At 32.3% G+C, this 57,671-nt stretch carries 57 protein-coding genes and 1 pseudogene (2 of these 58 cut by a window edge); 48 read left to right on the top strand and 10 right to left on the bottom strand.

The window, feature by feature from the left end; all coding sequences use genetic code 11:
- The 7 genes from HMPREF9629_RS03485 to rpoN all read left to right on the top strand — a co-directional run.
- On the top strand, positions 1 to 212 hold the 3' portion of the coding sequence (locus HMPREF9629_RS03485) for a universal stress protein (protein ID WP_009524961.1). It extends 202 nt beyond the left edge of the window; 212 of the gene's 414 nt are visible here — the last part of the coding sequence; its start codon lies beyond the left edge, outside the window; its stop codon occupies positions 210 to 212.
- A gap of 96 nt (positions 213 to 308) precedes the next feature.
- Positions 309 to 1,301 carry a type I glyceraldehyde-3-phosphate dehydrogenase gene (gene gap / locus HMPREF9629_RS03480; RefSeq protein ID WP_009524960.1) on the top strand — a complete coding sequence of 331 codons (993 nt, stop codon included), beginning with the start codon at positions 309 to 311 and terminating at the stop codon, positions 1,299 to 1,301.
- A 421-nt stretch (positions 1,302 to 1,722) separates the two neighbouring features.
- Positions 1,723 to 2,910, top strand: coding sequence for a phosphoglycerate kinase (locus HMPREF9629_RS03475; protein WP_009524959.1), 1,188 nt, complete (start codon positions 1,723 to 1,725; stop codon positions 2,908 to 2,910).
- 72 nt (positions 2,911 to 2,982) lie between these two features.
- Positions 2,983 to 3,729 carry a triose-phosphate isomerase gene (gene tpiA, locus HMPREF9629_RS03470; protein ID WP_009524958.1) on the top strand — a complete coding sequence of 249 codons (747 nt, stop codon included), beginning with the start codon at positions 2,983 to 2,985 and terminating at the stop codon, positions 3,727 to 3,729.
- Between the two features lie 232 nt (positions 3,730 to 3,961).
- Positions 3,962 to 5,260: a phosphopyruvate hydratase gene (gene eno, locus HMPREF9629_RS03465; RefSeq protein ID WP_009524957.1), complete on the top strand. Its 1,299-nt coding sequence runs from the start codon at positions 3,962 to 3,964 to the stop codon at positions 5,258 to 5,260.
- A 215-nt stretch (positions 5,261 to 5,475) separates the two neighbouring features.
- Positions 5,476 to 5,634 carry a sigma-54 factor, Activator interacting domain-containing protein gene (locus HMPREF9629_RS12115; protein ID WP_009524956.1) on the top strand — a complete coding sequence of 53 codons (159 nt, stop codon included), beginning with the start codon at positions 5,476 to 5,478 and terminating at the stop codon, positions 5,632 to 5,634.
- 7 nt (positions 5,635 to 5,641) lie between these two features.
- Positions 5,642 to 6,799, top strand: coding sequence for an RNA polymerase factor sigma-54 (gene rpoN, locus HMPREF9629_RS03460; protein ID WP_242822005.1), 1,158 nt, complete (start codon positions 5,642 to 5,644; stop codon positions 6,797 to 6,799).
- 154 nt (positions 6,800 to 6,953) lie between these two features.
- On the opposite strand, the gene HMPREF9629_RS12110 is transcribed toward rpoN, so the two are convergent.
- A complete protein-coding gene (locus HMPREF9629_RS12110; protein WP_009524954.1) occupies positions 6,954 to 7,799 on the bottom strand; it encodes a hypothetical protein in 846 nt (281 codons plus the stop codon).
- A gap of 14 nt (positions 7,800 to 7,813) precedes the next feature.
- Positions 7,814 to 8,317 carry a nucleotide-binding protein gene (locus HMPREF9629_RS12105; RefSeq protein WP_009524953.1) on the bottom strand — a complete coding sequence of 168 codons (504 nt, stop codon included), beginning with the start codon at positions 8,315 to 8,317 and terminating at the stop codon, positions 7,814 to 7,816.
- A gap of 444 nt (positions 8,318 to 8,761) precedes the next feature.
- Here HMPREF9629_RS12105 and HMPREF9629_RS03450 point away from each other — a divergent pair, with 444 nt between their 5' ends.
- The gene (locus HMPREF9629_RS03450) at positions 8,762 to 10,411 is read left to right on the top strand and encodes a glutamine--tRNA ligase/YqeY domain fusion protein (RefSeq protein WP_009524952.1); all 1,650 of its coding nucleotides are present in this window, start codon (positions 8,762 to 8,764) and stop codon (positions 10,409 to 10,411) included.
- Between the two features lie 257 nt (positions 10,412 to 10,668).
- Here HMPREF9629_RS03450 and glyS read toward each other — a convergent pair whose 3' ends face one another.
- From glyS to HMPREF9629_RS03415, 7 genes are all read right to left on the bottom strand, one after another.
- Positions 10,669 to 12,732, bottom strand: coding sequence for a glycine--tRNA ligase subunit beta (gene glyS / locus HMPREF9629_RS03445; RefSeq protein WP_009524951.1), 2,064 nt, complete (start codon positions 12,730 to 12,732; stop codon positions 10,669 to 10,671).
- Positions 12,733 to 13,626, bottom strand: a complete 894-nt coding sequence (glyQ, locus tag HMPREF9629_RS03440; protein WP_009524950.1) for a glycine--tRNA ligase subunit alpha — start codon at positions 13,624 to 13,626, stop codon at positions 12,733 to 12,735.
- Positions 13,627 to 13,754: 128 nt separating this feature from the next.
- A complete protein-coding gene (locus HMPREF9629_RS03435) occupies positions 13,755 to 14,555 on the bottom strand; it encodes a GNAT family N-acetyltransferase (RefSeq protein WP_009524949.1) in 801 nt (266 codons plus the stop codon).
- 234 nt (positions 14,556 to 14,789) lie between these two features.
- Entirely contained in the window at positions 14,790 to 15,782 is a 993-nt protein-coding gene (locus HMPREF9629_RS03430) for a tyrosine-type recombinase/integrase (protein ID WP_009524948.1), read from the bottom strand.
- Between the two features lie 282 nt (positions 15,783 to 16,064).
- Positions 16,065 to 17,033, bottom strand: a complete 969-nt coding sequence (locus HMPREF9629_RS03425; protein WP_009524947.1) for a DUF3644 domain-containing protein — start codon at positions 17,031 to 17,033, stop codon at positions 16,065 to 16,067.
- 163 nt (positions 17,034 to 17,196) lie between these two features.
- Entirely contained in the window at positions 17,197 to 17,619 is a 423-nt protein-coding gene (locus HMPREF9629_RS03420) for an ImmA/IrrE family metallo-endopeptidase (RefSeq protein WP_009524945.1), read from the bottom strand.
- 12 nt (positions 17,620 to 17,631) lie between these two features.
- Complete coding sequence (locus HMPREF9629_RS03415; RefSeq protein WP_009524944.1) at positions 17,632 to 18,051, bottom strand: helix-turn-helix domain-containing protein; 420 nt, start codon at positions 18,049 to 18,051, stop codon at positions 17,632 to 17,634.
- A gap of 514 nt (positions 18,052 to 18,565) precedes the next feature.
- On the opposite strand from HMPREF9629_RS03415, the gene HMPREF9629_RS03410 reads away from it, so the two are divergent.
- From HMPREF9629_RS03410 to HMPREF9629_RS11750, 3 genes are all read left to right on the top strand, one after another.
- A complete protein-coding gene (locus HMPREF9629_RS03410) occupies positions 18,566 to 18,775 on the top strand; it encodes a helix-turn-helix transcriptional regulator (protein ID WP_009524942.1) in 210 nt (69 codons plus the stop codon).
- A 199-nt stretch (positions 18,776 to 18,974) separates the two neighbouring features.
- The gene (locus HMPREF9629_RS11755) at positions 18,975 to 19,115 is read left to right on the top strand and encodes a hypothetical protein (protein ID WP_009524941.1); all 141 of its coding nucleotides are present in this window, start codon (positions 18,975 to 18,977) and stop codon (positions 19,113 to 19,115) included.
- Positions 19,116 to 19,129: 14 nt separating this feature from the next.
- Complete coding sequence (locus HMPREF9629_RS11750) at positions 19,130 to 19,300, top strand: hypothetical protein (protein ID WP_009524940.1); 171 nt, start codon at positions 19,130 to 19,132, stop codon at positions 19,298 to 19,300.
- 138 nt (positions 19,301 to 19,438) lie between these two features.
- Here HMPREF9629_RS11750 and HMPREF9629_RS03405 read toward each other — a convergent pair whose 3' ends face one another.
- Complete coding sequence (locus tag HMPREF9629_RS03405) at positions 19,439 to 19,753, bottom strand: hypothetical protein (RefSeq protein WP_009524938.1); 315 nt, start codon at positions 19,751 to 19,753, stop codon at positions 19,439 to 19,441.
- 65 nt (positions 19,754 to 19,818) lie between these two features.
- Here HMPREF9629_RS03405 and HMPREF9629_RS03400 point away from each other — a divergent pair, with 65 nt between their 5' ends.
- The 37 genes and pseudogenes from HMPREF9629_RS03400 to HMPREF9629_RS03235 form a co-directional block, all read left to right on the top strand.
- Positions 19,819 to 20,127 carry a helix-turn-helix domain-containing protein gene (locus HMPREF9629_RS03400; protein ID WP_009524937.1) on the top strand — a complete coding sequence of 103 codons (309 nt, stop codon included), beginning with the start codon at positions 19,819 to 19,821 and terminating at the stop codon, positions 20,125 to 20,127.
- 15 nt (positions 20,128 to 20,142) lie between these two features.
- Positions 20,143 to 20,385 (top strand): hypothetical protein, encoded by a 243-nt coding sequence (locus HMPREF9629_RS03395; RefSeq protein WP_009524936.1) that lies wholly within the window; start codon positions 20,143 to 20,145, stop codon positions 20,383 to 20,385.
- 13 nt (positions 20,386 to 20,398) lie between these two features.
- Positions 20,399 to 20,662, top strand: a complete 264-nt coding sequence (locus tag HMPREF9629_RS03390; protein ID WP_009524935.1) for a hypothetical protein — start codon at positions 20,399 to 20,401, stop codon at positions 20,660 to 20,662.
- Between the two features lie 81 nt (positions 20,663 to 20,743).
- On the top strand, positions 20,744 to 20,908 hold the full coding sequence (locus HMPREF9629_RS11880) for a hypothetical protein (protein ID WP_009524934.1): 165 nt from the start codon (positions 20,744 to 20,746) through the stop codon (positions 20,906 to 20,908).
- Positions 20,905 to 21,087: a hypothetical protein gene (locus HMPREF9629_RS03385; RefSeq protein ID WP_009524933.1), complete on the top strand. Its 183-nt coding sequence runs from the start codon at positions 20,905 to 20,907 to the stop codon at positions 21,085 to 21,087. Before HMPREF9629_RS11880 ends, HMPREF9629_RS03385 begins: the two co-directional genes overlap by 4 nt.
- Before the next feature lie 48 nt (positions 21,088 to 21,135).
- Positions 21,136 to 22,080: a YqaJ viral recombinase family nuclease gene (locus tag HMPREF9629_RS03380; protein ID WP_009524932.1), complete on the top strand. Its 945-nt coding sequence runs from the start codon at positions 21,136 to 21,138 to the stop codon at positions 22,078 to 22,080.
- 15 nt (positions 22,081 to 22,095) lie between these two features.
- Positions 22,096 to 22,914 (top strand): recombinase RecT, encoded by an 819-nt coding sequence (locus HMPREF9629_RS03375; RefSeq protein WP_009524931.1) that lies wholly within the window; start codon positions 22,096 to 22,098, stop codon positions 22,912 to 22,914.
- A 38-nt stretch (positions 22,915 to 22,952) separates the two neighbouring features.
- Complete coding sequence (locus HMPREF9629_RS03370) at positions 22,953 to 23,816, top strand: helix-turn-helix domain-containing protein (RefSeq protein WP_009524930.1); 864 nt, start codon at positions 22,953 to 22,955, stop codon at positions 23,814 to 23,816.
- 11 nt (positions 23,817 to 23,827) lie between these two features.
- Positions 23,828 to 24,169 carry a hypothetical protein gene (locus tag HMPREF9629_RS03365; RefSeq protein ID WP_009524929.1) on the top strand — a complete coding sequence of 114 codons (342 nt, stop codon included), beginning with the start codon at positions 23,828 to 23,830 and terminating at the stop codon, positions 24,167 to 24,169.
- Positions 24,170 to 24,314: 145 nt separating this feature from the next.
- On the top strand, positions 24,315 to 25,088 hold the full coding sequence (locus HMPREF9629_RS03360) for a ParA family protein (protein WP_009524928.1): 774 nt from the start codon (positions 24,315 to 24,317) through the stop codon (positions 25,086 to 25,088).
- Positions 25,081 to 26,049, top strand: a complete 969-nt coding sequence (locus HMPREF9629_RS03355; protein WP_009524927.1) for a ParB N-terminal domain-containing protein — start codon at positions 25,081 to 25,083, stop codon at positions 26,047 to 26,049. The genes HMPREF9629_RS03360 and HMPREF9629_RS03355 overlap by 8 nt, the downstream gene beginning before the upstream one ends.
- A 95-nt stretch (positions 26,050 to 26,144) precedes the next feature.
- On the top strand, positions 26,145 to 27,023 hold the full coding sequence (locus tag HMPREF9629_RS03350; protein WP_009524926.1) for a BRO-N domain-containing protein: 879 nt from the start codon (positions 26,145 to 26,147) through the stop codon (positions 27,021 to 27,023).
- A gap of 97 nt (positions 27,024 to 27,120) precedes the next feature.
- The gene (locus HMPREF9629_RS03345) at positions 27,121 to 28,110 is read left to right on the top strand and encodes a replication initiator protein A (protein WP_009524925.1); all 990 of its coding nucleotides are present in this window, start codon (positions 27,121 to 27,123) and stop codon (positions 28,108 to 28,110) included.
- Positions 28,111 to 28,201: 91 nt separating this feature from the next.
- Entirely contained in the window at positions 28,202 to 29,056 is an 855-nt protein-coding gene (locus HMPREF9629_RS03340) for an ATP-binding protein (RefSeq protein ID WP_009524924.1), read from the top strand.
- Positions 29,057 to 29,060: 4 nt separating this feature from the next.
- Positions 29,061 to 29,546: a PcfB family protein gene (locus tag HMPREF9629_RS03335; protein WP_009524923.1), complete on the top strand. Its 486-nt coding sequence runs from the start codon at positions 29,061 to 29,063 to the stop codon at positions 29,544 to 29,546.
- A gap of 21 nt (positions 29,547 to 29,567) precedes the next feature.
- A complete protein-coding gene (locus HMPREF9629_RS03330) occupies positions 29,568 to 31,361 on the top strand; it encodes a VirD4-like conjugal transfer protein, CD1115 family (RefSeq protein WP_207635492.1) in 1,794 nt (597 codons plus the stop codon).
- 255 nt (positions 31,362 to 31,616) lie between these two features.
- Positions 31,617 to 32,687 (top strand): DNA cytosine methyltransferase, encoded by a 1,071-nt coding sequence (locus HMPREF9629_RS03325; protein WP_040012580.1) that lies wholly within the window; start codon positions 31,617 to 31,619, stop codon positions 32,685 to 32,687.
- A gap of 119 nt (positions 32,688 to 32,806) precedes the next feature.
- The gene (locus tag HMPREF9629_RS03320; protein WP_009524918.1) at positions 32,807 to 33,151 is read left to right on the top strand and encodes a single stranded DNA-binding domain-containing protein; all 345 of its coding nucleotides are present in this window, start codon (positions 32,807 to 32,809) and stop codon (positions 33,149 to 33,151) included.
- 3 nt (positions 33,152 to 33,154) lie between these two features.
- Positions 33,155 to 33,370 (top strand): Maff2 family mobile element protein, encoded by a 216-nt coding sequence (locus tag HMPREF9629_RS03315; protein ID WP_009524917.1) that lies wholly within the window; start codon positions 33,155 to 33,157, stop codon positions 33,368 to 33,370.
- Positions 33,370 to 34,233: a VirB6/TrbL-like conjugal transfer protein, CD1112 family gene (locus HMPREF9629_RS03310; RefSeq protein WP_009524916.1), complete on the top strand. Its 864-nt coding sequence runs from the start codon at positions 33,370 to 33,372 to the stop codon at positions 34,231 to 34,233. The genes HMPREF9629_RS03315 and HMPREF9629_RS03310 overlap by 1 nt, the downstream gene beginning before the upstream one ends.
- A 70-nt stretch (positions 34,234 to 34,303) precedes the next feature.
- The gene (locus HMPREF9629_RS03305; RefSeq protein ID WP_009524915.1) at positions 34,304 to 34,753 is read left to right on the top strand and encodes a hypothetical protein; all 450 of its coding nucleotides are present in this window, start codon (positions 34,304 to 34,306) and stop codon (positions 34,751 to 34,753) included.
- A gap of 3 nt (positions 34,754 to 34,756) precedes the next feature.
- Positions 34,757 to 35,167, top strand: a complete 411-nt coding sequence (locus HMPREF9629_RS03300; RefSeq protein WP_009524914.1) for a PrgI family protein — start codon at positions 34,757 to 34,759, stop codon at positions 35,165 to 35,167.
- Positions 35,127 to 37,604, top strand: coding sequence for a VirB4-like conjugal transfer ATPase, CD1110 family (locus HMPREF9629_RS03295; RefSeq protein WP_009524913.1), 2,478 nt, complete (start codon positions 35,127 to 35,129; stop codon positions 37,602 to 37,604). Before HMPREF9629_RS03300 ends, HMPREF9629_RS03295 begins: the two co-directional genes overlap by 41 nt.
- A 2-nt stretch (positions 37,605 to 37,606) precedes the next feature.
- Complete coding sequence (locus HMPREF9629_RS03290; RefSeq protein WP_009524912.1) at positions 37,607 to 38,620, top strand: DNA-methyltransferase; 1,014 nt, start codon at positions 37,607 to 37,609, stop codon at positions 38,618 to 38,620.
- Positions 38,592 to 40,790 carry a C40 family peptidase gene (locus HMPREF9629_RS03285; protein ID WP_009524911.1) on the top strand — a complete coding sequence of 733 codons (2,199 nt, stop codon included), beginning with the start codon at positions 38,592 to 38,594 and terminating at the stop codon, positions 40,788 to 40,790. Before HMPREF9629_RS03290 ends, HMPREF9629_RS03285 begins: the two co-directional genes overlap by 29 nt.
- An 11-nt stretch (positions 40,791 to 40,801) precedes the next feature.
- Entirely contained in the window at positions 40,802 to 41,089 is a 288-nt protein-coding gene (locus HMPREF9629_RS03280; RefSeq protein WP_009524910.1) for a hypothetical protein, read from the top strand.
- Complete coding sequence (locus HMPREF9629_RS03275; protein WP_009524909.1) at positions 41,067 to 41,909, top strand: CD1107 family mobile element protein; 843 nt, start codon at positions 41,067 to 41,069, stop codon at positions 41,907 to 41,909. Before HMPREF9629_RS03280 ends, HMPREF9629_RS03275 begins: the two co-directional genes overlap by 23 nt.
- Before the next feature lie 91 nt (positions 41,910 to 42,000).
- Positions 42,001 to 42,594, top strand: coding sequence for a type IV toxin-antitoxin system AbiEi family antitoxin domain-containing protein (locus tag HMPREF9629_RS03270; RefSeq protein ID WP_009524908.1), 594 nt, complete (start codon positions 42,001 to 42,003; stop codon positions 42,592 to 42,594).
- Complete coding sequence (locus tag HMPREF9629_RS03265) at positions 42,587 to 43,420, top strand: nucleotidyl transferase AbiEii/AbiGii toxin family protein (protein WP_009524907.1); 834 nt, start codon at positions 42,587 to 42,589, stop codon at positions 43,418 to 43,420. Before HMPREF9629_RS03270 ends, HMPREF9629_RS03265 begins: the two co-directional genes overlap by 8 nt.
- Positions 43,421 to 43,497: 77 nt before the next feature.
- Positions 43,498 to 43,803 (top strand): HTH domain-containing protein, encoded by a 306-nt coding sequence (locus HMPREF9629_RS03260; RefSeq protein WP_009524906.1) that lies wholly within the window; start codon positions 43,498 to 43,500, stop codon positions 43,801 to 43,803.
- Between the two features lie 109 nt (positions 43,804 to 43,912).
- Positions 43,913 to 45,628, top strand: a complete 1,716-nt coding sequence (locus HMPREF9629_RS03255) for a DNA topoisomerase 3 (protein WP_009524905.1) — start codon at positions 43,913 to 43,915, stop codon at positions 45,626 to 45,628.
- 3 nt (positions 45,629 to 45,631) lie between these two features.
- Entirely contained in the window at positions 45,632 to 46,183 is a 552-nt protein-coding gene (locus tag HMPREF9629_RS03250) for a hypothetical protein (protein ID WP_009524904.1), read from the top strand.
- Between the two features lie 43 nt (positions 46,184 to 46,226).
- On the top strand, positions 46,227 to 47,108 hold the full coding sequence (locus HMPREF9629_RS03245; protein ID WP_009524903.1) for a hypothetical protein: 882 nt from the start codon (positions 46,227 to 46,229) through the stop codon (positions 47,106 to 47,108).
- Between the two features lie 14 nt (positions 47,109 to 47,122).
- Positions 47,123 to 48,037 (top strand): annotated as a pseudogene (locus HMPREF9629_RS12740) (phage NrS-1 polymerase family protein); the annotation flags it as partial.
- A 913-nt stretch (positions 48,038 to 48,950) separates the two neighbouring features.
- On the top strand, positions 48,951 to 49,436 hold the full coding sequence (locus tag HMPREF9629_RS12735) for a TnpV protein (RefSeq protein WP_408634921.1): 486 nt from the start codon (positions 48,951 to 48,953) through the stop codon (positions 49,434 to 49,436).
- 140 nt (positions 49,437 to 49,576) lie between these two features.
- Complete coding sequence (locus HMPREF9629_RS03240) at positions 49,577 to 56,494, top strand: helicase-related protein (RefSeq protein WP_408634920.1); 6,918 nt, start codon at positions 49,577 to 49,579, stop codon at positions 56,492 to 56,494.
- Positions 56,495 to 57,671, top strand: partial view of a conjugal transfer protein gene (locus HMPREF9629_RS03235; RefSeq protein WP_009524901.1) — the 5' portion only. Its footprint extends 266 nt past the window's final position; the window shows 1,177 of its 1,443 coding nt (coding positions 1-1,177); it begins with the start codon at positions 56,495 to 56,497; its stop codon lies beyond the right edge, outside the window. It abuts the gene before it with no gap.

Below are 57,671 nucleotides of genomic sequence, written 5' to 3'. Positions count from 1 at the left end.
AAGAAGCATTTAAGGATTCTCCTGTAAAGCTTACAACTTTATATAAAGTTGGAGATGTTGCGAAGGAAATAGTTGAAAAAGCCGAAAAAGAAGATGTTGATTTAATAGTTATGGGAAGTAGAGGACTTGGAGTAATATCAAGAACTTTTTTGGGCAGTATATCACATAAAGTTATAAACAACACTGATAAGTCCGTTCTTGTTGTTAAATAAATATTTATTTTGTTATTCACTGTAATACAATTACAGTAGTATATATTAAAATAGAGAAGAAATTTCTCATTAAACAAATTGGAGGTATAAATTAGTATGAAAGTTGCAATTAACGGTTTTGGAAGAATAGGAAGACTTGCTTTTAGAAGAATTCAAAATGTAGAGGGCATAGAAGTAGTTGCTATAAACGACCTTACTGATAACAAAATGCTTGCTCACTTATTAAAATACGACTCAACTCAGGGAAGATTTAACGGTACAGTTGACTATACAGATGATAAATTTATAGTAAACGGAAAAGAAATAAAGACATATGAACAGGCAGATCCTGCACAATTGCCTTGGAAAGAATTAGGTGTAGATGTTGTACTTGAATGCACAGGATTTTTTACAGATGCAAAAAAAGCACAAGCTCACATAGATGCAGGAGCTAAAAAGGTTCTTATATCTGCACCGGCAACAGGAGATGTAAAAACTGTAGTATATAATGTAAATCATAATATACTTGATGGAAGTGAAACAATAGTTTCAGGTGCATCTTGTACTACAAATTGCCTTGCTCCAATGGCGAAAGTGTTAAATGATAAATTCGGTATAGTTCAAGGTATAATGACTACTATACACGCATATACAGGAGATCAAAATACTCTTGATGCACCTCATAGAAAAGGCGATTTAAGAAGAGCAAGAGCTGCTGCTGCTAATATAGTGCCAAATTCAACAGGAGCTGCAAAAGCTATAGGTCTTGTTATTCCGGAACTTAAAGGAAAACTTGACGGAGCAGCACAAAGAGTATCAGTACCTACAGGCTCTGTTACAGAATTGGTAACTGTACTTTCTAAACAAGTTACAGTAGATGAAATCAATGCTGCAATGAAGGCTGCTGCAAATGAGTCTTTCGGATATACTGAAGATGAAATAGTATCATCTGACGTTATAGGTATAACAGAAGGTTCATTATTTGACGCAACACAAACAAAAATAGTTACAGTTGATGGAAAACAATTAGTAAAAACAGTTGCTTGGTATGACAACGAGATGTCTTACACTTGTCAATTGGTAAGAACATTACAACTTTTAGGAAAATAATTTATATCAAAGATTGAATTTACACAAATATGCCATTTGAAGATAATCAAATGGCATATTGATTGGTACTGAAAATTAAAATATCTATATTCAATTTTCTACTAATCTTTTTTATTAGATAGATTTTAATAAGTAGATGTTTTTATCTGTTTAATGACAACATACTGATTAATATAATCTATAACGCATACTGTATAGCTCTTATAAATACGTCATAAATAAAAAAATTATATATCTTATTACATTATAATACCGACATAAAAACTGTATAAATATATAATGATTAATCAACAATATGCTCGTTTAGGTTTAAGAAAAAATATTTTAAGTTTTAATTATTTAAAACACATATATAAAAGTATTTATGTTGTCTGTCAATATATATTTTAATATATAAAAAATTAGGAAGGGATTGGATTGTATGGCAAAAAAATCTGTAAAAGATATAGATGTAAGCGGAAAAAAAGTTATAGTTAGATGCGACTTTAATGTTCCTATGAAAGACGGCAAAATTACAGATGATATAAGAATAGTAAGTGCACTTCCAACTATAAAATATCTGATTGATAATAATGCAAAAGTAATACTTATGTCGCATTTAGGAAGACCGGATAAATGCTATGATCCTAAATATTCTTTGAAACCGGTAGCTGTGAGATTATCAGAATTACTTGGACAAGAAGTTAAGTTGGCGGAAGATGAAAACGTAGTCGGAGAAAATGCAAAAAAATTAACTTCAGAAATGAAAGAAAAAGATGTGGTTTTACTTGAAAATGTAAGGTTTGTAGCAGGAGAAACTAAAAATGATGCAAATTTTGCAAAAGAACTTGCATCACTTGCAGATATATTTGTAAATGATGCCTTCGGTACAGCACATAGAGCTCATTCATCTACTGCGGGAATAGCTGATTATATACCTGCTGTAATGGGATTTTTGATAGAAAAAGAAGTTTCTATAATGGGTAAGGCACTTGAAAATCCACAGAGACCTTTTGTTGCAATACTTGGAGGAGCTAAGGTTTCAGATAAAATATCAGTTATAGAAAATCTGATAAATAAAGTAGATACACTTGTTATTGGTGGTGCTATGGCTTATACTTTTCTTAAATCACAAGGAAAAAATGTAGGTACATCAAGAGTGGAAGAAGACAAGCTTGATTTGGCAAAAGATTTACTTGCAAAAGCTGAAAAGGCCGGAATAAAACTATTATTGCCTATAGACCATGTTGTTGCAAAAGAATTCAGCAATGATGCTGAAGCTAAAGATACTGATGATGAAAATATACCTGATGGCTTTATGGGACTTGATATAGGTGAAAAAACAGTAAAAATGTATTGTGCTGTAATAGCGGATGCAAAAACTGCTATATGGAACGGACCTATGGGTGTATTTGAAATGGAAAAATTTGCAGTAGGAACAAAGGCTCTTGCAGAAGCACTTTCAAAAACTGATGCTATATCTATAATTGGTGGTGGAGATTCTGCCGCAGCTGTTGAACAATTAGGTTTTGCAGATAAGATGACTCATATATCAACAGGTGGTGGAGCATCATTAGAGTTTTTAGAAGGAAAGATACTTCCAGGAATAGATTGTTTACAAAATAAATAATTTGTTTTTAGAAAATTTGTTTTTAGTTTGCAATAATAATTTTTAAAATTATTTGCTAAAATGGAGATAATTATGAGAAAACCTATAATTGCAGGAAATTGGAAAATGAATTTAACAATAAAAGAAGCTGTTAAATTTGTAGAAGATATAAAATCTGAGGTTTCAGGAACAGACGTAGAAAGTGTTATTTGTGCGCCTTTTACATTCTTGAAGGATTTAAAAGGAGCTGTTGAAGGAACTAATATAAAAATAGCTGCTCAAAATATGCATTTTGAAGATAGCGGAGCGTTTACAGGTGAAGTATCTGCACCTATGTTGAAAGAAATCGGTATAGACTATTGTGTAATAGGTCATAGTGAAAGACGTCAATATTTTGCAGAAACAGATGAAACTGTAAATAAAAAATTGAAACAAGCTTTTAAATATGATATAGTTCCTATACTTTGTGTTGGTGAAACTCTTGAAGAAAGAGAAACAGGTAAGACAAATGAGATTGTAAAATCACAAGTAGTGGCTGATATTGCAGGTCTTGACAAATCTCTTGTATCAAAACTTGTTATAGCATATGAACCTATATGGGCTATAGGTACAGGTAAAACAGCTACAAGCAAGCAAGCTAATGAAGTAATAGCATATATAAGAGAAGTTGTAAAAGATTTGTACGATGATGAAGTTTCAGAAAATATAAGAATACAATATGGCGGAAGTGTGAAACCTGAAAATGTGCAGGAAATCATGAATGAAGATGATATAGATGGAGCATTGGTAGGAGGAGCATCACTAAAAGCTGATGATTTTATTAAGTTGGTTAATTTTTAATTTTAAATAAATTTGATTTTAAAGCAAATTTTAATATGATTTTATACTGATATTTGATAAAAGATTATATAATCATACTAATATGGTGATATTTTTTCATTATTCTTTATATGTTTGTTATAAATATTACTATATTTATATAGTAGTATGAGTATTAATTCGTTTTATTAAAAAATAACTGCAAGTTTTAAAAGTAAATTTTGTAAAATAAAAAAAATATTAGGGGGATAATATGTGCTATATAGAAGACGTATGGGCAAGACAAATACTTGATTCAAGAGGTAATCCGACTGTAGAGGTTGAAGTTTTTCTTGAGTCCGGAGCTATGGGAAGAGCATCAGTTCCGTCAGGAGCTTCAACAGGTATGTATGAAGCAGTTGAATTAAGAGATGGAGATAATGATGTATTTCTTGGCAAAGGTGTATTAAAAGCAGTAGAAAATGTAAATTCAATAATTGCACCTGAAGTTATAGGAATGAATGTATTTGATCAAGTAGCAATAGATGAGTTGATGATAGAATTGGACGGAACTCCTAATAAAGCAAAATTAGGCGCAAATGCAATACTTGGAGTATCTATGGCAGTTGCAAAAGCTGCAGCTGAAGAATTAGGAATACCTCTATATCAATATCTTGGAGGAGTAAACTCAAAAGTTCTTCCTGTTCCTATGATGAACATAGTAAACGGCGGTTCTCACTCAGATGCTCCTATAGCATTCCAAGAATTTATGATATTACCGGCAGGTGCTCCATCATTTAGTGAAGCGCTACGTTGGGGATCCGAGATATTCCATAATTTAGCAAAAATATTAAAAAGTAGAGGTTTATCAACAGCTGTCGGTGATGAAGGCGGATTTGCACCAACATTTGCCGGAACAGAAGATGCAGTTGAAACTATACTTGAAGCTATAAAAAAAGTAGGTTTAGAACCCGGAAAAGATGTATTCTTAGGTTTTGACTGCGCGTCTTCAGAATTTTATAAAGACGGAGTTTATGATTACACTAAATTTGAGGGAGATAAAGGTGCAAAACGTAGTTCAGCTGAACAAGTAGATTACTTGGAATCTTTGGTTAATAAATACCCTATAATAACTATAGAAGACGGTATGGACGAAAATGATTGGGAAGGATGGAAACTTCTTACCGAACGTATAGGAAATAAAGTTCAACTTGTAGGAGACGATTTGTTTGTAACAAATACAGAAAGATTATCTACAGGAATAGAAAAAGGAGTTGCAAACTCAATATTGATAAAAGTAAATCAAATAGGTACTCTTACAGAAACGTTTGATGCAATAGAAATGGCTAAACAAGCAGGATATACAGCTGTAATATCTCACCGTTCAGGAGAAACGGAAGATTCTACAATAGCAGACATAGCAGTTGCAACAAATGCAGGACAAATAAAAACAGGTTCATTATCTCGTACAGATCGTATAGCAAAATATAATCAACTTTTAAGAATAGAAGAGATACTTGGAGATACAGCACAATACAGAGGAATAAAAGCATTTTATAATCTAAAAAAATAAAGTTTTAATAGATTATTAAGATTATAATAAAAAATGGCTGTAGATTTATCTTTATAAATAAGATATTTATATAGCTGTTTTTTATTTAATCAAATATGATAATATTGCTGTCCAATTGAAATTTTATAATTATGGGTTTAAAATATAATAACAATACAAAATAAAAATAGTAAATTAGTAAATAAAGAAACTATATAATTCAATTGGTGATATATATGACAAAATTAGATTTAACTTTAAAACAAAAACTTAATTTAACAACAAATCTTATTACATCAATAGAAATAATCGCCTTAAATTCTATAGAATTATACTCTTTTTTAGAAAAAGAGAGTGAAGATAATGTATTTATAGATTATGACGCTTTTTTTTGAAGATAAAATGTTTAGAGATTATATAAGACAAAACAATAAAAGATATGAAGATTATTCGCTCAATAATTCAGAAAACGAGGATATAGAAATTCAAGACAGTGTCAAATATGAACCTACATTAAAAGATGTACTGTTTGAACAGCTTGGGACTTTACCATTAAATGAATTGGAACTGTCTATAGGCATGGCAATAATACATAATATTGATGATGACGGATATTTTAGGATTGATATAAAAGAAATTTCAGATGTGGTTAATGCAGATGATATTTTAATCTTATCTGTACTTAAAAAAATACAAAGTTTTGAACCTTTAGGTGTAGGCGCAAGAAATTTAAAAGAGTGTTTATTATTACAAATAGATCAAACGGACGAGTTGTTGTTTAATATAATAAATTATCATTTAGATGATATTTATAAAAACAATCTTGATAAAATAGCTGTGTCTCAAAATATAGAACTCGATACATTAAAAGAATATGTAAAGAAGATTAAAACTTTAAATCCTAAGCCTTCAAGAGGATATAAAACGGATAATAATTATGATACACTATATATATATCCGGATATATTTGTAGATGTAGTAGGGGATAGCTTAACGGTAAGATTAAAAGATTCTGTATCAAATGTGCATATAAATGAACATTATTTGAATATGTTGGATAGTGATATTGATAATAACACAAGGATATATCTTAAAAAAAAACTTTCAAGAACTATGTTTTTGATAGAAAGCATTGAAAAAAGAAGAAGAACAATACAAAAAGTGGCAGATAAAATAGTTGAAGTTCAAAAAGAATTTTTTTTAAATAATTCACCTTTAAAGCCAATGGGACTTAAAGATATATCTCAGCTTGCTCAAATATCGGAATCAACTGTATCAAGAGCTACAAAGAATAAATATATTCAAACACCAAAAGGTATATATGAACTCAAATATTTTTTCTCATCTCATATATCAACATCCAATGAAGATGTTTCAAAGGATAGCGTCTGTAAGCATATAAAAGACATTATATCAAAAGAAAATCCGCAAAAGCCATTATCAGATCAAAAAATAACAGATATATTAAATGCAATGGGTATAGATATAAAACGTAGGACTGTGTCAAAATATAGAGAAGAATTAAATATTCCGATAACAAAAAGCAGAAAGAAATATTGATATAAAAATTATATAATAATTCATAATACTTATACCTATTTGATTAATGGATATTATAAAAATAATAGTTAGTTTTTAATGGTTATAAATTTAAAATATCCATTATTCTATTAGGTATTAGTGTAATATGACGATATTTTTTCAAGTTTTTATTTTATGGATTTAATAATTTATAATTCAACATATTTTGACAAAAATTATTTGTAATATTAGGGTTTGATGCAAAATGTATGTGTAAATATGATGCAAGTGTATTTTTATATAAATAACCGCCGTTCCATTTTTTTACACTTTTGTCATATAATTCTTTTTCCATTTCAAATGCTGTATCGAGATTTGTTTCAAATATTGAATGGTGAAATTCGTGTCCCTTTAAAATATCTCCTTTTTTTGTAAGTGGTGTATCATACAGTGATTTTGCTATACAGTAACCGAAACGTTGCAGTTTTGGTGTCATCTTGCTTATGCCATCAAATATACCTGTCATTTCATAAGATATGTTTTCTATTTCAATATGTCCTCCAAGATACATTAACCCTCCACATTCTGCATATATAGGCATATTTTTTTCAGATTTTTCTTTTATATCTTGTATAAGTGATTTATTTTTAGATAATTCTCTTGCATAAAGTTCAGGATACCCTCCACCTATATATATTCCATCACATTTTGGGAGCTTATTGTCTGTAAAAGTGTTGAATTTTACAATTTTTACTCCTCTTTTTTCAAATTCTTCTATTGAGTTTTTGTAGTAGAAATTGAATGCCTTATCCATTGCCACAGCAAGCATTATATCATAATTTTTATTAATGTTATCCGGTATATATGATAAATCAGGTGATACTGACAAGTCTAACAAACTTTGCAAATCAATATTTTCTTTTACTATTTGGGATATTTTTTTTAGTTTTTCTTCATTTTCAGCGTCTTCTGTTGCTAATTTAAGCCCTAAATGTCTGCTACTTAGATTAATGTCTTTTTGTTTTGGTATTCTTCCCAATATTTTTATATGGCTTATTTTTTTATTGAATTTTTTAATATATTATAGTGACTATCTGTAGATACGTTATTTAATATTATTCCGACTATATTTAATTTTTTGTCATATTCTAAAAAACCTTTTATAATTGGAGCTATTGAAGTAGCCATTTTACCGGCATCTATTATAAGTATTATAGGAGAGTCTAAAATTTTTGACATAGATGCGGTTGAGCAATAATCATCTCTGTCTTGATAACCGTCAAACAGTCCCATTACGCCTTCTATAATCGCTATATCGTTAGATTTCATATTTTGCATAAATATTCTTTTAATTGTATTTTTGTTGAGCATAAATTCGTCAAGGTTTGTAGAAGTGTTATCTGTCGCAAGGCAATGATAAGTCGTATCTATGTAGTCTGCACCGATTTTAAACGGTACAACTTTTATTGACATATCTCTCAATGCTCTCATTATTCCGCAAGTTATTGTAGTTTTGCCGACTCCTGATGATGTCCCGGCTATTATTATTTTTTTCATAAATTTATCTCCAACAATATTATTTTTATTAGGGAATGTTATATAATTAAGTTAAATTTTAGATATTTTTAGTAAGTTTTTAAGATTATTTTTACTATTAAATTTGAATACAAAAAATATAATATCATATATTGAAAAATAAATCTTTATTTTTTATCAAAAACTGTCATAATAAATAAACATAGATATTTTTTGATGTATTTGACCATAGCTTAATTAAAATAGGGTAAAGATAAAAGCATATATTTTTTATTGATTATTTTTTAGTAGATAAAAAGTTGAAATTCAAACTCAAAAACTTAAATTTAATCTTTACAATTTATAAAATTTATAATACTATATAATGTACGGTAAATGAATAAAATTCAGATTAAACTGAGTGAATTGAAATTATAAAAACAAAAATATAAATAGATATAAAAATAAAAAATAGAGGTGTTAACTATGCAAGAAAATGTAATGCAAGGAAATTTTATTCACAGCATAATAGAAAAAGATAATGAAGAAAATACATATGGGAAAAAAGTATATACAAGATTTCCACCTGAGCCTAACGGATATCTGCATATGGGGCACGCAAAATCAATATGCCTTAACTTTATGACAGCTCAAAAATATGGTGGAAAATGCAATCTAAGATTTGATGACACAAATCCTGTAAAAGAAGATGTAGAATATGTAGAATCTATAAAAGAAGATGTTAAGTGGCTCGGCTTTGATTGGGATGAGTTATGCTTTGCATCGGATTATTTCGATAAGATGTACGAATTGGCAGTATTGTTGATAAAAAAAGACAAAGCCTTCGTATGTGAATTGTCAGTAGATGAAATGAGAGAGTATAAAGGGGATTTCAATAATCCCGGAAAAAATTCACCATACAGAAACAGACCTATTGAAGAGAGTTTACACCTATTTGAAAGAATGAAAAATGGGGAATTTAAAGATGGGGAGTTGACTTTAAGAGCAAAAATAGATATGTCATCACCTAATATATATATGAGAGATCCTGTAATATATAGAATTGCACATTCATCACATCATAGAACAGGAGATAAGTGGTGTATATATCCAATGTATGATTATGCACATCCTCTTGAAGATGCAATTGAAGGAATAACACATTCACTTTGTACATTAGAATTTGAAGAACACAGACCGTTTTATGATTGGGTAGTAAAAGAAACAGAATTTGCTATGCCTCCAAAACAGATAGAATTTGCACGTCTTGAACTGACAAATATGATAATGAGCAAAAGATATCTGAAAAAATTGGTAGATGAAAGAAAAGTTGATGGTTGGGATGATCCGAGAATGTCAACTATATCAGGATTAAGAAGAAGAGGATACACACCTGAGTCTATAAGAAATTTTGCAGAATCAATCGGAATATCTAAATCAAATTCAGTAGTTGATATAGCAATGCTTGAGCATGCAGTAAGAGAGGATTTAAAACTAAAAGCTACAAGAAAAATGGCAGTATTAAATCCGCTTAAATTAGTAATTACAAACTATCCTGAAGATAAAATTGAATATCTTGATGCAGAAAATAATTCTGAAAATGAAGAATTGGGTTCAAGAAAAGTACCATTTTCAAGAGAAATATATATAGAAGCAGATGATTTTATGGAAAATCCTCCAAAAAAATACTACAGATTTTTTGTTGGAAATGAAGTAAGACTTAGAAATGCTTATTTTGTAAAATGTACAGATGTAATAAAAGATGAAAACGGAAAAGTAATAGAAATACATGGAACATACGACGAAGAAACAAAATCAGGCACAGGTTTTACAGGAAGAAAAGTAAAAGGTACAATACATTGGGTAAGTGCAAAAGAAAATGTTAAAGCAACAGTGAGATTATATGACTATCTTTTCAAATTGAATGAAGAAACAGGACAATATGAATACAATGAAGATTCAATAACAGTATTAAAAGACTGTATAATGGAGAAAAGCTTTGAAACTGCACAAAAAGGAGAAAGATTCCAATTTAACAGACACGGATATTTTTCAGTAGATGTGAAAGATACAAAAGATAATGAGCTCGTATTCAATCAAATAGTAGGACTTAAAGATAACTTTAACAAAAAATAATTATAAAACATACAAATAAAAAAACATCGAATTATCTGAATTTATATTTCTGATAGTTCGGTGTTTTTTTAGATTAGTTGATACTAAAACGTATTTAAAATAATACATACTGCTTATAAAATGCTTTTGAATGTGTTCGATTAAGGATATTTCTAACGATGGTATAGATAAAATGCCCCTTAAGCAAATACATTCAATTCAGCATTTTTATAATATGAGCATTTAATTAGGTATTAGAATGAATTAAATTTCTTATCTTATTGTACTATTTTTGAAAAATCTGCTATTTCTTCTATTGTATCTCTTATAGTTGCTATGGTTGCAAGGCGGTTTTGTTTTATATCTTCATTATTGTCCATTACCATTACTTTTTCAAAATAGTTGTCTATGAACGGTCTTAATTTTGCAATCTCATCAAGTGATTGTTCATATTGTTTTGTAGAGATAAGCTCGTATATTTTAGGTGTTGCATTGTTATAAGCTCCAAAAAGCTCTTGTTCTTCTTTTTGGTCAAACAACTCAGTATTTACCTCAGCTTTTTTTACATCTTTAGATATATTTGATATTCTTGCGAATGTATTTAGGCAAGAAGTTGATTCCGGAAGTTTGAGCCATTTTTCGAGTTGAACGGCTTTTTGAGATAATTCATATACTGTTGATATATTGTTATCTATAACTGAGTCTACAACATCATATCTTATTTTTTTATCTAAGAATATGTTTTTTAATCTTAATTTCATAAATTCTAAAATTTCGTTATAAACTTCATTAAAATCAAATTTATGTTTATCTTCAAATTGTTTTAAAGCTATTTCTACAAAAAGTTGTAATCTTGTATCAATTTTGCTGTCTATAAGTGTATTTAAAACGCCTAATGCCAATCTTCTGAGAGCATATGGATCTTGTGAGCCTGTGGGTTTTATTCCTACGCTGAAAAATCCTGCGATTGAATCCAATTTATCTGCTAAACTCAAAATTATACCGGCTTTACTTTGTGGAAGCTCATCGCCTGCAAATCTTGGGAGATAGTGTTCATATATAGCATTTGCAACATTTTCATTTTCTCCGGATACTTTTGCATAATATCTGCCCATTATACCTTGTAATTCTGTAAATTCAAATACCATAGATGTTGTAAGGTCTGCTTTGCAAAGTAATGCAGCTCTTGATATATCATTTTTATCAACATTCAATATATATGCAAATTCTTCTGATAATTTTTGTATTCTAAGCATTTTGTCGTGCATAGTTCCGAGTTTTTCGTGATATACAATAGTTTGCAATCTTGGAACATAGGATTCGAGTTTTTTTGCTGTGTCTTGTTCATAGAAGAATTTTGCGTCTGATAATCTTGCATCGAGGACCTTTTCATTTCCTTTTTTGACGTTTTCAATCATATAGTCATTACCGTTTCTTACAGTTATGAACTTGTTCATAAGATTGCCATTTTCGTCGAGTACAGGAAAATATCTTTGATGTTCTTTCATAGGTGTTATGATTGTTTCTTTAGGAAGTTTCAGATATTCTTCTTTAAATTCTCCATAAAGTGCAGTAGGATATTCTACTATATAATTTACTTCTTCAAGCAAGTCTTCGTCTTGCATATATTCTCCGCCTAATTTTTCGGCTACTTCTACTATCTGTTTTCTTATTAGTTCTCGTCTTTTAGTATCGTCCAATATCACATAGTTTTGCTCTAATTTTTCTTCATATTCGTCTATCGAGTTAATTTCAATATAACTTTCTCCTAAAAATCTATGACCTCTTGTAAGATTTGCAGCATTTAGAGAAAACATTTCAAAGTTTGGAACTTTTCCTTGATAAAGACATAATATCCATCTGATAGGGCGGATGAATTTAATTTTATTTCCTCCCCATCTCATAGGTTTAGGGAAAGAAAGAGAGTCTATCATTTGTTCAAATATCTCTTTTAAGTAATTTACTGTATCACTTGTTTCTAAAGTTTTTACTACAAATACATATTCTTCTTTGCCTTTTTGTACAATTTTTATATCATCTATTGTAACGTTTTTGCTTTTCAAGAATCCTTGAAGAGCTTTTGAAGGGTTACCATTTTCGTCAAAAGCTATTTTTTTTGCAGGTCCTTTTATTTCTTCTGTTGATGCTTGTTGAGTGTTTGCTAAATTTTTTATAAATATTGCAAATCTTCTCGGTGTGCATTTTATTTCAATAGAATCGAACGAAATTCTAAGTTCTGATAATTTTTTCTCCAAAAAAGTTTTCATTGATTTTTTTGTTGATGAGATAAATCTTGCTGGAATCTCTTCAGTTCCAAGCTCTAATAGTAAGTCGTTATTCATTTATTTCACCTCGCTTAGCAGTTTTTCAAGTTTCATAAGAGGGTAGCCCATAGCTTCTCTTTGCTCTACATATGCAGAGGCTATTTTTTTTGCCATATTTCTTACTCTTGCAATGTATGATGCTCTTTGACTGACACCTATTGCACCTTTTGCATCCAACAGGTTGAATGCGTGCGAAGTTTTTAATACATAGTCATATGCGGGCATAACAAGCCCTTTATCTATTAGAGAGTTTGCCTCTTTTTCGTATATGTTAAAAAGCTCAAACAACATCTTTGTATCAGAGGCTTCGAAACCGTAAACGGAATGTTCATATTCAGCTTTTTTAAATATATCACCATATTTTATATTGTCTGTGTAATCTATATCAAAAACATTGTCTTTTTCTTGTAAGTAAAGTGCTATTCTTTCTAATCCGTAAGTGAGTTCGGCAGATTCCAATTCGCAGTCTATTGAGCCGACTTGTTGAAAATATGTGAATTGCGTTATTTCCATGCCGTCAAGCCAAACTTCCCAACCTAAGCCCCAAGCACCGAAGGTTGCATTTTCCCAGTTATCTTCTACAAATCTTATATCATGCTCCAACGGATTTATCCCTATTGCTTCAAGAGATTTTAAGTATAAATCTTGAACATTATTAGGTGATGGTTTTAATATAACTTGAAATTGGTGATGTTGATAAAGTCTGTTTGGATTTTCTCCATATCTTGCATCGGCCGGTCTTCTTGACGGCTCTACATAACATACTCTCCAAGGCTCTTTGCCGAGTGAGCGTAAAAATGTATTAGGATTCATAGTACCTGCACCTTTTTCACTGTCATAGGCTTGTACCATTATACAACCTTTATCAGCCCAGTATGATTGCAGTTTAAGTATCATATCTTGAAAATTCATTTTTTGACTGTATGATAAATAATATCATACTCTCCTTTCTTATTTTATATAAAATTATTGTGATAATTTAAATTACTAAGTTTTGCACTTATATTGTAAACCTAAAAAATAATATAATTATTCTTATTTTAATCAAAAATAAATCTGCCTTTTGTATTTTTTATAAGTTGTCTATAAAAAATGTCATATAATTTAAAAAACATCGGGTTATTGCCGAACAGATTCATCACATTTTCATTATCAGTAGGTATTTCAGCTATTACAAGCTCTGCACCGTTTTTCAGACAATATGTCAATATGCTGTAAAGTATCTTTGAACTATATCCGAGTCCTCTATATTTTGTAGATATAACAATATCTTTGATTATTACTACATCGCCTTGACGAATAAAATATGCCTGTCCGATTAGGTGACCTTCTTCAAGCAAAGATGCTGAATATTTTTTTAGAGGACATATGTCTATAGCAGTATTAAATATGATTTGGTCATTTTTTGATATTTTTCTTAAATAAAAATAATCTTCTAAAAATCCGTCTCCACCTGTAATTTCTGTGTCTATATATATTCCGCTTTCATTGAAATCTGCGAATTTGAACAATTCATTTTTCTTACCTTGAAGAGGGCATGCAAGCACAATATTATTAGCCACTTTTTCATAATGCTTGTTAAACAGTACCCTGTCAAGCTTTTGATAATTGTCTTGATAGACTATTCTATATATTGGAACTATATCTTTTTCAAGCAGAAAATTTTCTATTTCGGATATTTTTTTGTCTATTTGAGGGTCATTTTTTTCATAAATAGGGAATATACAATTTGAGCTTATATCTATTCCCCAATATTTTGATACGAATCCTCCAATATTTATGTTGAATGTAGATATGGAGGCATTTAGAAAATATTCTTCATATATCTCATTATTAAGCATAAAACCTCCTGATTAAATTAATGATGTTTATAATGATAATCTAATTTTCTATTTAAAAAATAAATATGAACATATAATAAGCCTGATAATATTTTTGTTTATACTTATTTTTTACATAAAATATTATCATAATTTACCATTATACAATTTTATTCGATAATAATAAAGATAAAACTATATAAATGTTGAAAAATACATATTTATTTTAAAATCGGCAAAAATTCGTCAAAAATTTTATAAATCTATTATTTTTTTGAATACTTTTTCTTTTTCTTCTTCTGATGATTGTACATATGTATTTATGAAAGTTTCAAATTTATCGCCTAATATTTCGCTTGATACTTTTAAGTTATAACCTTTTGCTACAAGATTTGTGGCAAATGTGTGCCTGAAACAATGTATTGAAACATTAAACTTTTCTAATATTCTACCAATATTAAATGTTTGAGGAAATATAAAACCGTCTATTGATATTGTGTTTATATTTTTAAGCTCTTTATATAATACGGCATTTATTGGGATTTGTCTATATCCGTTTTCACTTTTTAAGCCGGTTACTATATTATTATACCTCTGACGGGATACTGTTATTATGCTGTCTTTTATATCTGATATTTTCAAGCCGAATATTTCGCTTTTTCTCATACCTGTATGATAGGCTATTTTTATAAAAAGTTTCTTTTTTTCGTCTGATATGTTGTTTAATATTTCGTTATATAATTCTTTGTTTATATATTTTATTCTTTTATCGTTTGTTTTATTTTTTTGATAATTACAAGGGTTATCTCTTATTATTTTGAGTTCGTTTATGCAGAAATTGAAAAAATTTCTTATACTTTTTTGTAGTACGTTGTAGGCTTTTTTTCTTTCTTGTTGTTTTTTTTGTATAAATGTTGTTATCTGAATAGGTTTTATTTTTGATATTTCTAAATCTTCTAATTCTTTTAAATTTTTCATTTGTGCTGTTATGGTTTGAAAGGTAGTGAATTTTACGCTGTTTTTCTTATATTCTAAATATATTTCTAATGCTTCTTTTACGGTCATTTCTGTAAATTCTATGTTGTCTTTTATGTCTTCTGTGATAGTATATCTTATTTCATCTGCCCAAACTTTAGCTTCTTTTTGCTTTTTAAAACCCTGTTTAGATTTTTGTTTCCACTTCCCGCCTTGCTTGTATGATACTATTGCTTGATATCCGTTGTCTTTTTGTCTTATTGTAGTGTTCATAAAATCACTCCTTTCTTTTGATTATATGTTAAAAATATCCCTTATTTTTTAGATTTTCTATATCCTGCTTGGAATATGATATATCTTTTATTTTTTTAGTGCAGGTTTAATTTATAATTTCAATATTTTTATATTTATAACATTTTTATGGGTATTGACACTTAAGAAAAAATGTTATATTATATTTATAACAGAAGATAACTTGTGAGGGATTAACACTGGGTCCCATAATGGGGTAGGTAGAAATACTGAGAATTCCTATGTGCCTGGGGTTATCTTTTTTTATGCGTTTTTTAGGCTTTCGACGAATTTTTCCGGCTTTTTCTTGATACATTCTATAATAAAATTAACAAGTTCTTCTGAATAAGTGTATTGACTTTGATTGCCTATTTTGTGAAGATAAGAATACTTTATATCTGATTTTATATTATAAAAATCAATAAAAGCGGTTAAAATTCTGCTTGTGAATCCGTTTGGATTATCAATTTTAAGATTATTTTTATTCATTCTTTCTTGAACAGCGGTAATAACGTTGTTGTATGAATATTTGTGTGTGTTTGACGGGTCTTTAAATTCTTTTGCTATTGCAATAGAATTTGGAGAGCCTTTTTCTATCTTTACAGAAAAATCTGCATCATTTTTATTTTTGGTTATATATAATTTTTGACTAATATTTATAGAAAAGTTATCGGAATTTATTTCTTTGGTAAGAACTTCCAACTCGTTTGATTTTTGGATAAATTTTTCTGCTATTTCTGCGGGATATTTTATTTTAATTTCATCATTTGTTATATTTTCTATTGATGCAGATAGTGTCAGAAAATTTTGTGATATATGCTTTGTGATATCTTCGTTATGAAATCTGTTTAATTCTTTAGTATAATTTATAACGCAGGCTTGAAAAAGTGGTGCATATTTTATTTCATATTCTTGTGTAATAAAGTGTGTGCTTGTATTTCTAAGGTCTATTATTCTTTCTAAATTCAATCGTATTCTTGTTTTTTTATCGGTATAAACTCTTTTTACTGCATCTGATAAGCTAATTGTTCTTGTATTATCATCTTTGTAATATATATCTTTTCCTAAATTTAATAAGTGTGCTTTTAGCATAAGTTCCCAAGCATTACATATAAAGAATGAGAAACCCTCTATTCTATATTTTATTGTAGGCTTGTTATATATCTCTAATCCCATAATAAAAGCCTCAATGCTTTTATCTATTAAATTTCTAATAAGTTTGTCATAGTCCAAAAAAAACAACCTCCTATATCTTTAAAATTTTATGCTTGAAAGTAAATAATTAAAGAAATTAATTACAAAGTTGTCTAAAGGATTTAATGCAAAGTATATAATTAAAGCTGTTCCTATTAGGGTGTTTAATTTTTTCATTGTTAATTCTCCTTTTTATAAATTATTAAAAATTTAGTTCATTAAGATATTTTAGCGGGATACCTGTTATACAGCTTAACTCATTGTTGGTATAATCTCGTAATTGCCATTTTTCTAAGCTTTCAAATATCAGATATATAGCAAATCTGTTTGCTTCATTTTCTAAGCGGTTTGGTATATGTATATTTGTGTCCATTAATATTCTATTTTCGTCTTTATGTAATATGAGGTGACCTAATTCATGAGCACATACGAATTCTCTTCTTTTTTCTGATAGATTTTTGTTTATTACTATGAAATAGTTGCGTTTTAAATATCTATAAAAGCCTCTGAGCTGTCCTATATTTGAAAATGATACATCTATATTTAAACAATCGCATAATTCGTATACATTTGTTGTTTTGTATTTTTTTATTAGCTCTATTACTGCCTGTTTCTCTTTTCTCATATTATACCACCTTTATTTTAAATACTTTTTAGGTGTGTACTTTTTGTTTATCTTTTTCACTAATCTTTCTTGTCTTTCCAATTCTTCAAGGAGTAGTTCTATTGTAGTATCATCTAAGGGTTCACCGTCAAACATTAAGCCTTGCTGCTCTTTTAGTTGTTCTTTGAGTTTTTTCATTGATTTTGCTATGTCTTTTTCGTCTTTGTCTTGTGAATTTTGTTCTTTATTTTTTGTTTCGTTTCCCAAAAGGTAGTCTGTTGTTACGTTAAAATATTTGGCTATTTGTATTTTTACTTCATCGCTTGGAACACGTTTATCGCTTTCGTATTGAGATAATGTTGAGTTAGCTATATTTAAGATATTAGCAAATTCTTTTTGAGATAAATTATGATTTTCTCTTAATGTTTTTAATCTGTTTCCAAAACTACTCATAATTGCCTCCTTATCTGTTAAATAATTATAAATTCACAATATGTAAATATAGTATACAAAAAAATTTACTATTTGAAAATATAAATTCACAAAACGAAAAAATATTTTGAAAAAGTTATTGACAATTTACGTTTTGTGAATTATAATATATACATAATCAAACGAAAGGAGGTAAAAGATATGAAAAAGAGAGCAAAAAAAATAAGACTGAGCTTAACCCTCAATCTTATTTGGCTCAAAATAGAACTCTTAATTGAGTTCTAAATAAAGGGGGCTAGCCTCCCCCTTACAAAAATATTATCATATCTTTTACCTAAAATCAAGTTTTATTTTAGGAGGTGCAAGTATGAAAGTAGATTTTAAGATAAGTAAGACTACTAAAAAAGAAAAAATACAAGGTATAATTGCATACGGTATTATAGCTATATGTGTATTTATATATTTTAAATTTTTCAGATAATTATAAGCTGTGCTATCGGCTATACGGGCTATAATAAAGAAAGGAGCTTGAATCTTGGAAAATAAACTGAAAGAAAAAAGGGAACAGCTGGGATATACACAAGAGCAGATGGCTGAGAAGTTAAAAATTTCTATAGGTGCTTATAATATGTATGAGAATGGAAACAGACATATACCAAAAGCTATTGTAAATAATATAGTAGATATTTTACATTTAAAAAATGATGATATTTTTTTGCCTGAAAAATTCACAATTAGAAAATAAAACGTAAAATAATTTACTATAAGCAAATTAAAAACAAGTCTAAAATTAATTATGATAGAAGCAAAATTAAAAATCATTTGGACAAAAAAAACCAAACAAATAAATAAAACATAAAAATATACTATCAAAATAATATAAAAAAGCTATTGACAAATCAAATCAAATCAAATCAATTATATTATTTTCAGGAGGTGTAGTAATGGAAAAAACGCAAGTATTACTGAGAATGCCGCTGAATCTAAAAAATAATATAAGTGAAATAGCTAAGTTACAAGGACTTACAACAAACGCATTAATAATAACTATATTGAATAATTATATTAAGTCTACAAAAGCATAAGAAAGGGGGAGATTATGGATAAAGAGGAAAAGAACAGTAATATTTATTTATTACCTGATGTTGAATACCTTGTGATTGAAACTGATGAAGAAAAACCTGTAACCATAGCTATAATTGATAACAGTAATCAGCCAGTTAAACTCAGTGATGGCTACAGGTTAAGAGCAAAATTTAAGGAGAGATGAAAAGAAAGGAGCATATATGAGTAAAGATATTTACTTTAATGTATCTGTAAAAAACATAGATTCAAAGATAGAGAAATTAAATAAGATTCGTGATTTAATTGAGGAAATAAATCACGAACCAATAGAGATTAAAGTTGATTATAAATCTAACTTTGATAGGAATAGTTCTTGTGCTGCTGTATCTAACATAGATTGCCAAGAATTAAATGAAGTTGATTGCTGAATTATGTGATCCATCTGTTCTTGTGGAAAGCTTTCAAATTCTTCTTGAGTTTTAGGAATACAGTATGCATCAAAAAGATTTTCGATAGTGTCAAATTTTGTATACTTTTTCATAAAAGAATTTGGGAACATTTCTTGAAAAGTGTGTTGACCTTCCAAATTTTTAGCGGTTTCAGCCATTTTTTCTAAAGAGTCACGTAATTCTTCTAAGCCTTTAACTTCAAAACTCATAATTATCACCTCCTTTCACAAATTTAGTATAGCATAAGGAGGATGAGAAGGAAAGGAGCTAAGCTATGAACGAAAGGACGCTTCTCAGTATTGAAGAGTTAGCCAAGCGCTGGGGAGTATCTGTACCGACAATAAGAAGAATGAAAAATGAGGGAAAAATAAAGCCTGTAAAAGGTTTTGGAGATGTAAAATTCAACATAAAGGATGTTCTAAAATATGAGGGTAGCGGAGAGCTTGACCCACTCAGTCCGTTAGAGCGTAGAAGATTGGAACTTGAGATAAAAAATAGAGACAATGAAATAGCAAGATTAAACGGTATATTGTCGCAAATAATCGCTCCTATAGGCGAATATATAGGAAGTATAACAAAATAAAGGGGGGATGATGATATGAACATAGAAGATATAAAGAGCAGAGAAGAAGCAAAAGAATTTTACTATAAAAATCTTAAATGTGACAGATCATCAAAAGAAGCAATAAGAGAAGTTGTGAAAAGATACACAAAGAAACAGTGGCAGTATTTGTATTTTAAAATATACAACAATAAGCCGTCAGGCGGCTGGGACAAAGATATGATATTTTTTATGATTAGAAATTTTTATGAAAATTTAGAAAGAGCAAAGAACTTATAAAGGAGATACAATGATGAACACAACAGAGGTATGGTTAGCATATTTTGAAAAATGTGCAGCACTTAAAAGAATTGAAGATACAAAAGCAGAAACAAAAATACATTATCTACTATATATGTATTCTAAAGGATTAGAATCAAGAACAATTATAAAAGCAAGTCCGGATAAAATACAAGAACTTAAAAGTTCAAGAGATGATGTGATAGGTGTTAAGAGAATGTCAGACGCAGAGATAAAGCTTGCGAAAGCATTAGAAATGCCAACATATGAAATATAAAGGAGTAGAAGATATGAAAATATTTAGACTACTAAGATTATTAAGAATCAGAAAATCAATAGAAAGAGGATATGTAAAACTATGGTTAAGTTGATAAAAAAGCTAATACAAAAACTGATAAGAAAATATGAAAAGAGTAAATATGAAAAAGCTCTTGAAATTTATAGAAAAGCAAATTTTAACAACATAATGACACTTAATAAAGGCTTTTGGAGATTTTTAAAATCGCAGGTGAATAAGCTATGAATATGCAAGTGAAAAGCAAAGATATTTTTGTAGAAATAACATATACAGAGCTTAAAGACTTAATAATAAAAGCAAATCAAAGGGATATACTGGTTGAGTTATTAAAAGATGATAAGGAATATCAGAAAATAAAAAATGCTTTTGATGGTACTGCCAATACCAAGCAAAAGCCTAAATAAAATAATCTATTTAGTGCAATTATAGCACATATGAAAGGAAAATGCAAAATGAAATTTTTAGATGCAACTATAATACAAAGTACAAATGATATGAGCCATAAAGATTGGTTAATGGCAAGAAAAAATTATATAGGTGGTAGTGAAAGCTCTGCCATCATAGGAATAAATCCATTTAGAAGTAGTATAGATGTTTATATGGATAAAATTACTGATGAAATAATAGAAAATAAAAGTTATAGAATGGAACTTGGAAATAAATTAGAAGATTTTGTTGCAAGAGAATTTATGGAGAAAACAGGTAAGAAAGTTAGAAATGTAAATGCTATCCTTGGTAATGAAAAATATCCATATATGAGTGCAAATATAGATAGAGCTATTGTGGGAGAAAAAAGTATATTAGAGTGCAAGGTTACTAACTCATTTGCTATTAAGGAATGGGAAGACGATAAAGTACCTCCATATTATGAAATACAGGTACAACATTATATGGCAATAACTGGTGCTGAAAAAGCATATATTGCTGCACTTATAGGAAATAGTGATTTTGCTATAAAAGAAATTGTAAGAGATGATGAACTTATAGAAATGATAGTTAAAGCTAATAATTATTTTTGGACAGAAAATGTTCAAAAGAAAATACTACCATCTCCAGATGGAACATCTATGTATGATGAGGTATTGAAAGAAAAATATAAATATTCAAAAGAAAATCAAATCATACTTCAAAGTTCAAATGATGAAAGAATACAAAATATTTTAGATATTAAAGAGCAGATAGATGTACTTGAAACTGAAAAGAAAAAATTAGAACAAGAAGTAAAATCAGAACTTGGAGAAAATGAGTCGGGTATATGTAATAAATTTCAAGTAAACTGGAAAGGTTATGTAACTAATAGAATTGATACAACTAATCTAAAAAAAGAAATGCCTGAAGTATATAAAAAATACTGCAAGGAAAGTTATAGTAGAAAATTTACAATAAAGGCTATATAGGGGGGATTATATAAAATGGGAGCTAAAGAATTAATTCAAAAAAAACAAGAAAACAAACAAATATCACCAACAAGCAATATGAATATGTTATTACAATCTATGGCAGGAGCTATTAAAAAGGCTCTGCCAGCTCAAATAAATAGTGAGAGATTTCAAAGAGTGGCATTAACTGCTTTTTCAAGTAATCAGAAACTACAACAATGTGATCCTATTTCTTTTTTAGCGGCGATGATGCAATCAGCACAACTTGGACTTGAACCTAATACACCACTTGGCCAAGCATATTTAATACCTTATGGAAAGCAAGTGCAATTTCAAGTGGGATATAAAGGTCTTTTGGAATTAGCACAAAGAAGTGGACAATTTAAAAGCATATATTCTCATGAGGTAAGAGAAAATGATGAATTTGAAATGGAATATGGCTTAAATCAAAAGTTAGTTCACAAGCCTAATTTAAAGCAAGAACGTGGAGAGGTAATTGGATATTATGCTTGTTACCATTTAACTAATGGTGGAGAGTCTATGTTTTTTATGACAAAAGATGAAATAATAAATTTTGGAAAATCTAAATCAAAGACTTTTAATAATGGTCCTTGGCAAACTGATTTTGATGCTATGGCTAAAAAAACTGTATTAAAACAGCTATTAAAATATGCACCTTTAAGCATTGAGTCTCAAAAGTTTATGAGTATGGATGAGACTGTAAAGTCTGATATTAGTGCTAATATGGATGAAATTAATAATGATACTGTAGATTTTGAAGTAGATATTCAAACTGGTGAAGTTATAAATGATATTGTTGTTGAAAATACAAATGAGGATGAGGCTAATTAAAGCCTTATCCTTGTATATTATAGATAGGGGTAAATGAAATGAACAAGGGATATTATGCAGTTATACCTGCAAATGTTAGATATGATAAAAATATACCTGCTAATGCTAAACTCTTGTATGGCGAAATAACGGCACTTGCCAACGATAAAGGCTATTGTTGGGCGAGCAATTCATATTTTGCCGAGCTTTATGAAGTATCGAAAGAAACAATTTCAAGATGGATAAGTAAATTAGAAAAGTCAGGTTATGTAAATGTGCAGATAATATATAAAAATAATACAAAAGAAATTATAGAAAGAAGAATATATATAAACGGTATACCTCAAATAGTAAATGAAAAAACTTATGTGCAAACTGATGATAAAAGCAATACCCCTATTGACGAAAATATCAATACCTATGGACAGAATAATCAAGACGCTATTGACGAAAATATCAATACCCCTATTGACGAAAACGTCAAAGATAATAATACAGTATTTAATAATACAATTAATAATAAAAAAGAAAAATATAAAAAAGAAAAAAATAAAACATCAGTAGATACAAAAACAGATTTTGATAATCTCATAGATGAATATACTAAAAATGACAAACTTAAAGATACAATCTATGAATTTATAAAAATGCGAAAGACTGTAAAAAAGACATTAACAACAAAAGCGTTAGAATTATTGCTTAATAGATTAAATCATATAGCCAATGATGATATATCAAAAATAAAAGTGCTTGAACAGAGCATAGAGCATTGTTGGTTAACTGTGTATGAATGCAAAGAAATTAAAGGAAATACGAAAGATAACAAGACAGATGAGAATAGAAAACAAACTGTAAATCTAAATACAACGTGGAAACCAAAGGAATATACACAGGAAGAGCTTAACGAAATGGGAATAATTTAAGGAGTTAAAATATGGAATATAAATGCAATATATGCAAGGACGAAGGCTTTGTATTTTATAAAAAACGTATGAGAGATAATAGGGTTTATGAGTTTTCAAGACCTTGCGAATGTCAAATACAAATGCAAAATGAAAAAAGAATAGAACAAAGCAATATATCCGAGCTGTTTAAGCGTTGTACATTTTTTAATTTTGCTGAAAATACAAACGAACAGAAACAAACTAAGACGAAAGCAGTAGGTTTTTATCGAGAAGTGACATCACAAAATCCTGCTAATGATAAGGCAACAGGCTTATTATTTTATGGACAAGTAGGAAGCGGAGATAATGATATAATGATGATAGTGCAATAAATCCAAGAAAAATCAATGGTTAAAGGCTTCCACAAAACTTTTAAACTTGATGATGGATTGAGACTATCATCTTTTTTTATACTTAAAATCATATAAAAGTATATCACAAAATGAAATCTCTGTATAGAGAAGAAAGGGGCGTTCTATGGCACAAGTTATAACTATAGCTAATCGAAAAGGCGGAGTCGGTAAAACAACCACAACTCTAAACCTTGCCTGCTCGCTAAGAGAACTGGGTAAAAAAATATTAGTAATTGACCTTGATCCGCAAGCTAATCTTACAAGATGTTTTGATGTGGGAAATTCAGAAAACATAAAAACAGTAGGACATTTGCTGACAGCTGAATTAGAAGAGGAAAGTTATTCAGTAGAGGAATATATCCTATCTTATGATGAAATGGATATTATCCCCTCAAGCATTTTCTTATCAGCCGTTGAAACACAAATGAGGTCAGAAACAGGGAGCGAAAGAATATTATCAGAAATTATCAATCAGATAAGAGAGCATTACGACTATATCCTTATAGATACATCTCCATCACTTAATATTCTAAACATCAATGCCCTTTGTGCATCAGACAGTGTGCTTATCACAGCCGATACCGGAGTTTTTGCAGTAGTAGGAATTGGTGAACTCTTAAAAACCGTTCAGAAAATTAAAAAGAGAGTGAATCCGAAACTGAAAGTGCAGGGGATTTTACTAACCATGTGCGATAACAGAACAAATCTTTCAAAACTCCTTACTCAGCAGGTAGAAGAAATGTACCAAGGAAAGATAGCGGTATTTAAAACCAAAATACCCAAAACGGTCAAAGTGGGAGAAGCCATATACAGCGGACAAAGCATAAAAAAATATGCAAAAGGCAGCAGTGTAGATATTGCATACGACAATCTGGCAAAGGAGATCTGCTATGAGTAAAAAACTTGTAAAAAGAGAAATAACCGATGCCGTAGATTTTTTACTTGATGATACAGGCACCTTGGAACAGGGAGATATACAGAATATAGAAATCAATCTACTTGAAAACTACCACGACCATCCATTTACCCTATACACAGGCAAGAGATTAGACGATATGGTGGAAAGTATCAAAGAAAATGGGATACTTAATCCAATCATTGTTCTAAAAAAAGAGGATGGAGCTTATGAAATACTTTCTGGACATAATAGAGTAAATGCAGCCAGACTTGTGAATCTAAAAACTGTTCCTTGTATTATTAAAGAAAATCTTTCCGAAGAACAAACCTATACCTATGTGATTGAAACCAACCTTATGCAGCGTTCTTTCTCCGACTTGCTGCCGACAGAAAAAGCCTTTGTTCTTAAAATGCGATATGAAAAAATAGCAAGTCAGGGAAAGAGAAATGATTTGCAAAAAGATATAAACAATTTAGAGCAGGGTATCATAGAAAAAGAAAGCAAGGAAGAAGATAAGACAGACAGCAGAAAAGTACTTGGAAAAGAATACAATCTTTCAGGTGCATCTATTGCAAGGTATCTTAGATTAAATGAATTGTCAGACTCTTGGAAAAAAGAGATTGATAATGAAAAAATAGGACTGACAATGGCAGTAGACTTATCCTATCTTTCAAAAGAAATACAGGAATATCTGTATCAGCAGAGCGAAGAACTGGAACTAACCTTAAAACCAAGCGACACCAAAGCACTTCATCTGATGAACCGACAGGAAGAGCTAAATCAAGAGATGGTTACAGCATATTTGTTGAACTTGAAAAAACCGAAGATAAAAGAGTATCAGAATATCAAGCTGTCTCGGAGTGTATACAAAAAATTCTTTCATGATGAAACAAAAGAAGATGTGGAGGAAATCATAGAAAAAGCACTAGAAATATATTTTAAAGGGTATACCGACAAGTGAAAAGACAAAATTATAAATTTAGGGTATAATATAAAACAATACACAAGAGAAAAGGCTGTTTAACAAACTAATATATAAAAGAGGCAGGTGTCATAATGGACGAAATAAAACTATATGAAAATAAAGAGATACGCTCCGTTTGGGACGAAGAAAAAGAAGAATGGTATTTTTCAGTAGTAGATGTAGTATCGGTACTGACAGAAAGTAAAGATCCACAAGTATACTGGAGAGTACTGAAAAAGAGATTAAAAGATGAAGGCAACGAAACCGTTACAAATTGTAACGCTTTGAAAATGAAAGCAGCAGATGGGAAAATGCGTCTAACTGATGTGGCGGATATGCAGGGAATTCTCCGTATTATCCAGTCCATTCCATCACCAAAGGCAGAACCTTTCAAATTATGGCTTGCGGAAGTAGGAAAAGAGCGAATTGATGAAATCATCGATCCGGAACTTACGATTGACAGAGCCTTAGAAACCTATTTGAAGAAAGGGTACAGTCGCGAATGGATTAACCAACGCCTTCAAGCAATCCAAGTGAGAAAAGAGCTAACCGATGCTTGGGATGATCATGGGATTGAAAAAGGAATTGAATATGCAATACTAACCGATGAAATTACAAAAGCATGGTCAGGCATGACAACAAGAGGATATAAAAATCTGAAAGGTTTGAAAAAAGAAAATCTAAGAGATAATATGACCACTCTTGAAATTGTTCTAAATATGCTTGCAGAAGCGACAACAACAGAGCTTACAAAAACCACCAACCCACAGGGTTTGGAAGAAAATAAGAAAGTTGCAAAAAGAGGAGGCAGTATAGCAGGAAACACAAGGAAAGAAATTGAGAAAGAAACCGGGAAACCTGTAATTACCTCAAAAAATGCAGTAGATTTATCAAGACTGATTGAAGATGTGGTCAAAGAACCTTTCAATAAAAAACAAGATAAAAAAGACGATACCGATAAGGAAAAATAGATAAAAATAAAAGATAAAGAATTCATTTATGAAGAGATAGCAAAGAAAAACAGCTATCTCTTTTTTGATGCTTAAAACATAGGAGGAGGTAGAGAGCATGGATATAAAATTTAACTACTATTACGGAAAAGAAGCGGAAAACTTCTCTTTTTTTCGTATTCCCAAGCTGTTATTTACAGATCCCATATTTACAAAACTGAGTAGTGATGCCAAAGTGCTATACGGGATTTTACTTGACCGAATGAACCTGTCCATGAAAAATAACTGGATTGATGAAGAAAACAAGGTATATATCATCTTTACCATAGAAGAGATTGCAGAAATTATGTGTTGTGCCACCCAGAAAGCGACAAAGATACTTCAGGAATTGGATGATAAAAAAGGGATAGGACTTATTGAAAAGAAAAGATTGGGACTTGGCAAACCCAACATACTCTATGTGAAGAACTTTATCATTCAGGAAACAAATGAGCAGGAAAATTCTGTGCAGGATAAAATCACCAATCAGGAATTATGGAAATCACAATTTAAGAATGATGAAAATCACAATTCAGGAAATGTGAATTTCACAAAACAAGAATTGTTAAAATCACAATGTAATAAGACTAATATAAATAAGACTGAATATAGTGATACTGAATATAATAACACCTCCCCCATATCCCCCTCAAAAGAAAATAAAAAAGAGGATATGGAAGTAGAGGAAATAACAAAAATACTCAAACAAAATATTAACTACACTTTTCTTGTGGAAGAACAATTAAAAGACAAAGAAAAAATTGACCTTATCGTAAACTTAATGGCAGAGGCAATTCAAAGTAAGACAGACATAAGAATCAATCAGAAGATGACAGCGTATGAAACCGTAAAAGAACAGTTTTTATCACTACAAAAAGAACATATCAGCTATGTTCTGCTTGTTCTTGATGAAAACAAGAGAAAAATTACAAACCTGAGAGCCTATTTGTTATCCCTGCTATATAATGCACCCATCAATATCTTAGGAATGACAACAGATGCAAAGTCAGGGAATACCGATTACAGCAAAGATAAAGAAATATGGCAACAGCTTTTTAATACCACATAGCAATTACACATAGCAGTCAAAGATAGTGAAAGAAGATAAGTTTAAGTTTTAAGAAAATGAAAACAGAGCAGATAGATTACGGAGGAATCATATGGGCAGTACAGAAAATATCTTCGGGAGAGTATTAGAACGTTTGGAAAAAGGTGTTTTGAACGAAAAAAACGGAGATTATGTGAATGAAAAAGACGGACTTGTCTATTGCGGACTATGCCATAGTCCCAAACAGCAACTTAAAGATATAGGTGGGAGTCTAAGAAAAATACCTAAAAATTGTATTTGCAGAGAAAAAGAATTGGAAAAAGAAAAACAGCATTGGAAAGAACTGGAGCGTCAAAGTATCCTATCCGATTTAAGAAAGCAGGCATTTGAAGATAAACTTTTACAAGACCAGACCTTTGAATCGGAAGATGGCAGTTTAGAGCATAGAAATATCGGAGAAAACTATGTGAAAAAATTTGAGGAAATGGAAAAAGAAAACATCGGTTTGCTTTTTACAGGTCCTGTAGGAACCGGAAAGACCTACTTGGCATCAGCAATAGCCAATGCTTTAATTGAAAAAGAAATCTCTGTCAAGATGACAAATTTTGCTGTTATCTTAAACGATATGATGAACCTTGAAATCAATAAAAATAAGTATGTTGAAAAGCTCAATAAACATAGGCTGCTTATCATTGATGATTTTGGAATGGAAAGAGATACTCCTTTTGCAACAGAGCATATTTTTAACATCATTGACAGCAGGTATAGAGCAAACAAACCGATAATTTTAACCACCAATCTTAGTGCAAAGCAGCTTACAAGTCCCGCTAATCTGAAAGAACAGAGAATTTATTCAAGGCTGCTTGAAATGGCAACACCCATTCTTTTTACAGGAGAAAACAGAAGAATAGCAAAGATGAAAGAAAAAGCACGAAAGGTGAGTACAATACTTATGGAAAGCAGGTGATATATTGATTAATGAAGAAGTTACAAGACAGGTAATTGCGGTAAAGAAAAAAGTCCTTCATTTAACGGCAAGAGAAGTTGTGAAGCTAATAAAAATGCTGCTTAACAAGGCGGAACAAGAGAAAAACGGTTTAAAAGATTTTATTGGTAAACAAAAGCCGACCACGGTAAAAGATTTAGTGAAAAAAGGCAAAGTGGAAACCTTAGAGTTAAATGATGTGGACTTAAAAAACCTAAAAAGAGAGCTGAATAAAAGCGGTGTGAAATTCAGTATCAAAAAAGATTTAACGACCGGAAATAAAATAGTGTTTTTTCAGGCAAAAGATGAAAAGGTAATGGAGCAGGCATTTAAGGAAGCAGTAGCAAAATTTGCAGGAAAGAATAAGAAAAGAGAATCGGTAATTAAGAAGTTAAATCATTTCAAAGAAAAAGTTAAAAATGCACCTATGAAAGATAAAATCAAAGAAAAACATAAGGAACAGAGTTTGTAGGAAGGAGTGGTAAAGACGAAAATCGTAAAAGAAATACTAAAAGATATAAAAAATATATTTCACATAAGAGATAAGAAAAAGTTTGTAATTAGGAACTTACCTTATCTCTTTTTCTTTTATCTGGCGAATATATTTTCAAGACATATAAACAGTTATGTAGGTGGTGATTATGTAGATAAGATGATAGTAGCTTTATCTGATATAGGAACACTGTCTTATCTGCCATCATTTCATACAGATGACTTACTTGCAGGTATTTGTTTTTCAGCGGTCATATGGTTTATCGTATATCAAAAAAAGAAAAATGCCAAGAAATTTCGCCAAGGGATAGAATACGGTTCAGCGAGGTGGGGAAGCTCGAAAGACATCGAGCCTTACGCAGATGAAAAATTTGAAAACAACATACTTTTAACCAACACGGAACGGCTTACGATGAACTCAAGACCTAAAAATCCAAAGTATGCAAGAAATAAAAATGTGCTTGTAGTCGGAGGATCAGGAAGCGGAAAGACACGGTTTTTCTTAAAACCCAATCTTATGCAAATGCACTCATCTTACGTTGTAACCGATCCGAAAGGCACCGTTCTTGTCGAATGCGGAAAGATGCTTGAGAAAAACGGATATGATATTAAGGTGCTAAACACCATCAATTTCAAAAAATCCATGCACTACAATCCCTTTGCATATTTAAGGAGTGAGAAAGACATATTAAAACTGGTACAGACGATTATGGCAAATACAAAGGGGGAAGGAGAAAAGGCTACGGAGGATTTTTGGAGTAAAGCGGAACGCCTGTATTATACGGCACTTATCGGATACCTTTACTATGAAGCACCGCAGGAAGAACAAAACTTTGAAAGTCTGCTTGCCTTTATTGATGCAAGTGAAGTCAGGGAAGAAGATGAAAATTTCAAAAATGCGGTAGACTATATCTTTGATGCACTGGAAAAAGAAAAGCCGAATCATTTTGCAGTCAAACAATATAAAAAGTATAAACTGGCTGCCGGAAAAACGGCGAAAAGTATATTGATTAGTTGTGGTGCAAGACTTGCAGCATTTGACATTGAAGAACTTAAAAACCTTATGGAATATGATGAAATGGGCTTGGATACCATAGGAGATAAAAAGACAGCCCTTTTTATTATCATATCAGACACTGATGATACCTTTAACTTTGTGGTAGCAATGATGTATACCCAGCTTTTTAATCTTTTATGTGATAAGGCAGATGATGTATATGGCGGTAGACTCCCTGTTCATGTGAGGTGCCTGCTTGATGAGTTCAGCAACATCGGGCAGATACCCAAGTTTGAAAAACTCATTGCCACCATTCGTTCCAGAGAAATATCGGCAAGCATTATCTTGCAAGCAAAATCACAACTAAAAGCCATATATAAAGACCATGCCGACACCATTCTGGGCAATTGTGATAGTGAGCTGTTTTTAGGAGGAAAGGAAGGAACAACAATAAAGGAACTTTCAGAAAACTTAGGGAAGGAAACCATAGACCTTTACAATACAAGTGAAACACGCTCCAATCAAAAATCTTTCGGACTAAACTATCAAAAACTTGGGAAGGAACTCATGAGCAGGGATGAACTGAAAGTAATGGACGGTGGAAAGTGCATCTTGGAAATAAGGGGAGCAAGACCTTTTTACTCCGATAAATTTGATATTACCAAGCATAAGAATTACAAACTGCTTTCCGATTACAATAAGAAAAATGCCTTTGATATAGAAAAATATCTAAAGAGAAAAGATAAAGTTAAGCTAAAAGAAAATATGCAAGTAACAGTGGTTGATATGGATGTATAAGAATTTAAGGCGACCTTTGTTCAAAATGAGCAGAAGTGCCTATCGAATTAAACTTTGTAAAGGAATATTAAAAAATGACTGAGCCTAAAAAATAGAAAGATGAATTGAAAAAATAAAGGAGAAATAATTCAATGAAAGAAAAAGGAAGAAGCCCGCCAACTTTTGTTCATAATGAACAGAAGTAAGACGGATAAAAATATGAAGTAAATATAGGAAATTATAAAAATAGAAAAGAGGTGATGTAAGGTAAAAGAAATAACACTTGGAAGCTTATTTGACGGAATCGGAGTATTTCCTTTAGCGGCAAGAAAAGTAGGGATAAAGACAGTATGGGCAAGCGAAATTGATAAAAATGCAATCTCTATATCAAAGAGGCATTTTCCTGATGTAGAGCATTTAGGGGACATCACAAAATTAAAGGCAAGAGATATAAAGCCGGTGGATATTATTACATTCGGCTCTCCTTGTCAAAATTTTTCAAAAGCAGGAGATTTAACAGGACTTAGTGGAGAAAAATCATCTCTTTTTTATCATGCAATAAGAATTATTAAAGAGATGAGGAGGTTTACAAATGGCAAGTATCCAACTTTCGCTATTTGGGAGAACGTCATGGGAGCTTTTGTATCAGGAAATAGGTTGGATTTTAGAGCCGTCCTCGAATCCTTCAGCAGCACCTGCCTTCCAATGCCTGAGTCTAAATGGGCAAATGCAGGAGTGGTGCGAGGGAGGGAATTTGAACTTTCTTGGAGAGTCTTGGATGCCCAATATTTCGGAGAGCCTAAGCTCCTTCAAAGAAGAAAGAGAATATTTATTGTCTGTGATTTTGGAGGATTCCGTTCCCACAAAATACTATATAAGCCCGAAAACCTGTTCAAAAATTCTAAGATTATCAGAAAACTCGAAGATAAGAATACCCGATCCAATCGAAGGTATTCTGATAAAGCAGGGAGGCAAATACCAAACGTCAGACCCTTTCAAGATAGAAAAATGCGAGGAGGAGCAAAAAGAAAAAATAAAACCCTTTTTAGAAACAGCTTCGGGAAGCCAAATGAACCTTTTCCAACCCTATTAGCATCCAATCCTACAATGTTTGCGTACTGGAAAAATGGAAAAGAAGAGGAGGGATTTATCAGGTATTTAACACCGGTAGAATGCGAAAGGCTGATGGGACTGCCGGATAACTACACAAAGTACGGAGCGGATGGGAATATCATACTTGACAGTGCAAGGTATAAGGCACTGGGAAATGCGATAGCACTGCCCTGTGTAGAGTATATTATGGCAGGAATAAAAGAAGAATTTCTAACCTCTGCTCAAAATGAATAGAAGTTGGAATGAACAAAGGATAAAATTGAATATGAAAAAATATAGACAAGACCATAACAAAGTAAAACGTTGTGGTCTTTTTTTTATGGAATCAAAAGAAATGAAAATGGAGGAAAGAGATGCAAAAAGAAATGCTGAATATTAACGGAAACCTGATAGGTGATGTAGAAATCAAAACCATTTTAGGAAAAGATGGGGAAGTTTCAGTTGCAAACTTTACACTTTTTAGAAAGATGGGAAAGACAGGAGAAAAAAAGAAAGAATATATCAACTGTAATGTCTACGGTGAAAAGACGCAGCTTGTGAAAGACTTTGAAAAAGGCGATTTTATCCATGTCTACGGATATTACAAAGAGGTTCAAAAAGCGGATAAGACATACAGGAATTTTATTGTAAAGCATGTCAACAAAATTGATAAAGAAATGGAAAATAAAAAAGAACAGGAAGAAAATGAGGAGGAATAAGTTATGGATTTTTTTGTACAGGCGGTAAATATATTAAAGATACTCGTTACGGCAATCGGAGCAGGACTTGGTGCATGGGGAATTGTTAATCTGCTTGAAGGATACGGCTCGGATAATCCCGGAGCCAAATCACAGGGTATAAAGCAGCTTATGAGCGGTGGAGGAATTGTTTTAATAGGGCTAAAACTCATTCCGCTACTTGCTAATGTCTTGAAATAATGTTTGATTTATTTGAAAAGATACATGAGTTTTTCAAGAATATTATGATTGATATTATTAAAGATAATCTTTCTGCAATGCTTGTAGATATTAACGACAAAGTAGGAACCGTTGCAGGAGAAGTGGGAAAGACCCCGAGTTCTTGGAACTCGGAGGTCTTTGCCTTCATCAAATCAATCAATACCAATGTTGTTTTGCCCATAGCAGCCATAATTCTAACCGCAATACTTTGTATAGAGTTAATTCAAGTTGTGCTTAGGAAAAATTCCATGCAAGACACGGATACCTTTGAATTTTTTAAATACATTATCAAAATGTGGATTGCCGTATGGCTTGTTTCTCACGCTTTTGAATTTTCTATGGCAGTCTTTGATGCCTCACAGGTCATGATAGGAAAGGCGGCAGGTGTTGTGGGAAGCAGTGCAAATATTACGCCGGGTAATTTTGATGCTATGGTCGATGCCCTAAAAACAAAGGAACTTGGAACACTCATCGGGATTGCACTGGAAACAGGATTGGTTAAATTTTCTTTAATGATTCTGTCAGTTTTAATCACTGTAATCCTATATGGAAGAATGATTGAAATATATGTCTATTGCTCCATTTGTGCAATACCGTTTGCTACAATGGGAAACAGGGACTGGTCAAGTATCGGAACAAACTATATTAAAAGTCTGTTTGCACTTGGGCTTCAGGGATTTTTCATCCTAATCTTTTTTGGAATCTATGCAGTTTTAGTAAAAACCGTAAACTTTACGGATATTCATGCAAGTATTTTACAAGTGCTTGCATATGGACTGATTCTTGGAGTTATGATGATGAAATCCGGAAGTATCGCAAAGGCAATCTTAAACAGCCATTAGAAAACTTTTGTTCATAATGAGCAGAAGTTGATGAAATAATCCAAGCAAAAAAATATACAAGGAGGCAGTTATGAAAAACATCAATAGGAAAACAAGAGTATTTTTGGGAGTTGCAACAGCAATCTCACTTGCTTCGGCAGTAGCAGGAATGATAAAAGTGAGAAGTAAATATAAAAAGCAGGATAGATTTTGCGAATTTGAAGAAAATGCTATAGAAACAGAAGATGATATCCGGTTTTGGGAAGAAGAGTATCTCAAAGAGGAAGAAAAGAGTGAAGAAGAAAAACAGCAGGAATTTAGAGAACTGTCGGTTACCGTACTGGATGCCCTTTTCAAAGAAGTCCTTTTCATTAGTGAAAAGGTAAAGAGTGTGGAGGAAGAAGTAAAAAAACAAAGCGAATATAAAGAACTATTAGAAGAATTGGAGAGAGGGAAAGATGAAATCATCTCACTTTGGGAGCATTTGGAAGCACTTTCAAATATGAGAGAAGAACATATCATAGAAAAAGATAGGGGATAAGCGATGGCATATGTAAAAGTACCAAAGGATTTGACGAAAGTAAAAACTAAGGTAGCCCTGAATATGACAAAAAGGCAGCTGATCGGTTTTAGCATAGCGGGGCTTATCGGTTTTCCTGTATATATGCTTTGTAAAAATTATCTGAGTACGGATATTTCTATGATTGTAATGAGTATAGTAGTCTTACCTGTTCTTTTTGCAACGCTTTATGAAAAGGACAATTTACCCTTTGAAAAACATTTAGAATATATATTGAAATTTCATAAAAGTAAAAAGATTAGGCTATACAAAGCAAAAAGTATTTATCATACCGAGAAAACAAAAAAGCAGGAGACAGGAAGTAAAAATAAGGCAAACGGAAGGAGGAAAAAAATTGAACAAAGACAAAAGAAAAAAACAGGAACAACGAATTAAAAAAGAAGAGTTGGAGCTTAGGAAAAATAAAAAAGAGTTATCCGAGCTTAAAAAATCAGGAAAGAAAAAAACAAAGTCTAAAACAAATGGGAAATCATCAAGGAAAAACGGGTGGTTTCCTTTTTTTATGAAAGAGGAGAAAAAGGAAACCGTACAAGATACCATTCCCTATAAGCGAATGTTAAAGGATGGGATTTGCCAGATTGAAAAGAATAAATTTAATAAAACCATTCGATTTTTGGATATCAACTATCGCTTAATGGAAGAAGCAGATCAAGAAAGTATCTTCTCGGAATTTTCTTCTTTTCTAAATTTCTTTAATTCTTCTGTGGAAGTGGAGTTCAGTTATATCAACAGTATCGGTGAAAATGAGGAAATAAGTAAACTAATTGACATTAAAGAAAATATAGATGATTTTAACGAAATTAGAAATGAATACAGACAAATGCTCTTAAACCAAAGCTCTAAAGGAAATAACGGACTGTCCAAGAGTATGTACCTTACCTTTACCATTGAAGCGGAGGACTTAAAGCAGGCAAAGAGCAGACTTGAGCGAATGGAAATGGATGTATTAAATAATTTTAAGCAGATGGGAGTAAAGGCTTATGTACTTGATGGTGAAGAACGCTTAAAGGTTATTCACGATATTTTAAATCCGAATGATAAACTTGTCTTTTCCTTTGAGGACTTGAAATACAGCGGACTTACGACGAAAGAATATATTGTACCTGCATCTTTTAACTTTTCCAAGCCGACCTACTTTAAAAGCGGAGAAGTCTTTGCTGAGGTGAATTTCTTACAGCTTTTGGCATCGGATATTAAAGATGAAATGTTATCGGAGTTTTTGGCATTGGAAGAAAATATGGTTGTTACCTTTCATATCAAAGCCATTGATCAGATGGAAGCGATTAAAAATGTAAAAAGAAAAATAACGGATTTAGACAAGATGAAGCTTGAGGAAAATAAGAAAGCCATACGTGCAGGCTATGATATCGACATCTTGCCGAGCGACCTTGTAACTTATGGGACAGAAGCAAAGAACCTGCTATCAGAACTACAAAATCATGATGAAAAGATGTTTTTGGTAACCATTCTTTTTATGAATATGAGTAAAAGTAAGGGAAAACTGGACAATACGGTATTTACCTTAAAATCTATTGCAAACAGACATAATTGCAGTTTGAAAAACCTAAATTACAGACAGGAACAGGGGCTTGTTGCAAGTTTGCCTCTTGGAATCAATGAAGTGGAAATAGAGCGTGGACTTACCACAAGTGCAGCCGCTATCTTTATACCATTTACAACGGAAGAACTCTTTATCAAGGGAGAGAGCTTATATTATGGTTTGAATGCCCTAAGCAGAAATATTATTATGGCAGACAGAAAGAAACTGAAAAACCCGAACGGTCTAATTTTAGGTACTCCGGGTTCCGGTAAATCTTTTGCAGCCAAAAGAGAAATCACCAATGCTTTCTTGATTACAGATGATGATATTATCATAGCAGATCCGGAAGCCGAGTACGCCCCACTTGTAGAAGCTCTAAAAGGTCAGGTTGTTAGAATTTCTCCGACAAGTAAAGACTATGTTAATCCGCTTGATATTAACATAGATTATGCTGATGAAGATAATCCGCTATCCTTAAAATCGGATTTTGTTCTTTCGCTTTTTGAATTGGTAGTTGGAGAAAAGAAATTAAGTGCAGAAGAAATCTCTGTCATAGACCGTTGCTTGCCGATTTTATACAAAGCCTATTTTGAAAATCCTGTGCCGGAGAATATGCCTATTTTAGAAGATTTATATAACCTTCTTCAAAAACAGGAAGAAACGGTAGGGAAAAAACTTGCAGTAGAAATGGAGATTTATGTAAAGGGAAGTTTAAATGTATTTAACCACAGAACGAATGTAGACACTAATAACAGAGTGGTTTGCTATGACATCAAGGAACTGGGAAAACAGCTTAAAAAAATCGGAATGTTAATTATACAAGATCAGGTTTGGAATAGAGTTACTGTCAACAGGGCAAGTAAAAAAACAACAAGATATTTTGTTGATGAATTTCATCTTTTGTTGAAAGAGCCGCAAACCGCCAATTATTCCATTGAAATTTGGAAGCGATTTAGAAAATGGGGAGGTATGCCGACTGGACTTACCCAAAACATAAAGGATCTGCTTGCAAGTCCGGAGATTGAAAATATCTTTGACAATACCGACTTTATTTTAATGCTTAATCAGGCAGGAACGGATCGAGATATTTTAGCTAAAAAACTGAATATCTCCAAACACCAGCTTTCCTATGTAACCAATAGCAATGAGGGAGAAGGACTTATCTTTTATGGAAATACGATTGTTCCTTTTATCGATCAGTTTCCGAAAAATACAAAGCTGTACTCCCTAATAACAACTAAACCTGAAGAAGTAAAAAAGGCAGGTGAATAGGGATGAGCGTGGACAGAAGTAAAGAGGCATTTCTAAAAGAAAATGAAAATAGAATTATTTGTGGGGATGCACTTGAAACATTAAAGAATTTTCCGGATGAAAGTATAAATTGCTCAATTACATCACCCCCGTATTATGGGCTTAGGGATTACCATAAAAAAGAGCAAATCGGAAGAGAAAAAACGGTAGAAGAATACCTCGACAGGCTAATAAATGTATTTAGAGAGGTAAGAAGAGTATTAAAAAAAGACGGCACTTGCTTTATTGTGATTGGGGACTCTTATGCAGGAACAAGCAGTAAGAAAGAACAAAGAGATCCTAAATATCCAAAGGGAAGAAACGGGCAAAATCCCTCGATTACACAAAAGGTGTTAGGATACAAGTCAAAGGATTTAATGGGAATACCTTGGAGATTGGCTTTTGCTTTAAGAGAGGACGGATGGTATCTTCGCTCGGATATTATCTGGCATAAGGAAAATGCCATGCCGGAGGCTTGCAAGGATAGACCTACTCGTTCTTATGAACATATCTTTTTACTTTCCAAATCGCCAAGATACTACTATGACTATGATTCTTTAGCAGAGCCGATGAAAGAAGTCAGTAAAAAAAGATATGTAAGAGGAAGAAGTAAGGAAAATAAGTATCTAAACGAAAATTCCGGAGCAAAGATACAAAAAATCAATGAAGCAAGAGGATATGGGCAGTACAAAGGAGATAATATCCCTCAGTTTCGCAACAAAAGGGATATTTGGACCATCAATACCACCTCTTTTAGGGGAAATCACTATGCAGCCTTTCCTCCAAAATTGGCTGAGATTTGTATGATTACAGGTTGCCCGAAAGGTGGGATAATCCTTGATCCTTTTATTGGAAGTGGAACAGTTGGACTTATAGCACTGCTTCATAATCGAAAGTATATCGGAATTGAATTAAATGAGGAATATGTAGACCTTGCAAGGAAAAGAATTGAAACGGAGGTGAAAAAACTTGGCAAAGAAAAGGAAGATACAGTATAGAAATAACAGGGCAAAATCATTAAATCAAGAAAAGCAGCCTTTGCAGGTTCAAACTCAGGATAATTATAAAGCAGAATATCTCAAAAATCAGAATGAAACTTTTCACTTATCCGATAAGGGAGATATAAAGCAAAATCAGTCTGTCTTTCAAGCCGAAAAACGTAGGAAAAAGATGCAAAAGCAGGTAGATAAATTTCATAAGCAAGAAAAAGAGGTTTATGATCCATTGTCTAAAGATATGGATAATGATGGAGTAATAGACAGGTATGATATGGATTTTAGGGATAGTAAAGTATCGTATCGAACTCTTGCAGATGATGAAAAGTACGATAATAGGAAAAATAATAAGGGAAAAAAATATGATGAATATGTAAAAAATCCAAAATCCAAGAATAAGAGATATAAAAATTATGCAAAAAATAGCTTTTTAAAAGAAAGTTCAAAATCAGAAAAGCAGAAGAACTATATTAGGAGTAATTTTGAGGATAAGGAGTTTACAAGAAGTAAGGATACGAAAAAGAATTCATTTCAGGATGGAAAGGATAAAAGAAAAACTACAAAAACGACGGATAAAAACATATCACAAAAAAAGGCAAGGAAATTTGAAAATCAGGAAAAGAAAATATCTAAGTTACGCCAAAAAAAGCAAAAACAAGAGCAGAAACTAAAAAATGAGGGACTTGACGGAAAAACGCAAGGTGCTAAAAGTGCAGTAATCACAAGCAGTATGCTAAATCAGTATTTGGAAAGCGGAAAAGAAGATAACGCCGGAGTAGACGCTGCGTATAAGGTTACAGGTCAAGTCGAAAATATTTCAAGGAAAGTTTATCATTCTGAAAAAAAGAAAAACTTAAAAAGACAAAAGAAGATAACTAAACTTGAAAAGAGCATTGAAAACCAAGAAAAGAAACTCTTTTTTCAAAAAAATATGGAAGAGATGAAAAAAAGTGCAGACTATCAAAACACCTCAAGGCTTAGACAATTTTTTAAAAGAAGGCAATATAAAATGCAGATTCAAAAGAAGTATAAAGACAGTGTGAAAAACAGAATCAAAAAATCCTTTATAGAGTTAAGTAAACGCTTTGGCGAATTTGTAAAAGCAAGAGGCAAAAAAACAGTATTCCTATTACTTATGATAGTAGGAATCTTTTTTATGCTCTTTCAGGCGGGAAGTCTGATGATGAATATGGGAACGGGGATGGTAGGAAATACAGTTTCAAGCACTTACTTATCATCAGAAGAGGTACTTAAAGAAACTAATCAAGAGTTTTCATCTTTAGAACAGGCTTTACAGGAGGAAATGGACAGTGTGGAGGAAAATCATCCGGGTTATGATGGATACATTGTAAAAGGCAAAGAGAAAATAGGTCATGATGTCCATGAACTCCTGTCATATATCACATCACGATATGGTGTTGTAAAAAATGTGTCTGAGATAGAAAGCGAACTTAAAAGTTTGTTTCAAAACATGTATACTTTAACCTATAAGGAAGAGATTGAAATCAGATATAGAACCGTTACAACAAGCTACACGGATGCTGACGGCAATGAACATACGGAAAGTCATGAAGAGCCGTATGAGTATAAGAAACTCATTGTAACCTTAGAAAAAAGAGAGATGGACGATATTATCAGAGAGATGTTTCAGTCTTATCCCGACAACTTATCTCATTATGAAATCTTACTTGCAAGCAAAGGAAATATGGAGCGAGTCTTTGGAACTGGAAGCGGAAATCTGTCGGAGATTGTAGATAATCCCGATTTTTCAAATCCCGGACTTGAATTTAATGAAGAAAGTGTAAAGAGAATTGTTCATGAGGCAGAAAAACATATTGGAAAGAGATATGTGTTCGGGGCAAACGGACCAAACAATTTTGACTGTTCTTCTTTTGTCTGCTGGGTGTATACCCGTTCGGGGATAAAAAACATGCCACGGACAACAGCTTGGGGGATATATAAAGATTACTGTAATCCGGTTCCACCAAATGAAGCAAAAGCAGGAGATATTATCTTTTTTAAAGGAACATACAATTCTGGATCACCAATTTCTCATGTCGGTATCTATGTAGGAAATGGATATATGATTCATGCCGGAAATCCAATCCAGTATACAAGAATAGATACACCTTATTGGAGAGAACATTTTTACGGCTTTGGTAGACCAAAATAGGAGGTGGAAATTTGAATAAGAGATACAGAAAAAATATAGAAAAGCAAAAAGATATTCAAGAAAAAATAGAAGAACTAAAGTTAAAACAAGAGATGTTAAAAGAGGAACAGGAAGAAATGGAAAATACCCATGTTCTAAAAGAGTATCGAAGTATTGATATTTCCATAGATGACTTTTTAGAGATGATGAGAAATTATAAAAAAGAGGGAAAACAGGAACAAAGGAATTTACAGGAAATGACAAATACAAAAAATCATAATAATATGGAGGAAAATAATGAAAATCAAATTGAAAAATAGGAGAACACAATTAAAAAGAGTATTTTGCATATGGATGCTGCTTTTTATCGCTATCATCCATACAAATGCGGTTTTTGCTCAGGTAAAAGAAAGTGAAGCGGAAAAACAAACAGAGCAAGAAACAAAGCAGGTACAGGAGAAAAAAGAAGAAAAAGTGCTGCGATTTCCAAACAAATTAGAAGCAAAAGAACCGTCAAAGAACAGCTGGGATAGTGCAAATAGTTCAAACAATACGGGAATTGCCACAGAGCCAAGCACTTCTAAGGCACAGCTCATAGAAAATGTAAACAATGCTAACGGGAACTATCCTATTCATCATGGAAATGCTGCCGGAGAGATAAAAGATAAATATTCTGCCGATGCCAGACAATTTATTACCTTTAAGACCAAATCCGGCAAAACATTTCATCTTATCATTAATCACGATGAAGAAGGACAAAATGTCATGCTCTTAACCGAGGTTAGTGAAGATGATCTGCTCAATATGGTTGAAGTAAAAGAAAAACCGAAAGAGGAAATTAAAAAGATTGAAGATACAGAGATTAAACCTGAAATAAAAAAAGAAGATCCGAAAATAGAAGAAAGCAAAGGCGGAGGCTCTTATATTTTCTTAGGAATCATCGTTCTTGCAGTAGTTGGAGCAGGATACTACTTTAAGATTTATAAGAAGAAGCAAGATGATGACACGGAAGATGAGGAAGAATATGACGAATTGGAAGATGAGTATGAAAGAGAGGATAGTGCAGAAGATATGGCAGAAAAAGAGCCGCAAAACATAGATGATATGGCAATAGATTCCTATGATGAAGATGAAGAATAAAGTTCTAAAGAAAGAAGCACAAAATTTTATGTTGTAAGTGTGCTTGCTAAATGATATAATATAAGCACAATTACAACAAGGGGCGAATGGTATGGATTATATAAAAAGGATAAAAGAAAAATTGAATAAAACGGGCGGAGTTATTACAAGTAAGGAACTTAAAAGCTCTGACATTCCTACAATATATCTCACACGAATGGTTGAAAAAGGTGAATTGATTCGTGCAGACAGAGGAATCTATATGGATTCAAACGGAGATTATGATGAGTATTATTTTTTCCATAGTAGGTGTAAAGTTGCCGTTTTTTCTTATGTATCCGCTCTTTATCTTCAGGGATTTACAGATATAATACCGGGAGAAATGGAAGTTACAGTATATAGTGGCTACAATCCACATCGCATAAGCCAAAATGTTAGGATTCACTATGTAACAAAAGGGATTTATGATTTGGGTATTACAAAGTGTCAAACAATGTTCGGAAATACAGTGAAAGTCTATGATTTGGAAAGAACTGTTTGCGACTTTATTAAAAACAGGCGAGAAATAGAAACGGAGCTATTTTCTAAAACTATTAACAGGTATGTCCGTTATGAAAACAAGGATTTGAATAAGCTGTATGAGTATTCCAAGAAGATGAAAATATTTGAAAAAGTAAAAGAAATTTTGGAGGTTGTTTATGAATAAAGCCAAGCTAAGAGCGATATGCCAGAAACTGTCAAAAGAAACCGGACTTAGTTCTAATGCGATACAAACACATTATTTTTTAGAAAGCATTTTAGAAAAGATAGCAGATAGTGATGAGAATGAAAACTTTATTTTTAAAGGTGGGTTTTTACTGGCTAATGTAATCGGGATTAGACAGAGAAGTACAGTAGATATTGATTTTTTGATAAGAAGATTTTCTCTTACCGAAGAAAATATAAAGCAAAGATTTGAAAAAATATTCCAAAGCGGAAAAGATATGGGTATTACTTATGAGATTCAGAAAATAGAAGAAATCCGCAAAGAAGATGAATATGGCGGATTTAGGATTACAGTTCTTTGCAGACTAGAAAATATTAGGCAAATTATTCCGCTTGATATAACAACAGGCGATCCTATTACACCAAGTGAAATATCCTATGAATATAAAAGTATTTTTGATGATAGCATTTTTGAGATTTGTGCATATAATATAGAAACAATCCTTGCCGAGAAGATTCAGACAGTATATCAAAGAGGGGTATTCAACAGCAGGAGTAAAGATTTTTACGATATTTACATTTTATATCATTTGAAAAAAGAAGAGATTGATTTTGAGCGGTTAGAGAAAGCGTGCCAAAATACATTTAAGCATAGGAGCACAATTTTTAATATTGACAGCATTCTTGAGGTATTAAATACTCTAAAAGCTGAGAAAGATCTTAAAATACGATGGAGCAGTTATCAAAAAAGATTTAGTTATGCAGGAGAAATAAGCTTTGATGATGTAATAGATACGATGATAGGATTGGTAAAAAACATAAAATAAATTTAATAAAAAGACGTGACTTCGGACTTAGAAAAATTATTGAAGCCTATGAGTCCTGCAAAAATTATAGAGAAGAATTGAAACCTAAATTCAGGTCAACAGAAAGTGCATTTTTTACGGTTTTGAAAAATCTAAATTATGAGGGTCAAAATGTCGGTCAAAATGTCGGTCAAAGTGTCGTTCAAAAACTAAAGCCTGATGATAGGCGAAAGCATATTATTGAGATTATTGAGGGAAATTCAAAAGTTACTGCCCTTGATCTATCAAAAATGTTCTATGTTTCAGAGCGAACAATAGAGAGGGATTTGAAAAAATTAACTGAAGAAAAAGTCATCGAATATGTCGGTGGTGCCAAAGACGGCTATTGGACAGTAAAGAAATAAATAGTAATAAGTAAATATAAACGTTCTTAAATATGGTGCAGTATTTAAGAGAAAACTTTGAGCGAGAGAAAAATCTTTCGCTCTTTTTTTATGGAAAAAGGAGGAATTTATGAAACATAAATTGGTGGTAGCAGAAAAACCGAGCGTTGCCCTATCTATTTCAAAGGTACTTGGGGCAACAAAAAAACAGGACGGATATTATGAAGGAAACGGATACAGGGTTTCTTGGTGCGTGGGACACTTAATTCAGATGGCAAATCCTGAAAGATATGATGAAAAATATGTAAAGTGGAATATAGAGGACTTGCCAATTATTCCAAAACACTACAAGTATGAAGTATCTAAGGCAACGAAGAAGCAGTTTGCTATCCTTAAAAAGCTGATGAATGATAAGGAGATAGATACAGTTATAAATGCTTGCGATGCAGGACGAGAAGGAGAAAGCATATTTAGACTTGTATACACGCAGGCAAAATGCAAAAAGAAGATGAAAAGACTTTGGATTTCCTCAATGGAAGATAGTGCAATAAAAGAGGGATTTGAGAATTTAAAAGACGGAAAAGATTATGACAATCTCTTTGAATCGGCACAAGCAAGAACCATAGCCGATTGGCTTGTCGGAATGAATATCAGCAGGTTTTATTCTTGTTTATATAAGCAAAATTACAGCGTTGGCAGAGTTCAAACCCCTACTCTTGCCATGATTGTAAAAAGAGATGATGAGATAGCAAATTTCAAAAAAGAAAAATATTACACGGTTGAGCTTTCTATGAATGATTTTACGCTATCGACAGATAGAATTGATAATTTGGAGATAGCAGAGCAGCTTAAAAATTTAGTCGGAGAAAAAATTGAAATCACTGATGTGATTCAGAAAGAAAAAATCACGAAACCTGACTTACCCTTTGATTTAACCACCTTGCAAAGAGAGTGCAATAAATACTTTGGATATAGTGCAAAACAGACACTTGATTACGCCCAGAGTCTATACGAAAAGAAACTTATTACTTATCCGAGAACGGACAGCAGATACCTTACAACAGATATGGTTACAAGTACGATAAATAACATATTGGAAAAAAATGAATTTGATAAAGAGCGTATTAAGGTCATTTTTAATTCAAGTAAGGTTACGGATCACCATGCCATTATTCCGACAGCAAGCTCATTGAATGAAGATTTATCGAGTATTCCGGGAAGTGAAACAAAGGTGTATCGGCTTATTTTAAGTAAACTACACGCAAGTGTGGGCTATCCTTTAATTGAAAACACAACAAAGATTGTAGCTTCATTTAATGGATTTCAGTTTACAAGTAACGGCAAAGTGATTGCAGATGAGGGCTTTATTAAGTATTTGAAGGAATATAAGTCTAAAAAGAATGAAGATATTATCTTACCAAGTGTTAGTGTTGGAGATATTCTTGAAATTAAGAAGAAATCAATCAAAGAAAAATATACGCAGCCGCCAAAGCACTTTACAGAGGACACTTTGCTTAAAGCTATGGAGATTGCAGGAAGTGAAGCCTTAGAAAAAGGTGTTGAGGTTGAAAGAAAAGGGCTGGGAACACCTGCAACAAGGGCAGGAATAATTGAGAACCTGATTTACAAAGGCTTTATTGAAAGAGATAAGAAAAATTTGAAAGCAACCCATAAAGGAATCAGCCTTGTAACGATTGTTGCAGATGTCTTTAAGTCCGCTGAAACCACCGCTAAATGGGAAATGGAATTATCGGATATTGCACAGGGAAAATCTTCCAAAGAAAAATTCTTAGAAGGCATTGAAACTGAAATAAAAAATGCTGTTACCAAGTATCAGGAGGCTTAGCCTATGTTTGATACTTTAATAAAATTTGATAAAGACAGAGAAAAATTAGATTTTTATGCCACTGACCAAAGAGCGATTAAGGAATTGCTTAAAAGAGAAACTTTTAGAGAACATATCTATGAACCGGCTTGTGGACAGGGGCATATCGGAAAAGTATTAGAAGAATACGGTTATAGAGTAAAAGCGACAGATATTTATTATAGAGGCTATGGAGAAGAAAAGGAAATTGATTTTTTCACAGTTAAAGAAAATACCTTAGATATTGTAACCAATCCACCCTATTTTTGTGCAGGCGAATTTTTAAGACACGCACTTAAAATATCAAAAGAAGGAGTAAAAATAGCAATGCTTTTTCGGTTGGCATTTTTAGAAGGTCAATCAAGATATGAGTTATTTAGAAAGCATCCGCCAAAAAAAGTGTATGTTTTTTCTAAAAGACTGAATTGTGCAAAAAATGGAGAGTTTGAAAAATGTAAAAGCAGTGCCATAGCATTTGCGTGGTTTCTATGGGAGGTGGGCTATAAAGGATATACAGAGTTAAAGTGGATTCGATAAAAAAATGGAATAAAACGATTGAAAAAAAACGAAGGAGGAAAACATGGATAAGAACAAAGTATTACAATCACAGCAATCACAGGAAAACAGAACAAAAGAAGTAATGAGCGAGATTAAAGAGGAATATACAAAGACAACAGGCTTTTTAGAAGAAAACACTAATCAGCAGCTTAATATAGCTAAGGAAATGAAAGATGAGATGAAAAATAAGGACTTTGATACAAATATCGAAGAATTAAAAGCCTTAAAAGAAGAAATCACAGGACTGAAAGCAGAGATTAAGCGATTAAATGAAATGGAAAACATAGGGTTAAGTTCACTGATTGTGCGAGATATTAAGTCTGTAGGAAATGCCCTTATGAATTTACAGGAAAAAGCGATAGGAAGTATCAAACATCTGTATGACAATATGAAACATCAGCTTTCCTATAACCTCACCAAAGCACAGGAAAAATTCGTACAGATAAAAATAGGAATTGTAAAAGGGCTGGTAAACTCCATGCAGGATTTTATCAGGGAACAACAAAAGAAACTGGATAGCTGCCTTGAAAAGTTAGATAATCTATCCAAAGAAATTCAAAAAGACGAAGAAAAACTTATCCAAGATGGGCAAAACCATGAAGATAATACACGAAAAGAAGATATATCTATAAAACACAATGAGGATAAACAGCAAGAAGAGAAAGAAACTACTCCAACAGAAAATGAAGAGAAAAAGGAAATAAGCTCAAAAGAAATATTAAAAGCGGAAATGGCGGACAAGGGCATAGTGAAAAAGGAAGAAAAAGAAAAACCAAAAGAAAGACCGGCAGAGAAAAAACCGTCTGTACTCAAAAAATTAAAAGAAAATCAGCAAAAAATCAAGAAGGAGGAAAAAGCAAGGGATGTAAAAGTACCCAAAAAAGATAAGGGAATGGAGCTATAATAGAGGTAAATATTATGGATAATCTCATAAAAAATTATGAAAACATTCCTGATAATCTTAAAAAAGAGAAACGCTGGTGCTTATATAAAATCATTCAAAGAGATGGGAAAAATACAAAACTACCCTTAATGCCAAGTGCAAAACCTGCTAAGTCCAATGATAAAATGACATGGCATTTCTATGAGGATTGCATAGCCGCACTTAATCGAAATATTGGAGAGGGGCTTGGCTTTTTCTTAGGCGAGGGATATATCGGAATTGACATCGACAAAGTAAGCGATGATATTATGGCATATAGTTTGGATTATCGTGCAAGCTCTATGACAGCCGATTTTTTAAGAGAAATTTCCACTTATGCCGAATTATCACCGTCCAAGACGGGATTACATTTTATCGGCAAGGGTAAAGTTCCGGGAGAAAGAAAAAGGCATAAAAATTTAGAGATTTATGATGAGGGACGATTTTTTACAGTAACAGGGAATGTAATAAAAGATAGAGACAGGAATAAAGTAATAAATATTGACAGTGAGCTAAAACCCTTATATGAAAAATATATGCCTAAAACAACTGTAATTAACAGTGAATATAGGAAAAATCAGGTGAATACTTTTTACAAAGAGAATCCTTTTGTGCAAAGATACAGGCAATCATCTAATGATGTGTTGGAATTACTCTTTGAAAAAGGATATTTTTCATACACCGGAGAAGATTTAAGAAGAATCTATTATGGTAATTATGAAAGCTATTTTAACAGCCGATCGGAGACTGATTTTTTTATGCTTAAAAGACTGCTTTATTATACCTCTGATATAAACGAGGCTGTATCCCTTATAGAAAACAGCGGACTAAAAAGAGAAAAATGGTATAAAAGACGAGGAAATACCAACTATATCCACTATATAGCAAACAAAGCAATAAGCTCTATCAATCAATTTTATCATTGGGAAAAAGCATATAGACCGAAGAGAAAAACAGACAAAGAAGAACAGAAAAAGATAAAGGAGGGAAATGTAGTGCCAAGATATAAATTTGATGAAATCAAACAGATTCTTGATTTTGCAAAAGAAGAATTTAGGGAAAATACAAACAGGTATGAAAGCTATCTAAAAGTTGTAGGAAACAACTATAAATATCCGTATTTTAATCAGCTTAGCATATATACGGTAAATGAAAAGGCAACCGCCTGTGCGGAATATGACTATTGGAAAAGTATTGGAAGAAATGTAAGCAGGGGAGAAAAAGGGATTCCCGTTTTAGATATTCAAAGGGAGAAAATAAAATATATCTTTGATGTAAGTCAGACAGTGAGCTTAAATCATAGTATTTCTGAGGTGAAATTATGGAAATATCATAATGAAAGGCATATCACCGCTTTAGATACCTTGATTGATACTTTTAAAGAAAAAAACAGCAACCTTATATTTTCTACAGAAGATAAGATAAATACGCTTGTTTTGCTATATACAAGGCAGATATTAAATAAGGTGCTTGATTCTTTAAGTGATGAAACCCTAAAAGAAAACAGTAAAGTAAATATACTTCATTTTTTAGAAGAATCTGCAAAGGTGTCGGTATATGAAAGAATGGGGCTTCCTTTTTTAGTTGATAGGGAAAAATTAAATCTGCTATCAAGAGTTTCAAGTACGCAAGATATTGACAGATTACTTGCCTATACTTCAAACAATGTGAGAAGAATCCTTATGGATATAGGTAGAGAAATTTCAAAAGTGGAAGAAAGAGAAAAATTTTCAGAAATTCAAAAAAGGGAGCAGACAAAAAAGGAGCAGGAGCGTTATAATAAGGTTGCAGATGAAATTAACAAAGCTACTGAAATGATAGAAAATGAAAGAAATAAAGGAGGCTTGGAAGATGAAAGAAACCGTAGTATTGGCGAAGAAGGAATACATCTTGGAAAACGAGATTTATACACCGATCGTGAAAGAAAGTCCGTTCGAGAGACAGGGTGGAACTTACAGACTGGAGAAGATGGCAGACGGAGCGGAAGTGTTAATTCCGAATATGAAACTGCCGGAGAAAATCGAGCTTGGCAAGCTGAACCGATTCGGCAAAGCGAGACTGAAATATCTCAAGGAGGAAAGACAGGAAGATTATCAGATTATGCTTATGGAAGAAACCCTGATGAATCATCTGACAGATATTCAGGAACAAGTGGAGAATTTCTTAGAGATGGAGGAGCTGAGAATGAAAGAAGCTTGGGGAATGACACAAGAAATGCAGGATCAGGACTTTCTAAAATACGCAGGGCTGAAGAAGAACTTGGATATGACACTGACAAAAATGGCAATGGAACAAATCGTTTGGGCATAAGTGAGCAACATGAAGAAAATACACAAAACTTAGAACAGGAACATATAGAAGACGAGGAAAAAGAAGTCAATCAGGCTTCTTTTTCTTTTGCTCAAAACGAAAGCTCTAAATGGGACAGACAAAGAGAACAGGAAATCCTAATGCTTCAAGATGAAAGAGAAATATCCTATGAAGAGGCAAAGAAAATTTATGAAAGCCAAATGGAAATAGGGAATAATGGTTTTACGGCAGATAATGCAGTGCCAAATCAAACTCAAAATGATTATTGGGTTGTGGAGTTTCATGAAGATGGAGGTCTTATAGAAAAAAATTATACCGGAGAGCTTGTTACGAAAGAGTTGATTGATGAAATCAAAGAAATAGATGAAAAAATTAGAGTTCATAACAAAACGGTAGGTGAAGATGAATATGGAGAAATGACTGACGAGTGGGTAGGTTATTCTAAATTCTATTTTGACCATATTGTAGACGGACAAGTCCACGAACATTTCAAAATGGATGTCGGAGATGGAAACGAGGCAAACCAAAGAGATTTTGACTATCTTTATGGGCAGCTTGAAGTAAGCAAAGAATACGAACAATTAGGAGAAGATGAGATAAATCAAGGACTTTATGAAATTTCGCTGGATAAGGTAACAGAAGAAAAAGCCAAAATACTGGAAATCAGAGATAAAAAAGAAATTTTATCAGCCCTTATTTTTAAAGATATAAAGGAAATTGGTGAGTATCAGTTTCGTCCTCAAAGCGAAGAGTTTATCTTAAATGAAAAAAATATATCTAAAGAACACTTAACAGCACCAAAGCATATAACAGACAGCATTGATGGAAGAAAAGGCTATGAGGCAGAGCTTGTTTTGGATATGAAAAATAAGCAGTTAAAACAAAATTTAAGATACAACGGATATATGCTAAACACCAATGTTGCAGTTTCCTATGACAGCTATCATGAAATGCTGCAAAACCTGCCTTATCTGCTTGATGATAATCATAGAAATGTTATGCTCACCGGTTATATCAATCAGCAGATTGAAAGAGCCAACGAGGAAAAGAAAGAACAGACAAAAGAGCCGATTTATCAAGAAAGAATGCAGGTAAAGTATCAGGGCAAAGAATATGTGATTTCTGAAATTCAGGACTATAAAACATATAAGACAATAAAATTAGATGATAATGAAGGCTATTTAAACGGCTTTATAACAGGCAGTGAAATACTTTCTTTTAGAAATGAAAGTGAACTTGATTTAGAGATACTTTCTGAAATGAAAGAGGACAGGGAAAAAAGAGGAGTTCCGAGAGTAGCAGGTTCTTCCATTACCTCACCTATTACGGATGAAATGTTTTGGCAGATGCAGGAATATAAGGAAAAAATAAAAGAAAAAGAAAGATATGCCGAAGATGATGAATATATGGGCGGGATTCCACCGGTCAATTATAAAATAACAAGAGAAGATGAAATCCTGCCGCCTTCCGAAAGATTGAAAAATAACATAGAAGCAATCAAAGTTTTAAAAGAAATCGAAGAAAGACATAGCCATGCAACAAAGGAAGAACAGGATATTTTAAGCAAGTATGTGGGCTGGGGTGGACTTTCTGATGTCTTTGATGAAGAAAAACAAGGACAATGGCAAGAGGCAAGAGAATTTCTAAAAGAAAACCTGTCATCAGATGAATATGATGCGGCAAGAGAAAGCACCCTTACCGCCTTTTATACCCCAAAGGCAGTGATTGACAGTATCTATCAGACATTATCTAATATGGGTTTTGAAAGCGGAAACATCTTAGAACCGAGCTGTGCAACAGGCAGGTTTATTGGCAATCTGCCTGACAGTATGCAGGAAAGTAAATTTTATGGCGTAGAGCTTGACAGTATCAGCGGACAAATCGCTAAAAAGCTATATCCTAATGCCAATATTCAAATAAAAGGCTTTGAAGAAACAGTCTTTTCAAATAACCTGTTTGATGTAGCGGTGGGAAATGTACCGTTTGGGGAATATAAAATATCGGATCGTGAGTATGAAAAAAATAATTTTCTTATTCACGATTATTTTTTGGCAAAAACTTTAGACAAAATGCGTTCAGGCGGTGTAATAGCCTTTGTAACATCAAATGGGACATTAGATAAAAAAAGCGAAGATATCAGAAGATATATCAGTGAACGAGCGGAGTTTTTAGGAGCAATTAGATTACCTAATAACACATTCAAAGCAGAAGCCGGAACAGAGGTAACAAGCGATATTATTTTCCTTAAAAAAAGAGACAGACTGTTAAAACTTGATGAAGATTGGATAAAACTTGATACCGATGAACAAGGCTTAACATATAACAAATACTTTGTAGATAATCCCACCATGGTGCTTGGGAATATTAAGGAAGTATCAAGCAGATTCGGGACAGTCTTAGCCTGCGTTGCAGATGAAAGTATTACGCTAAAAGAACAGCTACACAGTGCAATCAAAAATATTAAGGGCAGTTATGAAAAAGCAGAGTTAAATAATGAATTGGAAGCAGAAACCGTTCCGGCAGATGACAGTGTGAAAAACTATTCCTATGCGGTAATTGATGACAAGATATATTTTAGAGAAAACTCTATCATGCAAAAAGTGGATTTAAGTAAAACCGATGAGGAGAAAGTAAAGGCATATCTTAAAATTGAAAAAGCATTAAGACAGGTAATTACCTATCAAAAAGAAGATTATTCCGATGAAGAAATTAAAGAAAAGCAAGGTCAGTTAAACCGCCTTTATGATGAGTTTTCTAAGAAATACGGAATTTTAAACAGCAAGGTAAATAAAAAGCTGTTTCGTGAAGATGCCAACTATTCCCTGCTTTCCACTTTGGAAAAGCTGGATAAAGAAGGGGCTTTTATCGGCAAATCAGATATATTTACAAAAAGAACCATAAAAAAAGCGGTGGCAATTACTCATACGAATAATTTGATGCAAGCCCTTATTTTATCCGTTTCCCAAAAAGGAAACGTCAATTTTGACTATATTAAGGAGCTGACGGATAAAACAAGAGCAGAAATTATTGACGGACTAAAAGGAGAGATATTCTTAAATCTCGACAGCTTTGAACCGACAGAGATTACGCCTTTTACATCGGCAATAGACTTGGGAGATTTTTCAAGAGCTTATGTAACTTCGGATGAATATTTATCAGGCAATATCAGAGAAAAGATAGAAATAATAGATTCGTATATAAAAAATGTAGAGCATGAAATTAAGCAAAATGAAGCCGATTTTGAAGCTGATTTAGAAAAATTATATGATTTGCAAGGCAGCAATGGATTAGATATAGCAAACAAAGAAGAAATGCCAAATAAAGAAGAAATACGAAAAGACAATGAAATATTAAATAAAGAACTGTCCGCCCTTCATTACCAGAAACAAAAACTATTGGAAGTAATGCCAAAAGAGCTTACAGCAAGTGAAATAACCGTTAAAATGGGAGCAACTTGGATACCTGAGAAAGATTATAAGAGTTTTATGTTTCATCTGTTAAAGACATCTGCTTCAAACAGATGGAAGATTGATATTAAGTATACCAACTTTACAGGGGAATACAAAGTAGAAGGAAAAAGCATAGATAAAGGAAATGACCTTGCCGATTTCACATACGGAACAAACAGGGTAAGTGCCTATAAGCTGATTGAAGATACCTTAAACCTTAGAGATACCAATGTATATGATCAAATCATTGATGAAGAAGGCAGGAGAAGATCGGTCTTGAACCAAAAAGAAACAATGCTTGCAAGGAGTAAACAGGAAATCATCAAAGAAGAGTTTAAAAACTGGATTTTTGATGATATAGACAGAAGAACAAGACTGGTAGGAGAATACAACAAGAGATTCAATTCCATAAGGCTTAGAGAATATGACGGCAGCAACCTTACTTTTGACGGAATGAATCCGGAAATAGAGCTTAGACCTCATCAAAGAGATGCGATTGCACGAGGACTTTTTGGCGGAAACACTCTGCTTGCACACGAAGTAGGAGCCGGAAAGACCTTTGAAATGATAGGAATTGCTATGGAGTCTAAAAGACTTGGAATGAGCAGCAAGTCGATGATTGTAGTTCCCAATCATATCGTGGAACAATTTGGCAGAGAATTTAATGAGCTGTACCCTTCCGCTAATATTCTTTGTGCCACAGAAAAAGACTTTGCACCGGATAAACGAAAAAGATTTTGCTCAAGGATTGCAACCGGTGATTACGATGCGGTAATTATAGGGCATAGTCAATACGAGAAAATTCCAATTTCAAAGGAAAGACAGGAGTATGAACTGCAAAGCCAGATTAATGAAATTTTGGATTATATATATGAGTATAAAAGGGATAAAGACCAGAGGTTTACGGTTAAGCAACTGGAAAAAACAAAGAAAAACTTGGAGGCAAAACTTAAAAAACTAAATGATGATTACAAAAAGGATGACGTTGTAACCTTTGAAGAATTGGGGATAGATAAGCTCTTTGTAGACGAGGTGCAGGCGTTTAAAAATTTATATGTATTTACTAAGATGAGAAATGTAGCCGGAATTACAACCACGGATTCACAAAAATCAAGCGATATGTTAATGAAGTGCAGGTATATGGATGAAATTACAAATAATAAAGGCATTGTATTTGCAACGGGAACTCCCGTAAGTAATAGTATGGCAGAGCTTTATACTATGCAGCGTTATCTTCAGTATGATGAGCTTAAAAAGATGCACCATCAGCATTTTGATTCTTGGGCTTCCACCTTTGGAGAAACCGTAACAGCGATTGAACTGAATCCGGAAGGAAACGGATACAGGAGCAAGACCAGATTTGCAAAATTTTTTAATTTACCGGAACTGATGAATATTGTAAAACAGTTTATGGATATAAAGACGGCGGATGTATTAAATTTACCAACGCCAAATGCCCATTATGAAACCATAAAGACAAAGCCGACTGGGGAGCAAAAACAAATTCTTGAAACTTTTTCCGAACGAGCAGACAAGGTTCGCTCAAAACAGGTAGCTTCCTCTGTCGACAATATGCTCCTTATTACCAATGACGGTAAGAAAATGGCACTTGACCAAAGGTTAATCAATCCGTTGCTTCCGGATGATGAAAACAGTAAGGTAAATGCTTGTGTCAGTAATGTATTTAGCATTTGGGATAAATACAAAGATAAGAAGTCAGCACAGTTAGTTTTTTGCGATATGTCTATACCAAGTAATGAATTTAACATCTATAATGATATAAAGGAAAAACTTATAAAAATGGGAGTGCCGGAAAATGAAATAGAATTTATCCATAATGCAAAAAACAACAAAGAAAAAGATGCTATTTTTAATAAGGTGAGAAAAGGAGAAATCAGAGTATTACTGGGTTCTACCAGCAAGTGCGGGGCAGGAACAAACTGTCAGGATAAGCTGATTGCCATTCATGATCTAGATATACCATGGAGACCTGCGGATTTGGCACAAAGAGCAGGTCGTATAGTCCGTCAGGGCAATGAAAATCAAGATGTTTATATCTTTCGCTATATAACGGAAAACACCTTTGATGCTTATCTTTTCCAGACACTTGAAAACAAGCAAAAATATATCTCTCAAATTATGACAAGTAAAACACCGGTGCGTGTTGCAGAAGATGTCGATGAAGCTACATTAAATTATGCCGAAATCAAGGCACTTGCTACAGGAAATCCGCTTATTCGTGAGAAGATGGATCTTGATGTCGAGGTAAGCAAGCTAAAAATGTTGGAGTCCAACTTTAAGTCCAATCTATATAAAATGGAAGATAAGGTTGTAAAGGTATATCCAAAAGAAATTGAACGCCTAAAAGAAAAAATAGAAAATTTGAAAAAGGATATCAAAAAAGTAGAGCCGTATGGAGAAGAAAAGACAGCAAAAACAGAAAAGTACGCTCAGACCGCTTTAGAAAATATAGAAAATATAGAGAATATAGAGAATAATAAAAAAGAAACAGAAACAGAGAAAAAGGCGGATAAAGAAACCGCATCAAAATTCACCTCTTTAACTTTAAGCGGGAAAAAATATACCGATAAAAAGCAAGCCGGAGAGTTTTTAATAAACAGGATAAAAGCTATAAAAAAGTCAGATGATTTTAAGTCCGAACAAGTAAAACTCGGAGAGTATCGAAACTTTGATTTATTCGTATATTATGACAGTTTTTCCAATCAGTATAAATTCAATCTCAAAGGAGAAGAAAACCACTACGGAGAGTTTGGAACTGATGAGATAGGAAATATCACAAGAATGGATAATGTTCTTGATAAGCTGCCGGAGCGACTAGAACAGACACTTGGAAAACTGAAAGACACCGAAAATCAATTAGAAACGGCAAGACTTGAAATTATTAAGAAATTTCCACAGGCAGAGCTTTTAAAAGAAAAGACATTAAGACTTGCAGAGGTAAATCGCTTGCTTGATATGGGACGAAAAGAAGATATAAAAGAAGAGAAAAATCCGCTTTTGGAAGAAGTAAAGGAAGAACTCATTCATTTTCTTAACAAAGAATATGACGAAGCCCATAATGTAGAGGATTTTGACACCATGTTTCCTGATTTGACAGATGTGGGCGTGGCTTATACAACTACACCGGATGAAAAGCATGAAATACAGACAAGCCTTGATTTAATTAATTACAAGCTAAATACCTATGTAGACAGTACCTTAATTGACAGCTTCCAGTATACCTATGATCCGCTTGATGCAAGTGATACAAAGGAACTGATACAAATTAAAACAGGGATTGCATTTTGGGATTTTAATGAACTGGTCTATGTTGATGAAGAAAAGCTAAAAGCAGCACTTGGACTTGAAATAGATGATGACGGCAATTTCTATGATCCGCTCTCAAAGGATATGGACTTAGACGGAGTAGCCGACAGGTACGATGCAGATTTTAGAGATAGTACGGTTCAAAATATCGGTGATTTATATAAAAGAGAAAAAAGTTCGGTAATAGACAGGCTTGGATATTTCAAAGAAAAAATAGAAAAAAGAGATTTACAAGATGAAAATATAGATAGGAAAATAGAGTGTAAGGAGGATGTTAGATAATTGGAATATCACAAAAATATTAGAGCAACAACTATTCAAATGCAACAACTTTTTGAAAATGAGGAGTATAACTACTTAGTAAGATATTTTGAAAGAATAGGAGAAGATTTGTTTAAAACAGTGATTCGTACACCGGAGAATATAGAGTTTCCAAAATCTAAAACTCTGTCTATAAACACAATAAAAAAACTCTTAGAAACAAAAGAAAACATTAATCCTATGTATATAGAAGATGAATTTACAAAAATGAAAGATAAGGTGCATGAATTTAATCAAAGGAAATATCCGGGTTATGAGGATATGGATATAAAACTGATAATATCCAATATTAAGGGTATCGAGGATTTCGATGCCCTTAATGATTTTTATGAAGATTTAAAAAGACAGGGATATTTAAAGGATATAAAAGAAAGCATTAAAAATATTATTGACAAAGAATTAAAAGAAAACACACAAGGTAAAAAACAGGAGGATAATACTATGAGATTAGAAAAAGGCGATGTTATAAAAACGGCATTAAGTGAAAATACAACAGTTTTAGATGTGAAAGACAATCAGGCAATCTTGTTTTCAGGGACTCAGTTTGTACTTGCAACAGGGGTAAAAGAAAACAAGGAAAGCGGAAAATTTGAATGGGATAACGGACGATATGCCGATGACTTAAAAAGCATTTCCGATATGCAAAACAATAACTTTGAAATGATGAAAGATACACTTTCCTTTTTAGCGGAGTACAATCATAGCGATTTTGTAAAAGGAATGATCTCTTTGGAAACCGGAATAGAAAACGAAGATACCCTTGATACTGCCTATGATAACTATATGAATGATAAGATTATGGGCTTGATTGATGAAACATTTTATCATTATATAGATGAAAATGAGATTAAAACGCCTGCTTTAGAAAGCGGAAAAGAAGATAAGAGCAGTGCCTTATCTGCAAAAGAAAATACAAAAGAAAATGAGAACACTATGACAAATGATAAGTCAGATGAAAATATGGAAAAAGCAGATACTATAAATATTGACGGCAATATTGCTTCGGATATAGACATTAAACATTTGACATCAAAAGACGGCAAAGATTTTACGGTTGCAAGTTTTGCGATTGCTGAAAATGACAAAGAAGGAAAAGTAAAATATACCAACTGTTTAGCCTATAACGATAAGGTAAGCA

Origin of the sequence: Peptoanaerobacter stomatis, assembly GCF_000238115.1 — a bacterium.
Classification (GTDB): Bacteria; Bacillota; Clostridia; order Peptostreptococcales; family Filifactoraceae; genus Peptoanaerobacter; species Peptoanaerobacter stomatis.
This window is presented reverse-complemented; position numbering and strand designations above follow the sequence as displayed.

Bases quoted from the DNA above. Each gene is read 5' to 3' on its own strand.
- gap (WP_009524960.1), top strand. From the start codon at position 309: ATGAAAGTTGCAATTAACGGTTTTGGAAGAATAGGAAGACTTGCTTTT.
- HMPREF9629_RS03475 (WP_009524959.1), top strand. From the start codon at position 1,723: ATGGCAAAAAAATCTGTAAAAGATATAGATGTAAGCGGAAAAAAAGTT.
- tpiA (WP_009524958.1), top strand. From the start codon at position 2,983: ATGAGAAAACCTATAATTGCAGGAAATTGGAAAATGAATTTAACAATA.
- eno (WP_009524957.1), top strand. From the start codon at position 3,962: ATGTGCTATATAGAAGACGTATGGGCAAGACAAATACTTGATTCAAGA.
- HMPREF9629_RS12115 (WP_009524956.1), top strand. From the start codon at position 5,476: ATGACAAAATTAGATTTAACTTTAAAACAAAAACTTAATTTAACAACA.
- rpoN (WP_242822005.1), top strand. From the start codon at position 5,642: ATGTTTAGAGATTATATAAGACAAAACAATAAAAGATATGAAGATTAT.
- HMPREF9629_RS12105 (WP_009524953.1), bottom strand. From the start codon at position 8,317: ATGAAAAAAATAATAATAGCCGGGACATCATCAGGAGTCGGCAAAACT.
- HMPREF9629_RS03450 (WP_009524952.1), top strand. From the start codon at position 8,762: ATGCAAGAAAATGTAATGCAAGGAAATTTTATTCACAGCATAATAGAA.
- glyS (WP_009524951.1), bottom strand. From the start codon at position 12,732: ATGAATAACGACTTACTATTAGAGCTTGGAACTGAAGAGATTCCAGCA.
- glyQ (WP_009524950.1), bottom strand. From the start codon at position 13,626: ATGAATTTTCAAGATATGATACTTAAACTGCAATCATACTGGGCTGAT.
- HMPREF9629_RS03435 (WP_009524949.1), bottom strand. From the start codon at position 14,555: ATGCTTAATAATGAGATATATGAAGAATATTTTCTAAATGCCTCCATA.
- HMPREF9629_RS03430 (WP_009524948.1), bottom strand. From the start codon at position 15,782: ATGAACACTACAATAAGACAAAAAGACAACGGATATCAAGCAATAGTA.
- HMPREF9629_RS03420 (WP_009524945.1), bottom strand. From the start codon at position 17,619: ATGAGAAAAGAGAAACAGGCAGTAATAGAGCTAATAAAAAAATACAAA.
- HMPREF9629_RS03415 (WP_009524944.1), bottom strand. From the start codon at position 18,051: ATGAGTAGTTTTGGAAACAGATTAAAAACATTAAGAGAAAATCATAAT.
- HMPREF9629_RS11755 (WP_009524941.1), top strand. From the start codon at position 18,975: ATGGAAAAAACGCAAGTATTACTGAGAATGCCGCTGAATCTAAAAAAT.
- HMPREF9629_RS11750 (WP_009524940.1), top strand. From the start codon at position 19,130: ATGGATAAAGAGGAAAAGAACAGTAATATTTATTTATTACCTGATGTT.
- HMPREF9629_RS03405 (WP_009524938.1), bottom strand. From the start codon at position 19,753: ATGAGTTTTGAAGTTAAAGGCTTAGAAGAATTACGTGACTCTTTAGAA.
- HMPREF9629_RS03400 (WP_009524937.1), top strand. From the start codon at position 19,819: ATGAACGAAAGGACGCTTCTCAGTATTGAAGAGTTAGCCAAGCGCTGG.
- HMPREF9629_RS03395 (WP_009524936.1), top strand. From the start codon at position 20,143: ATGAACATAGAAGATATAAAGAGCAGAGAAGAAGCAAAAGAATTTTAC.
- HMPREF9629_RS03390 (WP_009524935.1), top strand. From the start codon at position 20,399: ATGAACACAACAGAGGTATGGTTAGCATATTTTGAAAAATGTGCAGCA.
- HMPREF9629_RS11880 (WP_009524934.1), top strand. From the start codon at position 20,744: ATGGTTAAGTTGATAAAAAAGCTAATACAAAAACTGATAAGAAAATAT.
- HMPREF9629_RS03385 (WP_009524933.1), top strand. From the start codon at position 20,905: ATGAATATGCAAGTGAAAAGCAAAGATATTTTTGTAGAAATAACATAT.
- HMPREF9629_RS03380 (WP_009524932.1), top strand. From the start codon at position 21,136: ATGAAATTTTTAGATGCAACTATAATACAAAGTACAAATGATATGAGC.
- HMPREF9629_RS03375 (WP_009524931.1), top strand. From the start codon at position 22,096: ATGGGAGCTAAAGAATTAATTCAAAAAAAACAAGAAAACAAACAAATA.
- HMPREF9629_RS03370 (WP_009524930.1), top strand. From the start codon at position 22,953: ATGAACAAGGGATATTATGCAGTTATACCTGCAAATGTTAGATATGAT.
- HMPREF9629_RS03365 (WP_009524929.1), top strand. From the start codon at position 23,828: ATGGAATATAAATGCAATATATGCAAGGACGAAGGCTTTGTATTTTAT.
- HMPREF9629_RS03360 (WP_009524928.1), top strand. From the start codon at position 24,315: ATGGCACAAGTTATAACTATAGCTAATCGAAAAGGCGGAGTCGGTAAA.
- HMPREF9629_RS03355 (WP_009524927.1), top strand. From the start codon at position 25,081: ATGAGTAAAAAACTTGTAAAAAGAGAAATAACCGATGCCGTAGATTTT.
- HMPREF9629_RS03350 (WP_009524926.1), top strand. From the start codon at position 26,145: ATGGACGAAATAAAACTATATGAAAATAAAGAGATACGCTCCGTTTGG.
- HMPREF9629_RS03345 (WP_009524925.1), top strand. From the start codon at position 27,121: ATGGATATAAAATTTAACTACTATTACGGAAAAGAAGCGGAAAACTTC.
- HMPREF9629_RS03340 (WP_009524924.1), top strand. From the start codon at position 28,202: ATGGGCAGTACAGAAAATATCTTCGGGAGAGTATTAGAACGTTTGGAA.
- HMPREF9629_RS03320 (WP_009524918.1), top strand. From the start codon at position 32,807: ATGCAAAAAGAAATGCTGAATATTAACGGAAACCTGATAGGTGATGTA.
- HMPREF9629_RS03315 (WP_009524917.1), top strand. From the start codon at position 33,155: ATGGATTTTTTTGTACAGGCGGTAAATATATTAAAGATACTCGTTACG.
- HMPREF9629_RS03310 (WP_009524916.1), top strand. From the start codon at position 33,370: ATGTTTGATTTATTTGAAAAGATACATGAGTTTTTCAAGAATATTATG.
- HMPREF9629_RS03305 (WP_009524915.1), top strand. From the start codon at position 34,304: ATGAAAAACATCAATAGGAAAACAAGAGTATTTTTGGGAGTTGCAACA.
- HMPREF9629_RS03300 (WP_009524914.1), top strand. From the start codon at position 34,757: ATGGCATATGTAAAAGTACCAAAGGATTTGACGAAAGTAAAAACTAAG.
- HMPREF9629_RS03290 (WP_009524912.1), top strand. From the start codon at position 37,607: ATGAGCGTGGACAGAAGTAAAGAGGCATTTCTAAAAGAAAATGAAAAT.
- HMPREF9629_RS03275 (WP_009524909.1), top strand. From the start codon at position 41,067: ATGAAAATCAAATTGAAAAATAGGAGAACACAATTAAAAAGAGTATTT.
- HMPREF9629_RS03270 (WP_009524908.1), top strand. From the start codon at position 42,001: ATGGATTATATAAAAAGGATAAAAGAAAAATTGAATAAAACGGGCGGA.
- HMPREF9629_RS03265 (WP_009524907.1), top strand. From the start codon at position 42,587: ATGAATAAAGCCAAGCTAAGAGCGATATGCCAGAAACTGTCAAAAGAA.
- HMPREF9629_RS03255 (WP_009524905.1), top strand. From the start codon at position 43,913: ATGAAACATAAATTGGTGGTAGCAGAAAAACCGAGCGTTGCCCTATCT.
- HMPREF9629_RS03250 (WP_009524904.1), top strand. From the start codon at position 45,632: ATGTTTGATACTTTAATAAAATTTGATAAAGACAGAGAAAAATTAGAT.
- HMPREF9629_RS03245 (WP_009524903.1), top strand. From the start codon at position 46,227: ATGGATAAGAACAAAGTATTACAATCACAGCAATCACAGGAAAACAGA.
- HMPREF9629_RS12735 (WP_408634921.1), top strand. From the start codon at position 48,951: ATGAAAGAAATAAAGGAGGCTTGGAAGATGAAAGAAACCGTAGTATTG.
- HMPREF9629_RS03240 (WP_408634920.1), top strand. From the start codon at position 49,577: ATGCTTCAAGATGAAAGAGAAATATCCTATGAAGAGGCAAAGAAAATT.